The organism is Caulobacter sp. DWR3-1-2 (genome assembly GCF_049896225.1).
GTDB lineage: Bacteria > Pseudomonadota > Alphaproteobacteria > Caulobacterales > Caulobacteraceae > Caulobacter.
The window spans coordinates 280060-334279 of record NZ_JAFCTW010000003.1 but is presented as its reverse complement, the minus strand read 5'-3'; the positions used below and the strand labels follow the sequence as shown (position 1 = coordinate 334279).

At 66.7% G+C, this 54220-nt stretch carries 57 protein-coding genes and 1 pseudogene (2 of these 58 running past the window's edge); 26 read left to right on the top strand and 32 right to left on the bottom strand.

Translation table 11 applies throughout. From position 1 onward, the window contains the following. The 4 genes from ACP696_RS06185 to ACP696_RS06170 all read right to left on the bottom strand — a co-directional run. Nucleotides 1-105, bottom strand: the beginning of a protein-coding gene (locus ACP696_RS06185; RefSeq protein WP_426012178.1) for a DUF1697 domain-containing protein. Its footprint begins 456 nt before the window's first position; only the first 105 of its 561 coding nucleotides appear in the window; its start codon is at nt 103-105; the stop codon falls past the left edge of the window. 62 nt (nt 106-167) lie between these two features. Then, nucleotides 168-1328, bottom strand: coding sequence for a cystathionine beta-lyase (gene metC / locus ACP696_RS06180; protein ID WP_426012568.1), 1161 nt, complete (start codon nt 1326-1328; stop codon nt 168-170). 178 nt (nt 1329-1506) lie between these two features. Further along, nucleotides 1507-2355: a 3-mercaptopyruvate sulfurtransferase gene (sseA, locus tag ACP696_RS06175; protein ID WP_426012176.1), complete on the bottom strand. Its 849-nt coding sequence runs from the start codon at nt 2353-2355 to the stop codon at nt 1507-1509. 82 nt (nt 2356-2437) lie between these two features. After that, complete coding sequence (locus ACP696_RS06170; RefSeq protein ID WP_426012174.1) at nt 2438-3436, bottom strand: cysteine synthase A; 999 nt, start codon at nt 3434-3436, stop codon at nt 2438-2440. Nucleotides 3437-3541: 105 nt separating this feature from the next. On the opposite strand from ACP696_RS06170, the gene ACP696_RS06165 reads away from it, so the two are divergent. Next, nucleotides 3542-5080, top strand: coding sequence for a cryptochrome/photolyase family protein (locus ACP696_RS06165; protein ID WP_426012172.1), 1539 nt, complete (start codon nt 3542-3544; stop codon nt 5078-5080). On the opposite strand, the gene ACP696_RS06160 is transcribed toward ACP696_RS06165, so the two are convergent. The 3 genes from ACP696_RS06160 to ACP696_RS06150 all read right to left on the bottom strand — a co-directional run bounded on the left by ACP696_RS06160 (nt 5077) and on the right by ACP696_RS06150 (nt 8214). Next, a complete protein-coding gene (locus ACP696_RS06160) occupies nt 5077-5355 on the bottom strand; it encodes a hypothetical protein (RefSeq protein ID WP_426012171.1) in 279 nt (92 codons plus the stop codon). The genes ACP696_RS06165 and ACP696_RS06160 overlap by 4 nt on opposite strands. Nucleotides 5356-5442: 87 nt before the next feature. Then, entirely contained in the window at nt 5443-6678 is a 1236-nt protein-coding gene (locus ACP696_RS06155; RefSeq protein ID WP_426043558.1) for a class I SAM-dependent methyltransferase, read from the bottom strand. Between the two features lie 87 nt (nt 6679-6765). After that, the gene (locus tag ACP696_RS06150) at nt 6766-8214 is read right to left on the bottom strand and encodes a cryptochrome/photolyase family protein (protein WP_426012168.1); all 1449 of its coding nucleotides are present in this window, start codon (nt 8212-8214) and stop codon (nt 6766-6768) included. 63 nt (nt 8215-8277) lie between these two features. Here ACP696_RS06150 and kdsA point away from each other — a divergent pair, with 63 nt between their 5' ends. The 3 genes from kdsA (at nt 8278) to ACP696_RS06135 (ending at nt 11793) form a co-directional block, all read left to right on the top strand. Beyond that, nucleotides 8278-9150, top strand: a complete 873-nt coding sequence (gene kdsA / locus ACP696_RS06145) for a 3-deoxy-8-phosphooctulonate synthase (RefSeq protein ID WP_426012166.1) — start codon at nt 8278-8280, stop codon at nt 9148-9150. A 9-nt stretch (nt 9151-9159) separates the two neighbouring features. Continuing rightward, nucleotides 9160-10161: an ADP-glyceromanno-heptose 6-epimerase gene (gene rfaD, locus ACP696_RS06140; RefSeq protein WP_426043557.1), complete on the top strand. Its 1002-nt coding sequence runs from the start codon at nt 9160-9162 to the stop codon at nt 10159-10161. Between the two features lie 144 nt (nt 10162-10305). Further along, nucleotides 10306-11793, top strand: a complete 1488-nt coding sequence (locus ACP696_RS06135; protein ID WP_426012163.1) for a hydroxymethylglutaryl-CoA synthase family protein — start codon at nt 10306-10308, stop codon at nt 11791-11793. Nucleotides 11794-11800: 7 nt separating this feature from the next. On the opposite strand, the gene ACP696_RS06130 is transcribed toward ACP696_RS06135, so the two are convergent. Both ACP696_RS06130 and ACP696_RS06125 read right to left on the bottom strand, forming a co-directional pair. Next, nucleotides 11801-12187, bottom strand: a complete 387-nt coding sequence (locus tag ACP696_RS06130; protein WP_426030687.1) for a type II toxin-antitoxin system VapC family toxin — start codon at nt 12185-12187, stop codon at nt 11801-11803. Continuing rightward, on the bottom strand, nt 12184-12441 hold the full coding sequence (locus ACP696_RS06125) for a type II toxin-antitoxin system VapB family antitoxin (protein ID WP_426012159.1): 258 nt from the start codon (nt 12439-12441) through the stop codon (nt 12184-12186). The genes ACP696_RS06130 and ACP696_RS06125 overlap by 4 nt, the downstream gene beginning before the upstream one ends. A 63-nt stretch (nt 12442-12504) precedes the next feature. Here ACP696_RS06125 and ACP696_RS06120 point away from each other — a divergent pair, with 63 nt between their 5' ends. Further along, nucleotides 12505-13707 (top strand): acetyl-CoA acetyltransferase, encoded by a 1203-nt coding sequence (locus ACP696_RS06120; RefSeq protein WP_426012157.1) that lies wholly within the window; start codon nt 12505-12507, stop codon nt 13705-13707. Nucleotides 13708-13757: 50 nt separating this feature from the next. Continuing rightward, nucleotides 13758-14903, top strand: a complete 1146-nt coding sequence (locus tag ACP696_RS06115; RefSeq protein ID WP_426043556.1) for a DUF3089 domain-containing protein — start codon at nt 13758-13760, stop codon at nt 14901-14903. Nucleotides 14904-14916: 13 nt separating this feature from the next. On the opposite strand, the gene ACP696_RS06110 is transcribed toward ACP696_RS06115, so the two are convergent. From ACP696_RS06110 to tcyJ, 7 genes are all read right to left on the bottom strand, one after another. Continuing rightward, nucleotides 14917-15282: a DUF6285 domain-containing protein gene (locus ACP696_RS06110; RefSeq protein WP_426043555.1), complete on the bottom strand. Its 366-nt coding sequence runs from the start codon at nt 15280-15282 to the stop codon at nt 14917-14919. Next, the gene (locus ACP696_RS06105) at nt 15279-16268 is read right to left on the bottom strand and encodes a phosphotransferase family protein (RefSeq protein ID WP_426043554.1); all 990 of its coding nucleotides are present in this window, start codon (nt 16266-16268) and stop codon (nt 15279-15281) included. Before ACP696_RS06105 ends, ACP696_RS06110 begins: the two co-directional genes overlap by 4 nt. A gap of 45 nt (nt 16269-16313) precedes the next feature. Next, nucleotides 16314-18404, bottom strand: coding sequence for an ATP-dependent DNA helicase RecG (gene recG, locus ACP696_RS06100; protein WP_426043553.1), 2091 nt, complete (start codon nt 18402-18404; stop codon nt 16314-16316). A 65-nt stretch (nt 18405-18469) separates the two neighbouring features. After that, nucleotides 18470-18772 (bottom strand): hypothetical protein, encoded by a 303-nt coding sequence (locus tag ACP696_RS06095; protein ID WP_426012149.1) that lies wholly within the window; start codon nt 18770-18772, stop codon nt 18470-18472. Between the two features lie 63 nt (nt 18773-18835). Beyond that, a complete protein-coding gene (locus ACP696_RS06090; protein ID WP_426043584.1) occupies nt 18836-19579 on the bottom strand; it encodes an amino acid ABC transporter ATP-binding protein in 744 nt (247 codons plus the stop codon). Nucleotides 19580-19587: 8 nt separating this feature from the next. Then, nucleotides 19588-20244, bottom strand: a complete 657-nt coding sequence (gene tcyL / locus ACP696_RS06085) for a cystine ABC transporter permease (protein WP_426043552.1) — start codon at nt 20242-20244, stop codon at nt 19588-19590. Nucleotides 20245-20385: 141 nt separating this feature from the next. Further along, a complete protein-coding gene (tcyJ, locus tag ACP696_RS06080; RefSeq protein ID WP_426043551.1) occupies nt 20386-21186 on the bottom strand; it encodes a cystine ABC transporter substrate-binding protein in 801 nt (266 codons plus the stop codon). A 174-nt stretch (nt 21187-21360) separates the two neighbouring features. Between tcyJ and ACP696_RS06075 the strand changes: the two genes are divergently transcribed. Then, the gene (locus tag ACP696_RS06075; RefSeq protein ID WP_426043550.1) at nt 21361-22839 is read left to right on the top strand and encodes a M48 family metalloprotease; all 1479 of its coding nucleotides are present in this window, start codon (nt 21361-21363) and stop codon (nt 22837-22839) included. 45 nt (nt 22840-22884) lie between these two features. Next, entirely contained in the window at nt 22885-23127 is a 243-nt protein-coding gene (locus tag ACP696_RS06070) for a hypothetical protein (protein WP_426012141.1), read from the top strand. A 34-nt stretch (nt 23128-23161) separates the two neighbouring features. Here ACP696_RS06070 and ACP696_RS06065 read toward each other — a convergent pair whose 3' ends face one another. Further along, nucleotides 23162-24277: a beta-ketoacyl-ACP synthase III gene (locus tag ACP696_RS06065; protein ID WP_426012140.1), complete on the bottom strand. Its 1116-nt coding sequence runs from the start codon at nt 24275-24277 to the stop codon at nt 23162-23164. A 317-nt stretch (nt 24278-24594) separates the two neighbouring features. Here ACP696_RS06065 and ACP696_RS06060 point away from each other — a divergent pair, with 317 nt between their 5' ends. From ACP696_RS06060 to ACP696_RS06050, 3 genes are all read left to right on the top strand, one after another. Next, complete coding sequence (locus ACP696_RS06060; RefSeq protein ID WP_426012138.1) at nt 24595-25134, top strand: porin family protein; 540 nt, start codon at nt 24595-24597, stop codon at nt 25132-25134. Nucleotides 25135-25355: 221 nt separating this feature from the next. Beyond that, nucleotides 25356-25745: a hypothetical protein gene (locus ACP696_RS06055; protein ID WP_426012136.1), complete on the top strand. Its 390-nt coding sequence runs from the start codon at nt 25356-25358 to the stop codon at nt 25743-25745. Next, complete coding sequence (locus ACP696_RS06050; RefSeq protein WP_426012135.1) at nt 25742-26725, top strand: sterol desaturase family protein; 984 nt, start codon at nt 25742-25744, stop codon at nt 26723-26725. The genes ACP696_RS06055 and ACP696_RS06050 overlap by 4 nt, the downstream gene beginning before the upstream one ends. Before the next feature lie 28 nt (nt 26726-26753). Here the strand turns inward: ACP696_RS06050 and ACP696_RS06045 are convergent, their stop codons facing one another. From ACP696_RS06045 to ACP696_RS06035, 3 genes and pseudogenes are all read right to left on the bottom strand, one after another. Beyond that, nucleotides 26754-26990: a hypothetical protein gene (locus tag ACP696_RS06045; RefSeq protein ID WP_426012133.1), complete on the bottom strand. Its 237-nt coding sequence runs from the start codon at nt 26988-26990 to the stop codon at nt 26754-26756. A gap of 104 nt (nt 26991-27094) precedes the next feature. Further along, a pseudogene (locus tag ACP696_RS06040) lies at nt 27095-28157 on the bottom strand (NUDIX hydrolase). Beyond that, the gene (locus tag ACP696_RS06035; protein WP_426012132.1) at nt 28096-28737 is read right to left on the bottom strand and encodes a YfbR-like 5'-deoxynucleotidase; all 642 of its coding nucleotides are present in this window, start codon (nt 28735-28737) and stop codon (nt 28096-28098) included. The pseudogene ACP696_RS06040 and the gene ACP696_RS06035 overlap by 62 nt, the downstream one beginning before the upstream one ends. Before the next feature lie 131 nt (nt 28738-28868). On the opposite strand from ACP696_RS06035, the gene ACP696_RS06030 reads away from it, so the two are divergent. Further along, nucleotides 28869-29681: a universal stress protein gene (locus ACP696_RS06030; RefSeq protein ID WP_426012130.1), complete on the top strand. Its 813-nt coding sequence runs from the start codon at nt 28869-28871 to the stop codon at nt 29679-29681. Between the two features lie 59 nt (nt 29682-29740). Here ACP696_RS06030 and ACP696_RS06025 read toward each other — a convergent pair whose 3' ends face one another. The 7 genes from ACP696_RS06025 to ACP696_RS05995 form a co-directional block, all read right to left on the bottom strand. Beyond that, nucleotides 29741-30577, bottom strand: coding sequence for a hypothetical protein (locus tag ACP696_RS06025; protein WP_426012128.1), 837 nt, complete (start codon nt 30575-30577; stop codon nt 29741-29743). Between the two features lie 80 nt (nt 30578-30657). Then, nucleotides 30658-31527: an AAA family ATPase gene (locus ACP696_RS06020; RefSeq protein WP_426012126.1), complete on the bottom strand. Its 870-nt coding sequence runs from the start codon at nt 31525-31527 to the stop codon at nt 30658-30660. Between the two features lie 96 nt (nt 31528-31623). Continuing rightward, the gene (locus tag ACP696_RS06015) at nt 31624-31779 is read right to left on the bottom strand and encodes a hypothetical protein (protein WP_426030671.1); all 156 of its coding nucleotides are present in this window, start codon (nt 31777-31779) and stop codon (nt 31624-31626) included. A 67-nt stretch (nt 31780-31846) separates the two neighbouring features. Next, entirely contained in the window at nt 31847-32233 is a 387-nt protein-coding gene (locus ACP696_RS06010) for a primosomal protein (protein WP_426043549.1), read from the bottom strand. An 84-nt stretch (nt 32234-32317) separates the two neighbouring features. Next, nucleotides 32318-32893: a UDP-4-amino-4,6-dideoxy-N-acetyl-beta-L-altrosamine N-acetyltransferase gene (gene pseH / locus ACP696_RS06005; RefSeq protein WP_426012120.1), complete on the bottom strand. Its 576-nt coding sequence runs from the start codon at nt 32891-32893 to the stop codon at nt 32318-32320. Then, a complete protein-coding gene (locus ACP696_RS06000) occupies nt 32890-33609 on the bottom strand; it encodes a cytidylyltransferase domain-containing protein (RefSeq protein WP_426012118.1) in 720 nt (239 codons plus the stop codon). Before ACP696_RS06000 ends, pseH (ACP696_RS06005) begins: the two co-directional genes overlap by 4 nt. Nucleotides 33610-33690: 81 nt before the next feature. Continuing rightward, nucleotides 33691-35490 carry a tetratricopeptide repeat protein gene (locus tag ACP696_RS05995; RefSeq protein ID WP_426012116.1) on the bottom strand — a complete coding sequence of 600 codons (1800 nt, stop codon included), beginning with the start codon at nt 35488-35490 and terminating at the stop codon, nt 33691-33693. Between the two features lie 183 nt (nt 35491-35673). Between ACP696_RS05995 and flbT the strand changes: the two genes are divergently transcribed. The 11 genes from flbT (at nt 35674) to ssb (ending at nt 45478) form a co-directional block, all read left to right on the top strand. Then, the gene (gene flbT, locus ACP696_RS05990) at nt 35674-36099 is read left to right on the top strand and encodes a flagellar biosynthesis repressor FlbT (protein ID WP_426012114.1); all 426 of its coding nucleotides are present in this window, start codon (nt 35674-35676) and stop codon (nt 36097-36099) included. After that, complete coding sequence (gene flaF, locus ACP696_RS05985) at nt 36059-36421, top strand: flagellar biosynthesis regulator FlaF (RefSeq protein ID WP_426012112.1); 363 nt, start codon at nt 36059-36061, stop codon at nt 36419-36421. Before flbT ends, flaF begins: the two co-directional genes overlap by 41 nt. A gap of 248 nt (nt 36422-36669) precedes the next feature. After that, nucleotides 36670-37488 carry a flagellin gene (locus ACP696_RS05980; RefSeq protein WP_426043548.1) on the top strand — a complete coding sequence of 273 codons (819 nt, stop codon included), beginning with the start codon at nt 36670-36672 and terminating at the stop codon, nt 37486-37488. A 319-nt stretch (nt 37489-37807) separates the two neighbouring features. Further along, a complete protein-coding gene (locus tag ACP696_RS05975) occupies nt 37808-38629 on the top strand; it encodes a flagellin (protein ID WP_426012109.1) in 822 nt (273 codons plus the stop codon). 239 nt (nt 38630-38868) lie between these two features. Beyond that, on the top strand, nt 38869-39075 hold the full coding sequence (locus tag ACP696_RS05970) for a hypothetical protein (protein ID WP_426012107.1): 207 nt from the start codon (nt 38869-38871) through the stop codon (nt 39073-39075). A gap of 173 nt (nt 39076-39248) precedes the next feature. Then, the gene (locus ACP696_RS05965; protein WP_426012105.1) at nt 39249-40079 is read left to right on the top strand and encodes a flagellin; all 831 of its coding nucleotides are present in this window, start codon (nt 39249-39251) and stop codon (nt 40077-40079) included. Nucleotides 40080-40148: 69 nt separating this feature from the next. Continuing rightward, entirely contained in the window at nt 40149-40703 is a 555-nt protein-coding gene (gene pseH / locus ACP696_RS05960) for a UDP-4-amino-4,6-dideoxy-N-acetyl-beta-L-altrosamine N-acetyltransferase (protein ID WP_426012103.1), read from the top strand. Nucleotides 40704-40783: 80 nt separating this feature from the next. Continuing rightward, the gene (locus ACP696_RS05955) at nt 40784-43630 is read left to right on the top strand and encodes a hypothetical protein (RefSeq protein ID WP_426043547.1); all 2847 of its coding nucleotides are present in this window, start codon (nt 40784-40786) and stop codon (nt 43628-43630) included. Nucleotides 43631-43740: 110 nt separating this feature from the next. Beyond that, nucleotides 43741-44412 carry a hypothetical protein gene (locus ACP696_RS05950; protein WP_426030598.1) on the top strand — a complete coding sequence of 224 codons (672 nt, stop codon included), beginning with the start codon at nt 43741-43743 and terminating at the stop codon, nt 44410-44412. A 15-nt stretch (nt 44413-44427) separates the two neighbouring features. Beyond that, on the top strand, nt 44428-44817 hold the full coding sequence (locus ACP696_RS05945) for a hypothetical protein (RefSeq protein WP_426012097.1): 390 nt from the start codon (nt 44428-44430) through the stop codon (nt 44815-44817). Between the two features lie 151 nt (nt 44818-44968). Next, complete coding sequence (ssb, locus tag ACP696_RS05940) at nt 44969-45478, top strand: single-stranded DNA-binding protein (protein WP_426043546.1); 510 nt, start codon at nt 44969-44971, stop codon at nt 45476-45478. Between the two features lie 371 nt (nt 45479-45849). Here ssb and ACP696_RS05935 read toward each other — a convergent pair whose 3' ends face one another. The 4 genes from ACP696_RS05935 to bioF all read right to left on the bottom strand — a co-directional run bounded on the left by ACP696_RS05935 (nt 45850) and on the right by bioF (nt 50295). Next, entirely contained in the window at nt 45850-47301 is a 1452-nt protein-coding gene (locus ACP696_RS05935; RefSeq protein ID WP_426043545.1) for an aldehyde dehydrogenase family protein, read from the bottom strand. A gap of 278 nt (nt 47302-47579) precedes the next feature. After that, nucleotides 47580-48473: a Gfo/Idh/MocA family protein gene (locus tag ACP696_RS05930; protein ID WP_426043544.1), complete on the bottom strand. Its 894-nt coding sequence runs from the start codon at nt 48471-48473 to the stop codon at nt 47580-47582. Beyond that, complete coding sequence (bioD, locus tag ACP696_RS05925) at nt 48470-49144, bottom strand: dethiobiotin synthase (protein WP_426012089.1); 675 nt, start codon at nt 49142-49144, stop codon at nt 48470-48472. Before bioD ends, ACP696_RS05930 begins: the two co-directional genes overlap by 4 nt. Further along, nucleotides 49144-50295 carry an 8-amino-7-oxononanoate synthase gene (gene bioF / locus ACP696_RS05920; protein ID WP_426012087.1) on the bottom strand — a complete coding sequence of 384 codons (1152 nt, stop codon included), beginning with the start codon at nt 50293-50295 and terminating at the stop codon, nt 49144-49146. Before bioF ends, bioD begins: the two co-directional genes overlap by 1 nt. 71 nt (nt 50296-50366) lie before the next feature. Here bioF and ACP696_RS05915 point away from each other — a divergent pair, with 71 nt between their 5' ends. Both ACP696_RS05915 and ACP696_RS05910 read left to right on the top strand, forming a co-directional pair. Then, on the top strand, nt 50367-51674 hold the full coding sequence (locus ACP696_RS05915; RefSeq protein ID WP_426012085.1) for an adenosylmethionine--8-amino-7-oxononanoate transaminase: 1308 nt from the start codon (nt 50367-50369) through the stop codon (nt 51672-51674). A 13-nt stretch (nt 51675-51687) separates the two neighbouring features. Further along, a complete protein-coding gene (locus tag ACP696_RS05910) occupies nt 51688-52596 on the top strand; it encodes a DMT family transporter (RefSeq protein WP_426030592.1) in 909 nt (302 codons plus the stop codon). Nucleotides 52597-52654: 58 nt separating this feature from the next. Here ACP696_RS05910 and sodC read toward each other — a convergent pair whose 3' ends face one another. Beyond that, a complete protein-coding gene (gene sodC, locus ACP696_RS05905; protein WP_426043543.1) occupies nt 52655-53179 on the bottom strand; it encodes a superoxide dismutase[Cu-Zn] in 525 nt (174 codons plus the stop codon). 123 nt (nt 53180-53302) lie between these two features. Here sodC and gyrA point away from each other — a divergent pair, with 123 nt between their 5' ends. After that, a protein-coding gene (gene gyrA, locus ACP696_RS05900) for a DNA gyrase subunit A (RefSeq protein ID WP_426043542.1) crosses the window boundary here: on the top strand, nt 53303-54220 show its beginning. Its footprint extends 1851 nt past the window's final position; only the first 918 of its 2769 coding nucleotides appear in the window; it begins with the start codon at nt 53303-53305; its stop codon lies off the right edge, out of view.

Genomic DNA, 54220 nt, shown 5'->3' with positions numbered 1-54220 from the left:
ATCGGTGAAGCCCAGGTCCGTCACCAGGCCGGTCAGTTCGTCGGCGGAGATCAGGCGACCACCGGCGGCGTTGACGCCGCGCAGCAGGGCGATGTGCAGGGACATGGTCGGGCCTTTCGAACGAGGCGGTTGTCTAGCCCTTCGCGGCGGCGACGTCGCTGAGCGATTTAGCCGTTGAGCGCCGCAAAGCCGCGTTCCAAATCCGCCTTCAGATCCGCCACGCTCTCCAGCCCCACATGCAGCCGCAAAAGCGGCCCCTCCAGCGTCACGGGAACCGACCGGTTCTTCAGCTGTGGATCGCAGTGGATCGCCAGGCTCTCATAGCCGCCCCACGAGAAACCCAAGCCGAATATTTCGAGCGCGTTGAGGAAGGCGTGGACGGCCTTCTGCGAGGCGGGCTTCAGCACCACGCCGAAAAGGCCGCAGGCGCCGGTGAAGTCGCGTTTCCACAGGGCGTGGCCGGGATCGTCCTCCAGGGCCGGGTGCAGCACGCGGGCCACCTCGGGGCGACCCTGCAGCCAGCGGGCGATCTCCAGGCCAGCGGCCTGGTGGGCGGGCAGGCGGACGGCCAGGGTGCGCAGGCCGCGCAGCACGGTATAGGCGTCGTCGGGCGACACCGACCAGCCGATGTCCCACATGGCGTCGCCCAGCTGGTTGCCGATGACGTTGTCGGCGGTGGCGGCGCTGCCCATGAAGACGTCCGAGTGGCCGCCCACATATTTGGTCAGGGCCTGCACGCTGATGGTCACCCCGTGGGCCAGGGGCTTGAAGTAGAAGCTGGCGGCCCAGGTGTTGTCGATCAGGGTCAGCACGCCGCGCGCCGTGGCGGCCGCAGCGATGGCGGGTAGGTCCTGCATCTCGAAAGTGAGCGAGCCGGGGGCTTCCAGCAGGATCATCCGGGTGCGCGGCGTGCACAGGGTCATCAGGGCGTCGGGCGACAGGGCTGGGTCGTAATAGGTCGTCGCTACGCCGAAGCGGGTCAGTACCCGGTCGCAGAACCGGCGGGTAGGCTTATAGGCGCTGTCGACCACCAGGATCTCGTCGCCGGACTTTAGCAAAGCCAGCATGACGCCGGTTATCGCCGCCAGGCCCGACGGATAGAGCGTGACGTCCGGCGAGCCCTCCAGTTCGGCCAGGGCCAGTTGCAAGGCGGCGGGCGAGGACAGGCCGGTAATGCCGTAGGTCAGCTGGTTGTCGTCATACAGCGCGGCGGCGTTGGGCAGCAGCACGGTCGAGCCGCGCTGGATCGGCGGATTGACCGTCCGCGCCAGCTTGATCCCGTCCCGCGACGGCGAGCCCGTACGGACCAGGCGGGTTTCTTCATCCAGGGGCATGGCGCGGACTCGCGGTTCTCGGTGTTGCAGGTCCTCCCCCTGTGGGGGAGGTGTCGGCGAAGCCGACGGAGGGGGGTGATCGGCAGCTGGCGAGATGCCCAATGAAGATCCCAACACTCCCCCCACCGGTCGCTTCGCAACCACCTCCCCCACAGGGGGAGGATTTTTGAAGTCAGGCCTCGCCCGTCGCCACCGGCACGTCCTCGCGCCCGCCCCATTCGGTCCAGGAGCCGTCATAGACTGCCGCTCTCGGCTTGCCGAGCCGCGCGAGCGCCAGAGACACCACTGAGGCGGTGATGCCAGATCCGCAGGTGGTGGCCACGGGCTTGGCGACATCGACGCCGGCCGCCGCGAACACCGCCGCCAGCCTTTCAGCGCTTAGCAACGTGCCGTCGGGCGCCAGAAGCGCCGCCAGCGGCACGTTGCGCGAGCCGGGGATGTGGCCGCCGCGCAGGCCTGCGCGGGGCTCGGGCTCGGCGGCGGTGAAGCGGCCGACGGGGCGGGCGTCGACCACCTGTTCGCGGCCGGTCTCGATATTGCGCTTGATCTGCTCGATCGAGCGGACGAGGTCAGCCTGGAAGCGCGGGGTGAAGTGGCGCTCCTGGGGCATGACCACGTGGTCGTCCACCGGCCGTCCCTCGGCGATCCACTTGGGCAGGCCGCCGTCCAGCACCACGACGTCCTCGTGGCCCATGGCCCGGAATTCCCACCAGACGCGGGCGGCGGGCAGGATGCCGGTGCTGTCATAGACCACGATCCGCGAGCCATCCCCCAGGCCCAACTTCTTGACCCGCGAGGCGAACTTGATCGGAGAGGGCAGCATGTGCGGCAGGTCGGAGGTCTCGTCGGCGATCTCGTCGATGTCGAAGAACACCGCGCCGGGGATGTGGACCGACTTGTATTCGGCCCTAGGGTCGCGCTTTGCGGCCGGCATGTGCCAGGACCCATCGACGATCCGCACGTCCGGCGCGTCGAGGTGCTCCTGCAGCCAGGCAGTCGAGACAAGGGGGTCTTGGGTCATGGCTTGGCCTTTCGGGGTCTGACTCGCCCCAACGCGAAGGGTGGGCAAGATCACGCGATCGGCGACGGGGAGCAAGCGCGACCTACATCCACGGCGGGGTCGGCAGGCCCTTCTCGGCGAGGAACGCTGGGTTGAACAGCTTGCTTTGGTAGCGCGAGCCGTGGTCGCAGAGGATGGTCACGATGGTGTGGCCGGGGCCCATGGCGCGGGCCATGCGGATCGCGCCGGCCACGTTGATCCCAGACGAGCCGCCCAGACACAGGCCCTCGTGCTGCACCAGGTCGAACACCTGCTCCAGCATCTCCTCGTCGCTGATCCGGAAGGGGTGGTCGACCACCAGGCCTTCGAGATTGGCGGTAATCCGGCCCTGGCCGATGCCTTCGCTGATCGAGGTTCCTTCCGACTTGAGTTCGCCGTCGGCGTACCAGCTGTAGAGCGCGGCGCCATGCGGGTCGGCCAGGCCGATCTTCACCGACGGCTTGCGGGCTCGCAGGGCCTGGGCGACGCCGGCCAGGGTGCCGCCCGAACCGATGGCGCAGATGAAGCCGTCGACCGCACCGTCGGTCTGTTCGAAGATCTCAGGGCCAGTAGTCTCGCAATGGGCCCGGCGGTTGGCGACATTGTCGAACTGGTTGGCCCAGATCACGCCATTGGGCTCGGTCCTGGCTAGTTCCTCGGCGAGGCGGCCGGAATAGCGAACATAGTTGTCGGGGTTGGAATAGGGGACGGCGTCCACCTCGACCAGGTGCGCGCCGAGCAGGCGAATGGCGTCCTTCTTCTCCTGGCTTTGGGTGCGCGGGATCACGATGGTGGTCTTGTAGCCCAGGGCAGAGGCGACCATGGCCAGGCCGATTCCGGTATTGCCCGCCGTGCCCTCGACGATACGGCCGCCCGGCCTCAGCAGGCCCTTCTCCTCGGCGTCGCGGATGATGCCCAGGGCGGCGCGGTCCTTGACCGACTGGCCGGGATTCATGAATTCGGCCTTGCCGAGGATCTCGCAGCCGGTCGCCTCGCTGGCGCGGTTGAGACGGATCAGGGGCGTGTCGCCGATGGCGTCCAGGACGCTGGTCTTGATGGTCATGGGGCGCTGGGCTGAGACGGGCTGCTGCGGAAACAAGAGTGCATGGTAGATCGTGCGCGGGCGAGCAGACGCAAGCCCAGTTTTCCTGAAGGCAAGGTTTGGTTCATGAGCAAACGGCAAGGCGCGCTGCGGCTGGTGTTGGGCGACCAACTGAGTGAGACCCTGTCGGCGCTGGCGGACCTGGACCCCGCCCACGACGTCGTGCTGATGACGGAGTCCGTCGCCGAGGCTACGGCCTGGAAACATCACAAGCAGAAGCTGGTCCTGGTCTGGTCGGCCATGCGCCAGTTCGCCGCCCGGCTGGAGGCGCGCGGCGTCCGGGTTCGCTATGTGCGGCTGGATGACCCGGCCAATACCGCCTCGATCGCTGGTGAGATCACGCGCGCCCTGGCCGAGGAGCCGGCGGAGCGGGTGATCCGCACCGTCTGCGGCAAGTGGGCCCTGGAAGAGCACCTGCTGGCCCTGGCGCACACGCTGTCGATCCCCGTTGAGGCGCGAGAGGATGATCGCTTCCTGTGCTCCCGCGCTCAGTTCGCCGCCTGGGCCGAGGGGCGCAAGGAACTGCGGATGGAGTATTTCTACCGCGAGATGCGCCGCCGCACCGGCCTGCTGATGGACGGCGACAAACCCGCCGGCGGCCAGTGGAACTTCGACGTCGAGAACCGCAAGAAATTGCCCGCCGGCGTGCGGCCGCCCGCGCGCCTGCGCACCGTGCCCAACGCCGTGACCCGAGATGTAATGACGACGGTCGAGGCGGGCTTCGAGGATCACTTCGGCCGCGTCGAGACCTTCGACTGGCCGACCAACCCGCAGGAAGCCGAGGCGATCCTCGACCATTTCATCGCCGACATGCTGGCCGGGTTCGGCGAGGCCCAGGACGCCATGAGTTGGGGACGGCCGTTCCTGTGGCACAGCCTGATCTCGCCGGCCCTGAACATCGGCTTGCTGGACCCGCTGGACATCTGCCGGCGGGCGGAGGCTGCCTGGCGGGCGGGCAAGGCGCCCTTGAACGCCGTCGAGGGCTTCATCCGCCAGATCCTCGGCTGGCGGGAATTCATGCGGGGGGTCTACTGGCTGAAGATGCCCGAATACGCCCTGCGCAACGCGCTGGACGCCGAAGGCAAGTTGCCGTGGTTCTACTGGAGCGGCGAAACCGACATGGCGTGCGTCGCCGACGCCGTGGCTTCGGCCCGCGACCATGCCTACGCCCATCATATCCAGCGGCTGATGGTCACCGGCAATCTGGCCATGCTGCTGGGCGTGCATCCAGACGCCGTGGATGACTGGTACATGGTGGTGTTCGCCGACGCCTATGAGTGGGTCGAGATGCCCAACACCCGCGGCATGGCCACCTTCGCCGACGGCGGCATCGTCGGCTCCAAGCCCTATGCGGCCAGCGGCGCCTATATCGATCGGATGAGCGACTACTGCAAAGGCTGTCGCTATGACGTGAAGGACCGCTTGGGCGAAAACGCTTGTCCGTTCAACGCGCTATACTGGGATTTTCTCGATCGACATGAGGCGCGCCTGGCCGGCCTGGGGCGGATGATGATGCCGCTCAAGACCCTGTCTCGCATGCCCGAAGCCGAGCGGGCGGCGTTTCGCGCCAAGGCGGCCGCGACGCGAGGCGCGATGGGTGTCTAGCCGACGTGGGTCTCGATGACGTTCAGCAAGGCCAGCGGACCGCCCGCCGTCGTGGCCGCGCACCAGACATTGTGCAGGCCCTCGACCTCGACCAAACGGTTCCCGACGGCGTCGATCATGATGCCTTCGGCGATATCGGACGACACCTCGCCCAGCAGCTGTTCTTCCTGCAGTTCGCCGCACCAGGCGGTGACCGCATCGACCGCTGTCTCGGCGTCGAACTGGGTAATGTAGGTGCCGCCGTGGAAATCCAGGACCATGGTATAGAGGTTCATTGGGGGCCGACCTCTGAGACGCTTTGCGTCAGTGTACGCCCATCAAAGGTCGGACCGCGCGATCTAACTTGCTAGGCCCGCGCCACCCTATGTCCGGGAAAGCCCCAACTGGATCACATTGGTGCGCTCGGTCCGGAACCCGGCCTCGCAATAGCTGAGATAGAACCGCCATAACCGCCGGAAGCGCTCGTCGAAGCCCTGGCCCTTGATCTCGTCCCAGGCCGCCTCGAACCGATGGCCCCATTCAGCCAGGGTGTCGGCGTAGTTCTGGCCAAACCGGTCGATCCCGGTCCAGGTCAGGCCCGCGGCGGCGGTTTCCTGTTGCAGGCGCTGCTCGCTGGGCAGCATGCCGCCGGGGAAGACATAGCGCTGGATGAAGTCGGTCTGGACCCGGTAGTGGTCGAACAGTTCGTCGCGAATGGTGATGATCTGCAGGCCGGCCCGGCCGCCGGGGCTCAGCACCTCGCGGATCTTGCCGAAATAGGTCGGCCAATAGGCCTCGCCGACCGCTTCGAACATCTCGATCGAGGCGACGCTGTCAAACTGCCCCTGGACGTCGCGATAGTCGATCAGCCGGATGTCGGCCTTGTCGGCCAGGCCTTGGTCGAATAGGCGCCGCTTGGCGAAGTCGTGCTGGGCCTGGGAGATCGTGACGCCCGTGACCCGGGCGCCCACCTCCTTGGACGCGTATTCGGCGAAGCCGCCCCATCCGCAGCCGATCTCCAACACGTGCTGGCCGGGCCGCAGATCGATCGACCGGGCCAAGGCCGCGTACTTGGCGCGCTGGGCCTGATCGAGCGACTGGCCGGGGGTTTCGTAGAGAGCGGACGAATAGGTCATGCTGGGGTCCAGCCAGCGTGAATAGAAGGCGTTGCCCAGGTCGTAATGGGCATGGATGTTCTTCTTGGAACCCTGCCGATCGTTGCGATGAAAGAGGTGGTAGAGGCCATTGACCGCCCGCATCAAGGGGTTGCCGCTGACCAGGGCCGTCAGCTTGTCGAAGTTCAGGGAAAAGGCTTCCAGCACGGTCGACAGGTCTGGCGTGTCCCACTCGCCAGCCATGTAGCCCTCGGCGAAACCGATATCGCCAGAGGCCAGGGCCCGGCGGACGAAGCGGTAGTCGTGAACCTGGATCACGGCGTCCGGTCCGGGCGTCTTGCCGACGATCCGCAGTGACTTGCCCGTGGGCAGGATGAAGGTCAGCGTGCCCACCGCCCAGTTCTCGACGGCGATGCGTAGGGCCGAGCGAAAGGCGGCAGGGGCTCGGCGTAGCTCCGGGTCGCGGCCCAGGACCGACCAGGTGGCAGGCAGGATATCGGTCATCGACGGTCCCATCCCTAACTGAGGGAGAAAGTTAAAGCACTCGAAACCGATGTGTAAATGGGGAGAAATCGCAGCCCGACGAGGGCGCTAGTCCCCCTTCAGGCTGCGATAGGCCCCCAGCGCCCGCTCGCGCGCCGCCGCATGCCCCACCACCGGCTTGGCATAGGTACGAGCCGCGGCGGCGCTTAGTTGCGCGGCGGCTTTCCAAGGCTCGTGGAGCAGGGCGTCAGGAAGGTTCGCCAGTTCCGGAACCCACCGCCGGACATAGGTTCCGGCCGGATCGAACTTCTGGCCTTGGGCGATCGGGTTGAAGATCCGGAAATAGGGCGCGGCGTCGGCCCCGCTGCCGGCCACCCACTGCCAATTGCCGACATTGTTGGCGAGATCCGCATCGACGAGCGTGTCCCAGAACCAGGCCTCGCCCTCGCGCCAGTCGATCAGCAGGTGCTTGATCAGGAAGGAGCCAACGATCATCCGCACCCGATTGTGCATGAAGCCGGTGGCCCACATCTCGCGCATCCCGGCGTCGACGATCGGATAGCCGGTGCGCCCCTGGCTCCAGGCCTCGAAGGCGGCCGGGTCCTTGGCCCACGGGAAGCCGTCGAACTCCGGCCGGAAGTTTGCTGTCGGCAGGGTTGGGTTGTGGAACAGGATCGAGGCGTTGAACTCGCGCCAACCCAACTCCGAGAGGAACTTCTCGACCTCGCCGGCCGGGGCGTCGCCGGCTTCGGCGGCCTGGCGTGCGGCGACCCAGACCTGGCGCGGGCCGATCTCTCCAAAGTGCAGGTGGGGCGAAAGCCGCGAGCCGGCCTCGACGCCGGGGAAGTCGCGCTTCTGGCCATAGCCGTCGACGGACCCGGACAGGAAGTCGTCCAGCCGCTCCAAGGCGCCGGCCTCCCCCGGCGTCCACGGGTCGAAGCCCTTTGACCAGTCAGGTTTCGTGGGGTGCAGGTTCCAGCCGGCGAGGGCGTCGCTCGCGGGCCACGCGTCGGGCGCGGCCAGCGTCTTCGGCGCCGGTTCGACGTGCACGGGGCCGAGCTGACCCCGCGCGGCGCGCCAGTAAGGGGTAAAGACCTTGTAGGGGAGGCCGGAGCCGTTCTTCACCGTCCACGGCTCGTTGAGCAGGCTGGCGTTGAAGCTCTCACATTCGACGCCGCCGTCCTTCAGTCGCGCCTTGATGGCCGTGTCGCGGTCGATGGCGGCGGGGTCGTACAGGCGGTTCCATAGCACGCAAGTCGCGCCGGTTTCGGCGATGATGTCGGCGAGGATCGTCTCTGCGACGCCCTTGCGCAACACCAGCCGCGAGCCGATCGCCTCGAGCGACGCGGCCAGCGCGGCCAGCGACCTGTCCAGCCACCACAGCGACGCCGCGCCCATCGGGCGGACGCCGGGGGTTTCGTCGAGAATATAGAGCGGGATCACCGCACGCCCGGTTTGGGCCGCCGCGATAAGGGCGGAATTGTCCGTCAGACGCAGGTCCTGGCGCAGCCAGACAAGGATGGGCGTACTTTCGCTGCTGTCGATCGCCACTTGCACCGTCCCGTTTGAAAGGCCACCTGTTGGGCGCCTGAAACGACACCCTTATCCGGAAGTTCCCTCTTGAGTCAGCAACACGCCGTCGCCCCCAACGCCGTCATCGAGATCAAGACCGGCAAGGGCGCCCCTGTCAGGATCGGTAACGCCGAGCGACTGTCGATCATCGCCGGCCCCTGTCAGATGGAAAGCCGCCAGCACGCGCTGGAGACCGCCCATGCCCTGAAGGAGATCGCCGACCGCCTGGGCGTCGGCCTGATCTACAAGACCAGCTACGACAAGGCCAACCGCACCTCGGCCAGCGCGCAGCGCGGCATCGGGTTGCACGAGAGCCTACCGATCTTCCAGGAAATCCGCCAGGTCACCGGCCTGCCGACCCTGACCGATGTCCACGAGATCAGCCACTGCGAGGCCGTCGCCGAGGCCGTTGACGTCATCCAGATCCCGGCCTTCCTGTGCCGCCAGACCGATCTGCTGCTGGCCGCCGCCGCCACCGGCCGGGCGATCAACGTCAAGAAGGGCCAGTTCCTGGCGCCCTGGGACATGAAGAACGTGATCGCCAAGATCACTGGCGCCGGCAATCCCAATGTCATGGCCTGCGAGCGTGGCGCTTCGTTCGGCTACAACACCCTGGTCTCGGACATGCGGTCGTTGCCGATCATGAAGGAAATCGGCTGCCCGGTAGTGTTCGACGCCACCCACAGCGTCCAGCAGCCGGGCGGGCAGGGCACGTCCTCGGGCGGTCAGCGCGAGTTCGTGCCGATCCTGGCCCGCGCCGCCGTCGCCGTCGGCGTCGCCACGGTGTTCATCGAGACCCATCCCGACCCCGACAATGCCCCCTCCGACGGCCCCAACATGGTGCCGATGAGCCGGTTCGAAGCCTTGGTCGCCGACCTGCTGGAGTTCGACGCCTTGGCGAAGCGGGTGCGAGCGGCGTAAGACGCTTCCATGTCCAGACGCGTCATCCTCGTCACCGGCGGCGCCGGGTTCATCGGCTCCAACATTGTCGCCAAGCTCTGCGAAGACCCCGCCTTCGACGTGGTGGTCTGCGACTGGCTGGGCGAGGCGGCCGAGAACAAGTGGCGCAACCTCGCCAAGTCGCCGATCGCCGATTTCGTGGCCCCCGAGGCCCTGTTCGACTGGCTGGCCTTGCGCGGCGAGGACGTCGAGCTGGTGGTCCACATGGGCGCGGTGTCCTCGACCACCGAGCCTGACGCCGACAAGATCATCCATTCGAACTTTACTCTGTCGAGGGATCTCTGGCGGTGGTGCGCCACCCACCAGCGCCGGCTCATCTACGCCTCGTCCGCCGCGACCTATGGCGATGGCCGGCAGGGCTTCGAAGGGCTGGATGACAGCGACAGCCTCAAGGCCCTGCGGCCGCTCAACGCCTATGGTTGGTCCAAGGCGCTGTTCGACCTCTACGCCGTGCGCGAAGCCGAGCGCGGCGCGCGCCCGTCTCAGTGGGTCGGGCTGAAGTTCTTCAACGTCTATGGCCCCAACGAGGACCACAAGGGCGGCATGAAGTCGGTGGTGTGCCAGATCTGGCCCAAGGTCGCGGTCGGCGAAGGCGTCAAGCTCTTCAAGTCGCACAACCCCGACTACGAAGACGGCGGCCAGCTGCGCGACTTCGTCTATGTGCGCGACGTGGCCGACGTGGTCGCCTGGCTGGTCAAGAGCCCGCAGGTCAACGGCGTCTATAACCTGGGTTCTGGCAAGGCCCGCTCGTTCAAGGCCCTGGCCGAGGCCACCTTCCGCGCCGTCGGCCGCGCGCCGGACATCGACTATGTCGACATGCCCGAGGTGCTGCGCGGCAAGTACCAGTACTTCACCGAGGCCAGGATGGATCGCCTGCGGGCCGCCGGCTACAACGCGCCAATGACCGCGCTCGAGGATGGCGTCGAGGACTATGTGGCCGGGTTCTTGAACACGGACGATCCCTACCGCTGAGATCTGCGGCTGGGGCATGCGCATGCGCATGCCCCAATCGTGGAGCGCGCTGACTGACGTCGGGTCACACTTGCCGCCCCCTTCCGCGAGCGTAGGCTAACCGTCGATAAGTGGCCAAGACAGGCGTCGATCCGGGAGTGGAATATGGTCGGCATCGCCGCCTGGGGCGTCTACGCGCCCCGCCTTCGTCTCAGCCGCAAGGCGGTCACGACAGCCAATGCCTGGGTCGCGCCGAATCTTCGCGCCAAGGCCAAGGGCGAACGCGCGATGGCCAACTGGGACGAGGACGCGCTGACCATGGCGGTCGAGGCCGCCCGCGACGCGCTGGGTCCGGGCGACGACCGCTCGGCCATCGACGCGCTCTATTTCGCCTCGACGACAGCGCCGTTCGTCGACCGTCAGAACGCCGGGATCGTCGCCGCCGCCCTGACCTTGGAAAAGTCGATTAGCTCGGCCGACATCACCGGCTCGCAGCGCTGCGGGCTTGCCGCGCTCGGTCAGGCCCTGGCGGCGGTGATGGGCGGGGCGGCCCAACGCGCCCTGGTGGCGACCGGCGAGCATCGTCGAGCCCGCGCCGCTTCGCCCCAGGAGTTGGACTTCGGCGACGGCGCGACGGCGTTCGTAGTATCGGCCGAGGCGGGAGCGGCGGAGTTCCTGGGACGCGGCAGCGTCACCGATGACTTCGTCGATCACTTCCGAGGCGCGGACGCCGAGTTCGACTACGGCTGGGAAGAGCGCTGGATTCGCGACGAAGGCATCGTCAAACTCGTCCCGCCGGCCATTCGCGGCGCGCTGGAGGATGCGGGCTTAATGGCTTCAGACATCACCCATTTCTGCTTCCCCTCGACATTCTCGGGCATGGCCGCCAGCCTGGCCAAGACGGTGGGGATTGCCCCCGAAGCTGTGCGCGACAACCTGGCCCTGACCCTCGGCGAGGCGGGCTGCGCCCATGGCCCGCTGATGCTGGCCCATGCTCTGGAAGAGGCCAAGGCCGGCGACGTGATCCTGGTCGCGCAGTTCGGCCAGGGCGCGGAAGCCCTGGTGTTCCGTGTGACCGACGCCGCGACGAACGCCTGTCCGGCGCGAGGCGTCACAGGCGCCTTACTCGACCGAAGAGTTGAGGAGAACTACCTGAAATTCCTCACCTTCAACGGCCTCATTGAATGGGACAAGGGCATGAGGGCCGAGAAGGACAACAAGACGGCCCTGACCACCCTCTATCGCAACCAGGACATGATCCTGGGCCTGGTCGGCGGCCGCTGCCGCGAGACCGGCGTTGTGCAGTTCCCCCGCACCCGAATCTCGGTGGCGCCCAACAATCCCGCCGTCGACACCCAGGAGCCATACCGCTTCGCCGAGCGCCGCGCCTCGGTGCTGAGCTACTCGGCCGACTTCCTGACCTTCTCAATGAGCCCGCCCAACCACTACGGCATGATCGTGTTCGAGGGCGGCGGGCGGATCATGATGGACATCACCGACGTCGAGCAGGGCGAGGTCGACAGCGGCCTGCCGGTCAAGATGGTGTTCCGCATCAAGGACGTCGATGAGAAGCGCGGCTTTGTTCGCTACTTCTGGAAGGCCGCGCCGGACCGGGCGGCGATGGCGGCTCAGACCGCGATCGCGGCGGAGTAGGTCGGTGTCAGAGCGCGCGCTTAACATCGGTGGCGGAGAAGTCCTCGCCCTTGAACAGCAGCGGCAGGTCGCGAGATTTGGCCAGGGCGTAACTGAAGCAGTCGCCGTAGTTCAGGCCGTAGCGGCCCTGTCGATATTGGCTGAACGCCTGACGGGCCAGCAAGAATTGGTGCTCGTCGAAGGGGATCGTGACGACCTGCAGCCTCGCCAGAAGCAGGTCCAACGCTGCGACATTCTCGAGACCTCGGCGCTTCAAACAGACGATGTGGGCTTCAAGACGCGTCGCGGCGGAGATCAAGGCGCTCTCTGCGCCCGCGATGCGGTCCCTGAAAAGAGACGATTCGGTTTCTTCCCACAAAATCGCCAGGATCGCGGACGTATCGACCACGATCACTTCGGCAGTCCGTCCTCATCATACAGCATGTCTTCAGGCGTGCGCGGGTCCAGTATCGGCAGCGCGCGAACGCGCGCCTGGATCTCCGCAACAGCCGCCAACATCTCCTCGCGGCTCAGCCGAGGTGGCAGCGGTTTGGTGCGTTCAAGTTCGGCGCGCAGGGCGTGGGTCACCACACCGTCCAGACTCATGCCTGTCCGTTTGGCCAGCTCTTCGGCCAGCTCAAGAGTCTTATCCTGGATCGCAAACACCATGGGATTGAAAATACACCCAATCCTGGCGAACGAGAAGTCTCGCTAACATTCAAGGAGCACCACATGGCCAAGGGCATTCGCGACAAGGTCGCCATCCTGGGGATGGGCTGCAGCAAGTTCGGCGAGCGCTGGGACGCCGGCCCCGACGACCTGATGGTCGAGGCCTATATCGAGGCCATGGCCGACGCGGGCATCGAGCCCAGTCAGCTGGACGCGGCCTGGTTCTCGACCCATGTCGACGAGTTGGGCACGGGCAAGGGCGGCACGCCGCTCTCGATCGCCCTGCGCCTGCCCAATATCGCCGTGACCCGGGTGGAGAACTTCTGCGCCTCGGGCTCGGAGGCCTTTCGCGGCGCGGTCTATGCCGTGGCGGCGGGGGCGGCCGACATCGCCATCGCCGTGGGCGTCGAGAAGCTGAAGGACACCGGCTATGGCGGCCTGCCGGTCGGCAGTCCCGGCACGCTGTCGCCGCAGATCATCCCCAACGGCTCGGCCCCCGGCAACTTCGCCCAGCTGGCAAGCGCTTACCGCGCCAAGCACGGGGTGTCGCGCGAAGACCTCAAGCGGGCCATCGCCCATGTCTCGGTCAAGAGCCACGCCAACGGCGTCAAGAATCCGAAGGCTCACCTGCGCAAGGCTGTGACCGAGGAGCAGGTGCTCAACGCCCCGATGATCGCCGAGCCCCTGGGCCTGTTCGACTGCTGCGGCGTGTCGGACGGGGCGGCCGCCGCCATCGTCACCACGCCGGAGATCGCCCGGGCGATGGGCAAGCGCAACCTGACCATGGTCAAGGCCCTGCAGCTGTCGGTCTCCAACGGCTATGAGAGCCAGTACAATGGCTGGGACGGCAGCTACTTCCACACGGCTCGCATCGCCGCCGGCAAGGCCTACCGCGAGGCCGGCGTCGAGCGGCCGCGCGAGCAGATCTCGATGATGGAGGTGCACGACTGCTTCTCGATCACCGAGCTGGTGACGATGGAAGACCTGTTCATCTCGCCAGAGGGCCAGGGCTGGCGCGACGTGCTGGACGGCTTCTATGACGCCGACGGCGGCCTGCCGTGCCAGATCGACGGGGGCCTCAAGTGTTTTGGCCACCCCATCGGGGCCTCGGGTCTGCGTATGCTCTACGAGATGTATCTGCAGCTTCAGGGCAGGGCCGGCGAGCGACAGTTGAAGGACCCGGTGCTGGGCATGACCCACAATCTGGGCGGCGCGCCGGCCAGCAATGTCTGTTCGGTGGCGATCATTGGGCAGGAGGGCGCCTAGGCCTTTCGACCGCTCGCGCGACCCCCGGGCTTCGTGGTATCGCAAGGCCCATGGGCGAGCGCTTCAAGGGTTTCAAACGCTGGATCTTCGTGGGGAGCGTCCTGTTCCTGGCCGTGTTCCTGTCGGCGGCCTTCTATTGGCGCTACGACATCCTGCGCACCACGCTCGATCCCAAGGTGCCGTTCCAGACCTATGAGCCGCCGCCGGCTCCCGACTACGCCAAGCCCGCCGCCTGGGTTTTGCGTTCCCAGGCCGCCACGGCGGGTCCGGCCGACGTGTTCTTCGTGCACCCCACCACCTATGACGGCGGCCGCGACTGGAACGCGCCCTACGACCAGCCCAAGGCCGCCCGTTACCTAAACCGCGTGATGCTGCCCAACTACGCCGCGCCGTTCGCGCGGGTCGGGCGAATCTTCGCGCCGCACTATCGCCAGGCCAGCCTCTACACTTTCCTGACTCTGCGCGACGACGCCCGCGACGCCCGGCGCTTCGCCTATGACGATGTGCGCCAAGCCTTCCGCTACTACCTGCAACACGACAATAACGGCCGGCCGATTGTCTTGGTCGGGGTGGAGCAGGGCGGCATACTGGCGGCGCGCCTGCTGAACGATGAGATCGCGCCGAACGCCGCGGTCCGGGGACGGTTGGCCGGCGCCTATCTGATCGAAACCGTGGTTCCGGCTGATGAATACGGACCCGGGACAGCGATCCCGGCCTGCGCCAGTCGCGCCGAGGCGGGCTGCGTGGTGGCCTGGGCGTCGCTGGTCGATGGTGATTTCCAGCAGGCCCAGGAGTTCACTGGCCGCTCTCTGGTCTGGAACAGCGGCGGCGATCTGGTTAATCTGGAGGGCCGCGCGCCGCTGTGCGTCAATCCGCTGGTTGGCGCCCAGACCGAGGTGCGCGAGCCGGCCCGCTCGAACCTCGGCGCCGCCAACGCCACCGGCCTCGAATGGGGCTCGCGACCGGCCTTGCTCAAGCGCCAGGTCTGGGCGCAGTGCGAGAACGGGCTGCTGCACACTGGTCGGCCGAAATCGACGTCGCTGCGGGATTCCGGGTCCTGGACCGATCGCCGCAAGGTCGACGGCTTCAACCTGTTCTGGGCCGACGTCGAGGCCGACGCCTTGGCGCGGGTAGCGACGCTGAGGGCGCGCACGGATCCGGTTCGCATTCCGGGCGCCCCGTCGGATCAGCCATGACGATGGTCCGGCGTTAGCAAGGCTCCGCCAGCGCCATCAGACCCGAATAGCTCGGCTGGTCGATAGCGATCTGGTCGATCACGCTGGCCTGCAGATGGGCGAGTACCGCCGGGTCTAGGGGCGATAGCCGGCCGTCGCTCAGGCGGGCGCAGAGCTCGGCGTTCAGCGCCTCAAAACCGCCGTCCCCGCCCAGCAAGACTTTCAATCGCGCCACCGCCGCCGCCGCCGCCACCGGGCCGAGGGCTGCTTCGCGCTCAAGCGTGGCGCGGGCATTGTCGGCGACCCTCGCCAGGAACGCCGCGCGCGCATCACCGGCCGAGGCCTCGTCGATCCCGGCCAGGGCCTCGCGCAGTTCGTCGGCGGTGGGGTGGGTGATCATCCTAGCCGCCCCATCAGTAGAACGAGGTCGATTTCGGCCTCGCTTGCGCGGCGGCCGATCATCGCCCGCTCGATCGAGCGATCGGCGCCCGAGGCGAAGCTCGCATACATCATCAGGCACATGACGCCCCATTTCAGCGAGCCCAGGGCCTGCCAGAACAACAGACGTTCCAGCGACACCGCTCCGCCGCCGGCCGCCGCGTGGCCGTCGAGCAGGTCCTGATAGTCACCGAACCCGCCGACCGGCCTCCGCCATTGCCCGAATCGCCAGGAATTGACGCAGATCCAGCCCAGATCCTCGGCCGGGTCGCCGAGGTGGGCCAGCTCCCAGTCGAGAACCCCGACCAGGCCGCTGGCGGGGTGGATCATCAGGTTACCGTTGCGAAAATCACCGTGGACCAGCACCGGCCGCTCGAGCGGTGGCGCGCGGCTTTCCAACCAGCGGAAGGCGGCTTCGAAGATCGGCCGTTGCGGGCGAAGGTCGCGGTAGACCGCCTCGTAGCGCTGAAGTTCGTTGGCGGCGTCGGAGGTCGCCAAGGGCGGCAGGCCCTCCAGGGGCGTGGCGTGGATCGCCGCGAGCACCTCGCCGCACCGGCGCGCTAGGCCAGGCCGCACGCCGGCGAAGGCCTCGTCGCGGACGATGCGCTTGCCCAGGGTCTCGCCCTCCAGCCGGCGCATGAGATAGGCCTCGCCGAGGCCGTCCTCTGGCGCGCAGACATGGACCACCTCAGGCACGGGCGCGCCACGCGGACGGACGGCGGCCAGCAGAACGGCCTCGGTGGCCAGGGGCAGGGCGGTGTCGCTCATCAGCGCCGACGGCGGGCGCCGACGCAGGATTAGCGCCGCGCCGTCGTCGAGGTCGAAAGCCCAGGTTTCAAGGCTGGCGCCGCCCGACAACCGCCGGGCGTTGAGCGCCGTCGCCGCGCCGGGTGACAGGCGCGGCGCCAAGGCGGAGAGGGCGGCCGGAACATCCATGGTCGCCAGCATTTCAGCCCTTACCCAGCGTCATTCAAGCCGACTTCGTCGGCTGGCCTACCCCGCGTCGTTCAGGGGCGAGGCCGATTTCCAGTCGAACAGTTCCTGCAGGGTCCGCACCGCCAGGCCGCGCGGCGAGGTCAGGTCCGGGTCGCGGGCCAGGATCAGCCGGGCGTCGTCGGCGGCCACGGCGATCAGGTCGCGGTGGGCCACCGGGTCGGCCAGGCGGTAGGCGGGGAAGCCGCTCTGCTTGAGGCCCAGCGGATCGCCGCCGCCGCGCAGCTCCAGGTCCTTTTCGGCGATCTCGAAGCCGTCGTCGCTACGGCGCAGGATGTCGAGTCGCTGCTGGGCCACCTCCGACAGCGGCGGGTCGTAGAGCAGCACGCAGGAACTCTCGCGCGACCCTCGGCCCACGCGCCCGCGCAGTTGGTGCAACTGCGCGAGCCCGAAGCGGTCGGCGTGCTCGATCACCATGATGCTGGCGTTGGGCACATTGACCCCGACCTCGACCACGGTGGTGGCGACCAGCACGCTGACCTTGCCGTCCACGAAGTCGGCCATCACCGCGTCCTTGTCGGCGGCGTTCATCTGGCCGTGGACCAGGCCGACGCTGGGACCGATGGCCTCGCGCAAGCTGGCGGAGCGGCGCTCGGCGTCGCGCAGGTCGATCTTGTCGGATTCCGAGACCAGCGGGCAGATCCAGAAGGCCTGGGCCCCGCCCTCGGCCGCCGCCTTCAGGCGGGCGATGATTTCGGGAATGCGCGGGGTCGGCGCGGCGCGGGTAGCGACGGGCGTGCGGCCGGGCGGCTTCTCGTCGATGCGCGAGACGTCCAGGTCGCCGAACATCGTCAGTTCCAGGGTGCGCGGGATCGGGGTGGCCGACATGGCCAGCAGGTGGGCGCCCCCCAAGTCAGGATGAAGCCCCTTGGCCTGCAGGCGCTTGCGTTCGTTGACGCCGAACCGGTGTTGCTCGTCGATAATGGTCAGGCCGAGCGTGCTGAAGGCCACGTCGTCCTGGAAAAGGGCGTGGGTGCCGACGACCACGGCGGCCGATCCGTCGGCCAGCTTGGCTAGTTTCGAGGCGCGGGCGGCGCCCTTGTCGCGCCCCGTCAGCAGGATCACCGCCAGACCCTGGGCCTCCAGCGGCGGGGCCAGGGTCTCGTAGTGCTGGCGGGCCAGGATCTCGGTGGGGGCCATCAGGGCTGACTGCAGGCCCGAGGCGGCGGCGTCGGCCATGGCGAGCATGGCCACCACGGTCTTGCCCGAGCCGACATCGCCCTGCAGCAGCCGGCCCATGCGCTCGCCGCTGGCGACATCGCCGCGGACCTCGGACAGGGCGCGGATCTGGGCGCCGGTCAGGCGGAAGGGCAGGGCCTTTTCAGCGGCGTCCGACAGGTCGCCGGCCATAATGCGCGGGGCGGGGTGGGCGCGCTTGGCCGCCTTGCGCTGGGCCAGGGCCAGTTGGTGAGCCAGAAGTTCGTCATAGGCCAGGCGGCGACGTGTGACCGACAGCGGCGACAGGTCGATCTCGGCCTGGGGATTGTGCAGCAGGGCCAGCGCCTCGCGCCAGGCGGGAAAGCCTTCGCGGGTCATCCAGGCCGGGTCCTGCCATTCGGGCAGGGCGGCGGCGCGCTCCAGGGCCTCAAGGGCAAACTTGCGGAAGGTGCGCGAGGGCAGGCCGGCGGTGGCGGGATAGACGGCCTCGACCGGCGGGATGTCGCCCGCGCGGTCGGCCTCGAACAGATAGTCGGGATGGGCGACCTGGATCTCGCTGCCAAACCGCTCGACCTTGCCGCTGACCGCCCGTCGTGCGCCGACCGGGTGGGCGCGCTCCAGATGCGAGCCGAAACCCTTGAACCAGGTCAAGGTGACAAAGCCGTGCTCGTCCCAGGCCCGCACGCGCCAGGGCTGACCCGGACGCTGCGGCGGCAGGTGGGCGTCGATGGTGACCACGAAGGTCTGGACCTGGCCGTCGATGGCCCGATCGGAGGTGGTGGCCGTCCGGCGGATCAGGCTTGTGGGCGGCGTGAACAGCACGTCGCGCACGATCGGCCCCGCCAGCCGTTCAACCAGCGGCGCGACGCGCGGCCCCACGCCCTTGAGGGTGGAGACCGGCGTGAACAGCGGAAAGAGAATCTCGGGGCGCATAGGGCTTCACCATAGCGAAGCGTGCGTCAGATGTGGACGTCGCCGATGCGCGGATGTCGCAGGGGCTATTCGCCCTTGTTCATCACCGGCTTCAGCGACGTGATGATGTCCTGCAGCTCCTCGGCGCGCGAGGCGCCCGACACGTTGAGGCGCGTGTACAGATACTCGGCCTTGTGCTTTTCCGACGCCTCGGGGAAGCGGTTGCCCGCTCCATGCAGGTTGTTGGCTTCACCGGCATAGACCACGGTTCCGCTCGCATCGACGAAGATGAAATTGCCAGCGATCGTCGTCCGAGGATCGCGATCCTCGGCCAGCTTGTAACGGTAGACCGCGCCATTGGCGCCTTGCAGATCAATATAGGGTTTCACTAGGACCTCGCCTCAATGCACACGGCGTCGGCGGCGATGAGGTGGGGGGCGCCGAGGGCCAAATTATGGCCTAAGTCCGCTCACCTTGCTGAGGAATCGCCGCGTGCGCTCTTCCTTAGGCGAACCCAGCACGGCGTTGGAAGGGCCTTGTTCAATAATAACGCCGTCATCCATGAAGATCGTCCGATCTGCCACATCTCGCGCGAAGTCCATCTGGTGGGTGACGATCACCATCGTGCGCTTCTCGGCGGCCAGGTCGCGGATCACGGTCAGCACTTCGCCGACCAGTTCGGGGTCGAGCGCCGAGGTCGGTTCATCGAACAGAATGACCTCCGGATCCATGGCCAGGGCGCGGGCGATGGCGCAGCGTTGCTGCTGGCCGCCGGAGAGTTCGTGCGGATAGGCGTCGACCCGGTGACCCAGGCCGACCTTGGTCAGCAGAGCCCTGGCCTTGTCCAGCGCCACGGCGGATTTCTCGCCGCGCACGACGATCGGGCCCTCGGCGACGTTCTGGGCGGCGGTGCGGTGCGGGAAGAGGTTGAAGTTCTGGAAGACGAAGCCGACCCGGCCCTTCAGCGCGCGGGCGAGAGGGACTTTTCCGCCAGCGGTCACGCCGGCGACGGTGAGGGTTCCGCTGTCGATCAGCTCGAGGCCCGCCAGGCAGCGCAGCAGGGTGCTCTTGCCCGAGCCGCTGGGACCGATGATCGCCACCACCTCGCCGGGACTGACGGTCAGGTCGACTCCGTTCAGCACGGTGACGGCGGCGAAGCGCTTGACCAGGCCCGTGGCGGCTATGGCGCTCCCCATGCTGTCGCTCATCGACCGATCTCCGCCTGACGCTCCAGCCGGCCCTGGCCCAGGGCCAGCAGGCTGGACAGGATCCAGTAGAGGGCGGCGGCCGCCAGATACATGGTGAAGATCTCGTAGGTGCGGGCGGTGATCAGCTGGGCCTGGCGGAACAACTCGGGCACCTGGATCGTGGCGGCCAGGGAGGTGTCCTTGACCAGGCTGATGAAGCTGTTGGCAAGGGGCGCGACGGCGGTGCGGGCGGCCTGGGGCAGGATCACCCGGCGCAGGGCCTGGCCGCGGCTCATGCCCAGCACGCTGGCGGCCTCCCACTGGCCCTTGTCGACGGCGGCGATGGCGCTGCGCAGGATCTCGCCGGCATAGGCGCCGATGTTGATCGAAAAGCCGATGCCGGCCGCCAGCAGCGGCGGCAGCTCGATCCCCAACTGCGGCAGGCCGTAATAGATCAGGAACAGCTGCACCAGCAGCGGCGTGCCCCGGATCGCCGACACATAGACCGCCGCCGGCCAGCGCAGCAGGGGACTGCGGGAGAGCCGCATCAGGGCCAGGCCGAAACCGATCACCAAGCCCACACCCATGCCGATGACACTGAGCAGCACGGTGTAGCCCGCGCCTTTCAGGAGCAGCGGGGCGGACTCCGCGAGCAGGTCGAGCGCGGCGGACATATCAGACCGAACCCACCAAGTTTGTCATCCCGGACAAGCGGAGCGCAGATCCGGGACCGCCGGAAGCGCCAGCGTTCACGCGTCGGTCCCGGATCTTCGCGCTGCGCGCTCGTCCGGGATGACAACCGTTTTTTGTCAGCCTCACTTCGTCACGTCCGCGCCGAACCACTTGATCGAGATCGCCGCCAACTGCCCGTCGGCGCGCATCGCGTCGATGGCTTCGTCGATCGCCACCTTCAGGGCCGGATCGCGCAGCATGGCCACGCCCATGCCCTGGCTGGCGAAGGCCGGGCCCGAGGCCACGAAATCCGGCGTGGTCTTGACGAAGTCGGCGGCCACCAGCCGGTCGTTGAGCACCGCGTCGATACGGCCAGCCTTCAGGTCCTGGTACTTGGTGGGGTCGTCGTCATAGGTACGGACGATGGCGCCGGGCGCATTGGCCCGCAGCCAGCTCTCGTAATTGGTGCCCAGGCCGACACCCACCTTCTTGCCAGCTAGGTCGGCGGGCGCGGCGACGCCCGTCTGGCCCTTGCGGGTGATGATCTGGATGCCGGAGATCGTATAGGGCCGCGAGAAGTCGTACTTGGCGGCGCGCTCGGGAGTGATGGTGATCTGGTTGATCACCACGTCGATGCGCTTTGACTCCAGCGCGCCCAACAGGCCGGCGAACGGCGATGGCGAGAACTCGGCCTTGACCTTCATCTGGGCGGCCAGGGCCTTGGCGAAGTCGACCTCGAAACCGGTAAGCTGGCCGTCCTTGCCCTGGAAGTTGAACGGCGGATAGGTGCCTTCGAGCCCGATCCGCAGGGTCTTGGTCGCCTCGATACGCTTGAGGCCGGTCTGCGCGACATTGCCGGACTCGCCGCCGCAGCCGGCGAGGACAAGGCCAGCGGCGCCCAGGCCAAGGCCGAGCAGGAACTGACGACGAACGGGGAATCGCATGCGGAAGCCTCGAGTGCGGAAGTCGAACGTCCAGTTCTATACAGCCCGTGTCCGGCCGCCAGAGGCAAGCGGCGACGTCGGGTCCGGACGATCCAACCTGACCGCGAATTAACCTGACGGGCGCCGCACGCTCTGTCTTCCTGCGGTCCAAGAGTACTTGGGGGACGCTTTCACATGGCTCATCTGTTCGATCCCGCCGCCGCCACGGCGGCCTATCTGGCGCAATTGTCGCCCGCAGCCCACGCCAAGGCGACCGCCTACACCCAGGGCGGCCACTGGCTCCTGCTGTGGGGCTTCGTCGTGTCGGTTCTGGTCTCTTGGCTGATCGTCCGCAGCGGCGTCTTGGTCGGCCTGAGGCGAAACCTGGAGCGGCGTCGGCCCAGGCCGGTGCTGGTCAGCTTCGTCGTTGGCGTGGCCTATCTGCTAGTGGACGGCCTGCTTAGCCTGCCTTGGTCAGCCTATAGCGGCTGGTGGCGGGAGAAGCAGTACGGGCTGACCAGCCAGGCCTTCGTCGGCTGGCTGGGCGAGGCCGGCATCAGCCTGGCCATCACGGCTGCGCTGCTGGGTCTGTTCTTCGTCGCGCTCTACGCCCTGATCCGCAAGGCGCCGCGCACCTGGTGGCTGTGGAGCGGCGCGCTGACGGCGGTGTTCTTCGGCGTGATCCAGGTGCTGGCCCCGATCTATATCGAGCCGATCTTCAACAAGTACACGCTCGCGCCGGCCGGGCCAGTGCGCGACCAGGTGGTGGCCATGGCCAAGGCCAACGGCATCCCGAGCGACAAGATCTTCGTCTATAACGGCTCCAAGCAGTCCAACGCCTACACCGCTAATGTCGCCGGACTGTTCGGCACGGCGCGAGTGGCGATGAGCGACACCATGTTCAAGCAGGGCGCGGACCTGGCCGAGGTGCGCGGCGTGGTTGGTCACGAGATGGGCCACTACGCCCACAACCACGCCTTGTGGATCGCCGGAGTCATGGGCCTGTTGGCCACCTTGGCCTTCTTCCTGATCGACCGGTTGTTCACGCCCGTCGCCGCCCTGCTGGGCGCGGACACGGTGAAGGGCGTGGCCGATCCGGCCGGCCTGCCGGTGCTGGCGGTGGTGCTGGCGGTGCTGGGCCTGCTGGGCGCGCCCCTGATCAACAGCCTGGTCCGCATCACCGAGAGCGACGCCGATTACTACAGCCTGACCCATTTCAACGAGCCCGACGGCCTGTCCAAGGCCCTGGTCAAGACGATCGAGTACCGCGCGGCCACGCCGGGTCGGCTTGAGGAGGTGCTGTTCTACGATCACCCGGCCGTGGGCCGTCGCATCCGCCGCGCCATGGACTGGAAGGCGGCGCATCCGAAGGCCGAGGTCCAGGCGTTCGACGCGGCCGCCGCCCGCGCGGCCTTCGTCGGCCAGATGGTTACCCTTCAGCGAGCCGAGCCCGTGGGGACCGGAGACCTGGTCCTCAAACGCGACGGCTCGTGGTTCCAACGCCACGACTTCGGCATGGACCAGGGGCGCTACAGCCTCGAAGGCGATCAGCTGTGCTTGGCGGAAGTGCGCGGGACGCGGACCTGCTACGCCATCGGCCGGTCGGCGAGCGGTTGGACGCTGAAGGCCGATAATGGGGCCGCGACGCCGGTCACGTTCCAGCCGATCCGATAAGCTGGTGCGATTTGGATTGATATCGGGCCTGAGGCATTCTGCAACATGGGCCACATCTCCATTTGCAACCTCGACGGCAGCGCCATCGACGCGCTGAAGCGGTGCGCGGTCGATCACGCGACCTCGGCTGAGAAAGAGGCGCGGCAGGCGCTGGCGGCCAGCGTCGCGCTGGAGCGGCGAGAAATTATTGCGCGCCTTGACGCCGTGCGTGCCGCGCTTGGCCCGCAGACCGGGCCGTCGAGCCTGGATTTGCTGCGAGCCGAGCGGGCGCGCGACGACCATCGATGACCAATAGGTCGAGCCTCTGAATGCTCGAGGCGCTCTACCGCTTCCGGACGAACACCGTGCCCGCCGAATAGCCCGCGCCGAAGCTGCAGATCAGCCCTGTCTCGCCCACCGCGAAGTCGTCATTGGCCGAGTGGAAGGCGATGATCGAGCCGGCCGAGCTGGTGTTGGCGTAGGTGTCGAGGATGATGACGTTCTCGCCCGGCTCGGGCTCGCGCCCCAGCACCTTGCGACCGATCATCTCGTTCATGTTGATATTGGCTTGATGCAACCAGAGGCGCTTTAGCCCCGTGGGATCGACGCCGATATCGCTGGCGTGCTCTACGATCATCTGGCTGACCATGGGCACCACCTCGCGGAACACCTTGCGGCCTTCCTGCACGAACAGCTTGTCGCGCGCGCCTTCGCCCTCGGGGGCCGTGCGGTTGAGGAAGCCGAAATTGTTGCGGATGTTGTTGGAGAACTGCGTCTTCAGCCGCGTGCCCAGGATCTCCCAGCCGCCGGACGCCTGGCTTTCCTCTTCCAGGATCACTGCGGTGGCCACGTCGCCGAAGATGAAGTGGCTGTCGCGGTCGGTGAAGTTGAGGTGGCCCGAGCAGATTTCGGGATTGACCATCAACACCGCCTTGGCGCTGCCGACGGCGATGAAGTCGGCGGCGGTCTTGAGGCCAAAGGTGGCCGAGGAGCAGGCGACGTTCATGTCGAAGGCGAAGCCCTCGATGCCCAGAGCCTGCTGCACCTCGATGGCCATGGCGGGATAGGCGCGCTGCATGTTGGAAGCGGCGCAGATCACCGCCCCGATTTCCGAGACCGGCTTTCCCCAGCGCTCGATCGCCTGCTTGGCCGCTTCGACGGCCATCTCGGCCAGGATCGAGATCTGGTCGTTGGGGCGCTCGGGCAGCACCGGCCGCATGATCTCGGGGTCGATGATCCCGCTCTTGTTCATCACATAGCGGGCCTTGATGCCCGAGGCCTTCTCGATGAACTCGGGCGAAGAGGGGGCCAGGGCCACGACCTCGCCGGCGGCGATGGCCTCGGCGTTGGCGACGTTGAAGCGCTCGACATAGGCGTTGAAGGCTTCGACCAGCTCGGTGTTCGAAACGCTGAACGGCGGGGTGAACAGCCCCGTGGCGACGATAACGGCTTTATGCAAGGCGGCGGTCCCGGTGACGCTTGGCGCGCCTCCCCACGAAAAGGTGGCAGGACGCGTCTCTGATTTTTGTGCTGGAGGATCAATAGCACGCCTGACGCCCCCGTCACCTTCGACGGTGCGGCCTGGGCGCCACGCCACGAGCTTTTCGCCTCAGCGAGGGGAACGATGCGGCGCCGCCACATTCGCCTTGCACATGTCGGGAACGACACGCAATGGCCCCAAACCCGTCCGCTCCGCGACCTATCGCGGCCCCATGGCGACACTACTCAAGCCGGGTCGAGGCGCTCCCCAGTCTCGTCAGTATCAGGAGTAAAACAATGAAAACTCTCATGTCGGTGGCCCTCGCCACGCCCATCTTCGCTTCTTTGGCGATCGCCGCCGTTCCCGCCCTGTCGCACGCTCAAGAGGTCTATGGGACCCTAGGCTATGCCGGCTCCCGCGCCGACGGCGCCGACACCGGCGCGGTGCAGGGACGGCTCGGCGCCAAGCTGACCCCGCACTTCGGCGTCGAGGGCGAGCTTTCCGGCGGCGTCAAGGACGACATTATCGACACCAACGGCGTCCGGTCCAATCTCGAACAGACCCATCAGGCCGCAGTCTATGGCGTCGGCTTCCTGCCGGTGACGCCTCACATCGACCTGCTGGCCCGCGTTGGCTACGGCAACGGCCAGTTCAAGCAGACCGTGGCCGGGGTCGAAAACAAGTTTGACGCCGACAGCGTCAATTATGGCGTCGGAGCCCAGTACAAGGTCGACGACAAGAACGGCGTCCGCGTCGACTACACCCGCCAGCAATTCCGGGACAATGACGCGGCCGACGCCGATGTGATGTCGGTCGGCTACGCTCGGAAGTTCTAGCCTAAGGGGCCGCTCACTTGCCCCCACCTGGCGGCTTCGCCGCCTGTCCGCCCCCATCGGGGGCGGGGCCCCGCGCGAGCTCTTCCCCCTCTGGGGGAAGACGGCCGAAGGCCCGTAGGGTGCAAGTGGGCGGGCCTAACCCCACGTCGCCCTTGACGCTCGACGCCTACAGCCCGACCTTGAAAGAAAACGGGGAGGAAGGCGTCGGCTTGGACAAGGCGATGATAATTCAATTGCTCGGCTCGGCCACGGCCGTGACCTTGCTGGTGGGCTTGGCGGCTTGGGCGCGCATTGCGCGAGCCATGCCACCGCTCGACGCCGGAGGCGCGCGCGCCCTGCTGACCGACGAGTTCCCCGACGATCCGATCGAGGCCCTGTGGATCGCCGCCGACGGGGCCGGCGTCGTGGCGCGGTCCGCCGACCGAGCCTTGGTCCTGTGGCGCAAGGGCGACGGCTATGTGGCCCGCGACCTGCCCTGGGCGCAGGCCCTGTCCACCACCGCCGCCAACGGCCGCCTGACCCTCAAGTCGGCCGACGGGTCGCCCCGCCTGGTGCTGAAGGACGGCGCCTGGCCGCCGCCCGAATTCACGTCGCAAGAGTTCGCCGCATGAAGACCTTCGACCCCGTCCAGATGGCGATCCCGTTCTTCGTCATCGCCGTGATCCTGGAGGTGCTGCTGGCCCGGCTGGGCAAGGCCGACGCCCGCTACGAGGCCAAGGACACCGCCACCTCCCTGGCCATGGGCCTGGGCAGCACCATCGCCGGCCTGCTGACCGGGGGGATCGTGGTCGCCGCCAGCCTGTGGGCCTATTCGCACCGGGTCTTCACCATCCCGATGACCGCGATCTGGGCCTGGGCCGTGCTGTTCTTCGCCGAGGACCTGACCTATTACGCCTTCCACCGGCTCAGCCATGAGCGGCGGGTCTGGTGGGCCAGCCACGTCAACCACCACACCTCCACCCACTACAACCTCTCGACCGCCCTGCGGCAGACCTGGACGGGCGGGATCGCCGGCACCTGGCTGCTGTGGCTGCCGCTGTCGTTCCTGGGTTTCCCGCCGGCCATGGTGGCGATCCAGAAGGGGATCAGCCTGGTCTACCAGTTCTGGATCCACACCGAGGCCATCAAGCGCATGCCCAAATGGTTTGAGGCGGTGTTCAATACGCCGTCGCACCACCGGGTGCACCACGCCCGCAACGCCCGCTACCTGGACGCCAACTATGCCGGCATCCTGATCATCTGGGACCGGATGTTCGGCACCTTCATCCCGGAAACGGACGACGAGAAGATCCGCTACGGCACGGTGAAGAACCTGCCCAACTTCAACCTGCTGACCAACGTCTTCCACGAGTGGATCGGCATCGGCCGCGACGTGGCCCGCCACCCCCGCCATGCGTTGGGCTACATCTTTGGCCCACCGGGCTGGAGCCATGACGGTTCGCGCGATACGTCCCACACCCTGAAGGCCAAGTGGCGGGCGCGGATAGAGCGGGGCGGGGCGGGGGCGGCCGCCGCGCAAGGCGGGAACCGCGACGCGACGGAAACGGACACGCCGAGGCCGAAAGCGGACCTAGAAACCCTCTCTCTTTGAGAGAGGTTCAAGAGACCGACTTGGGTCGTCAGACCGAGGGGATTTCGTCATCCCAGTGGACGAAGACCTTGCCGAAATTGACGGCCTGGGCCTCGGGCAGCCGGCCGGTGACGGCGATCCGCGCGCCCTCGATGGCCTCGGCGGCGTCGGTGCGGTGATCGGCGACTTGGGTCCTGGCGTCGCGCAGAAGATAGGCGCCCAGGCCGATCAGGACGACCACTCCGACGACGGCGGCGATCAGGTGCGGTTTTGGGAGGTTGGGCATGCTGGGTCGAGGTTAGCGGTGAAGCGCGACCGCGCAAAGCCGGGTTGCCGAATGGGGACGCACGCATGCGTGCGTCCCCGATCCAATCCGAAACCGTTCGAGCCCTAGTCCCGCAGAAGCGGCAAACTCAGCCCCATGGCCGGCCGGGCCGCCAGGATCTCGCGGCGGAAGCGGAACAGTTCGGCGGGGCGGCCGCCGGTGTCGGCGTCCTGGCGGCCCAGGCCCTCGACCAGGTCCTCGCGTTCGACCACGCGGCGGAAGTTCTGCTTGTGCAGCGGCACCCCGGCAATGGCCTCTACGGTGCGCTGCAGGGCCGACAGGGTGAATTCGGCGGGCATCAGCTCGAACACCACCGGGCGGTACTTGATCTTGCCCCGCAGGCGGGACAGGCCGGTCGCGAGAATGCGGCGGTGGTCGGAGATCATCGGCTCGCCCAGTGCCGCCGACAAGGCGGCCGGCTCGGCCGGATCATGGCCGTCGGCGCGGGCCCGGTCGCGGGCGGCCTCGGGGGCCAGGCCCGCTTCATAGAGCAGCTCATAGCGCTCCAGCACCCGTTCCTCGTTCCAGGTCGCGCCGTCCAGGGCGAAGGCCAGGCGCGCTCTGGACCACTGGCTGGCGTCGTCGGCCGCCCAGCGGCGCAGGGCCGGGGCCAGCACCTGGTCCAGCAGAGCGGGGCGGCCATGGCGCCAGTCCTCCCACGGAAAGAAGGCCGACCAGGGCGCCCAGGCGGTGTCGGGGGCCTGGGTTTCGATGGCGGTGGGGGTCAAGCCCAGATAGCCGACCGAGACGATGCGGGCCGCGCCCGCGCCCATCTCGGCGCGCGGGGCGTCGCGGCCTTCGTCGCCGAAGGTGTAGAGCTGCTCCACATAGCCCAACTGGAACCGCGTCTGCTCGGTGACGAAGGCCCGCAGGCCCAGCTCGAAGGTGCGATGGCCGGCCGGGTCGAACGATCCGAACGGCAGGCCGGGCAGGGGGCTGGCGATATCGGTCACCGCATCGTGCGGCCGGACGGTCAGGACAACGGCCTCGCCCTCACGGATCGCCACGACCACGGCCGACAGGCCGATGACGACGGACGGCGCCGTGAAGGGGGCGGGCTGCGGGGTCATTCGGTCTCGAACGCCTCGCCTGGGGCGGACTCGAAGCCCGCCGCCTTGGACAGCACATGGAAGCGCTGAACATAGCGCGCCTGGGCCTCGAAGGGCGGCAGGGGGTTGATCCTCAGGTCGTAGCCAGTGGGCGGCGCGCCAAAGATCGCCAGGGACTCGTCATGCGCGAATCCGGCCAACTGGGTGGCCTCGAAGAAGGCGCAGGCCCGGTCGGCCGTCTTGATCAGTTTTTTGACCGCCGCCGGGACCTTAACCGGCAGGCCAAAGCGGATGTGGATGGCGTCCTCCAGCCGGGCCTCGAAGTCCTTGTAACTGACGCCGAGGGCCGCCTTGAACGGGCTGATCATGTCGCCGATCACATATTCGCTGGCGTCGTGCAGCAGGGCGGCCAGCCGCCATCTGGGCTCGAGGTCGGGCTTGATGTGGGCGGCGATCTCCTCGACCACCACGCTGTGCTGGGCCACCGAGAAGCCGTGCTCGCCGACCGTCTGGCCGTTCCAGCGGGCGACCCGCGCCAGGCCGTGGGCGATATCCTCGATCTCGATGTCCATGGGCGAGGGGTCCAGCAGGTCCAGCCTGCGTCCCGACAGCATCCGCTGCCATGCCCTCGGCGGGCCCTTGTGCAGCCCTTTGGCCACGAAATCGTTCCTTATGGTGAAGGTGGCTGCGCAGGCGGCCGCCGCCCAGGGTTTGACTGACCCATCGGTTGACAAAGATCAATGCGAGGCAGGTCGTTGCCTGTGGAAATGCTTCCGATGGGAGATCGATCATGAGCTGGGCGAGAATCATGGCGCCGCTTGCCGGCACGGAGGGCGAGCGGGCGTTGCTGGACGCGGCGGCGGTCCTGGCTGCGGGCTTCGACGCCGAGTTGGCGTGCGTCCACGCCCCGGCCGACATGGCCGACCTGATGCCGTGGATGGGCGAGGGCTTCATGGGCGGCGTGCAGGTCACGGCCCTGGAAAGTCTCAAGGAAGCCGCCGTCGAAGGCCATAACGCCGTCGCGCGGATGGTGGGCGAGCTCGGCTACGCCAAGGCCAAGGCGGTCAGCCTACAGTCGCCCATCTGGGCGGGGCTGGCCATGGAAGGCCGGCTCTCCGACGTCATCGTCTTCGACAGCGCCGCGGCGCGGGGCAGGGGACCCCTGGCGGAATGTTTCCAGCAAATGATCGCCGACGAGCAACGGCCTGTCATCGTGGCCCGGCCCGGCTTGAGGGTGGGCGGCGTGGCGCTGGTGGCCTGGGACGGCGGCAAGGAGGCCAGCCGTGCCCTGCGCACCGCCCTGCCGCTGCTTCAGAAGGCTTCGAGCGTGGTGGTGGCCGGCGCGCCGGACGTCTCGTCGCGGGCTTTCGACCTGGAGCGGCTGGTGGCGTTTCTCGGCGCGCGAGGCGTTCAGGCCACGACCAAGCTGCTGCCGGGATCCGGCGACGCCGCCAGCCTGCTGCTGGGTGCGGCGCGCGACGTCGGCGCCGATATCCTGGTGGCAGGGGCCTTTGGCCATCCGCGCCTGCAGGAATTCATTTTCGGAGGCACGACCCGCAGCTTGCTGAACGGCGACGGGCCGTCGCTGTTTTTGTCCCACTAGGGTTAAAAACCAACCCGCTTATCCCGGCATTCGCCGGGATAAGCGGTTTTGATAAGGTGTCATCCCCCGACGTTGTGTCGGACCAGCGTCTTCATGTCCTCGAACACATCGTGGTCGCTGCCGCCGCGGCCCCTGGCCTTGACCACGGCGACGGCCAGCGGGCCGCCCTTGGGGCCCCGGGCCTCGTAGCCGACCACGCGATAGCCGCTGGTCGCCTTGTCGCTGGCCAGGATCAAGGTGGCGCGCACGCCGTCGCCGCGCTTGCGCTGACGGATCTGGGCGCCGTCCTGATTGGCGTGAACATCGACCTCGCCTTCGTCGTCGGTGGTGGTGTTGACGTTGACCGTCGAGCCGCCGTTGCCGACGCGCTCGCTGATCTTCCGGGTGGTGTCGCCGTCGCGGATGGTGACGTTCTTGGCGACCTTGACCTCGGCCGACCCGTCATTGGCGTTGATCGTCAGGCCGCCAATCTTGATGTCCGCGCCCTTATTGTGAGCGTCGATCCGGATGCCGGGCAGGCGGACCTGAGCTGTCTCGCCATCGTGCTTGGCGCCGGGCGGCGGCGGTGGGGTCGGGGATTTCATGGCCGGCATCAAGGTCTTCAGGTCGGCCTCGATCGGCGCCAGCGCGGCCTCTGCGTCTCCGCCGTTGAGGGCAACAAGCTTCAGCGTCACCTCAGCGTTCTGGCCAGCATAGACGCAGCTTTGCCCGTCCGTGGCGACGCTGACCCGCTTGAGTTCACCCTGCTGCTCCGGGCAATCCAGCTTGCTGATCGCCCGCAGCGATTCGTGCTTGCCGGGCCGGCCAGCACGGTCGTCATGGATATCGACCTTGGGCGAGCAAGCCGCCAAGGCCACGAGGCTCGTGGCCGCGGTCAGCAGCATCAGATGTCGCATCAAGGAATCCTCCATTCGGCGGGAACGTGGTCTGGCGACGCCGGAAGGTCCAATGAAATCGCGGTAAGGGGGGGCTCTGCCTACTGTCCCGGCCGCGCCCCAGAGCCCTCGCGGCGGGCGAGGAAGGCCAAGCGCTCGAACAGGTGGACGTCCTGCTCGTTCTTCAGCAGGGCGCCGTGCAAGGGCGGGATCAGCTTGGTCGGGTCCCGCTCGCGCAGGGTGGCCTCGTCGATATCCTCGACCAGCAGCAGCTTTAGCCAGTCCAGCAGCTCCGACGTGGAGGGCTTTTTCTTCAGGCCCGGCACCTTGCGCATGTCGTAGAAGATCCGCAGCGCCTCGGCGACCAGCTTCTGTTTGATACCCGGAAAGTGCACGTCGACAATGGCCTGCATCGTCGCCTCTTCGGGGAAGCGGATATAGTGAAAGAAGCAGCGACGCAGGAAGGCGTCCGGCAACTCCTTCTCGTTGTTCGACGTGATGATGATGATCGGTCGGACCTTGGCGGCGATCGTCTCATTGGTCTCGTAGACATAGAACTCGTTGCGATCGAGTTCTTGCAGCAGATCGTTGGGAAACTCGATGTCGGCCTTGTCGATCTCGTCGATCAACAACACGGGGCGCACCGGGGCCTCGAAGGCTTCCCAAAGCTTGCCCTTCTTGATGTAATTCTTGACGTCCTTGACCCGCTCGTCGCCCAATTGGCTGTCGCGCAGCCGGGTGACGGCGTCATATTCATATAGGCCCTGCTGGGCTTTCGTCGTTGATTTGATGTGCCAGGTCAGCAGCGGCGCGCCCATGGCCTTGGCCACTTCGTAGGCCAGGACCGTCTTGCCTGTGCCTGGCTCGCCCTTGATCAGCAAGGGCCGCTCCAACGCCACGGCGGCGTTTACCGCCACCTTCAGGTCGTCGGTGGCGACATAGTCGGCGGTGCCTTCGAAGCGCGAGCTCATGCAGGATCCCTGACGGCGTCTTGAAAGAGGACGCCTCGAACAGTTGTTCAAATCAGGTCTAACCTACAGACCAACAGTCGCCAGGATCAAGTCGGCTTATTGGCCATCCTCGGCGCCGCCGGGATGCCGCCGATGGCGACGGGCTACGGACGGCGGATCGCTGGCGGGAAAGCTATCTTCGAGGCCTTCCTCAAGTTGCTTCTCAAGGTCTTGCGACGTCTCATCGAGCTCAGGTTCGGGCGTGTCGGGCATCGGCGGTCTCCTGTCGTCGGCGAGCCTAGGTTTCGGGAAACCGCCGTTCAAGGACGTTTGGTGGCGTTCAGCTTTCGTCGGCGTAGCCCAAGGCCTCGATGTCGTCTTCGGCCAATTCGGTCGATTCGAAATCGGCTGCGGTATCGGCGTCGTCGGGGATCGAGTCCTCGATGTTCTCATCGTCGCCGGCGATGGCGGCGAGCGGTTCACGTTCGATATCGAGACCCTCGTCGTCGCGGCCGCCTTCTAGTTCATCATCGATCTCGTCGAGGGCCTCGTCGTCGATATTGCCGATGTCCTCCTCGTCCTCATCGGCGTCACCGTCGGCTTGGGTGAGGTCGATCACATCATCGATCTCGTCGAAATTGGCGATGTCCTGGCCATCGTCGGTGAGGTTGGTCTCGTCAAGCACCTCGGCGGTGTCCTGGGCGTCGTAGTCGGTGTCGGTCGGCATGGCGGCACTCCTGAACTCGCGAAGGACCCCTGCGCCTTCGCCGCCCGGATTCAATCCGCCGCCTGGTTTGATGTTCCGTGACGTTCAGCTGAAAGGTAGCGCGTAGCCCTTGTCAGTCAGGCGCTGGACCATCTGGTCGCGCTTCGCCGGCCAGTCCTCCGCCAAGAGGCCTAGTCCGACGACGTCGGCCGGCGCGCCGTCCTTGATCACGTGATGACGAAACAGCGCCTCACGCTGGAAGCCATAGCGCTCATGCAGCTTCCAGACGCTGTCGTTCGACAGCAGCACCTCGCACCATAGCTTGTCGAAACCCAGAGTCTTGAAGACGTATTCGATGACCCAGAACTCGATATAGGAGCCTACGCCCAGGCCACGAACCGAGGGGCTGGCCAGATAGTAGGCCCAGGCGCAGCGGCGGTTGCGGCGGTCGATGTCGGCGAGATTGGCCAGGCCGACCGGCTGGCCATCGACCTCGATCACCCAGTAACGGCGGCGGCCGTCGCCGACCATGCCGCCGAACCAGCCGTCGTGCTCTGCAGGGCTGATCTGGTGGTCGGAATACATGAAGGCTGCGACTTCTGGGCCGTTGCGCCAGTCCAGCAGCCGCTGACGGTCAGTCTCGACAACGTCGCGGAGCACCACGGTGTGCAAGGCGGTCATGCGCGGCGATCTCCCCCCATTTGGATCAGGTCTGGTCGCCCGGCGACGAACGCGCGCACCTCGTTGGATGTGAAGGCCGGATTGGCGGCGTGGAGGCCATCATACACCGCCCGGACGAAGTCCAGATCGTCGGGGCGATCGACCGTCCAGCGCACGTCGCCGTCGTCGGCCGCCTGTTCCAGGCCCGCGATCTGGAAGCGGCCGGGATGGCGATAGAGGAAGGGGGTGACGTGCTCGCGGTCATACGGATCGACGGTTTGGCCGGCCGCGATCTTCAGGGCCGCCGCCTCGAAGATCTCGACGTCCAGGCCCTTGGGATAGCTGCGGCGAGTGGGGGTGTTGGAGGTGTAATCGGCGCCCGAGCGCAGATGCAGCTTAAGGGTCTCGTCAATCAGTTGGGGATCGGCGAGGGGGCAGTCGGCGGTCAGGCGAACCACCGTGCGCACAGGGCCGAAAGCGTCGATTGCGCCGATGAAACGGCCCAACACGTCATCCAGGGATCCGCGAAACACCGGTACGCCGGCGACTTCAAGGCGGGCGGCCAATGGGTCGTCCGTGGGCTGATCGGAGGTGGCGACCACGATCCGCTGGAGCTGTTCGCATCGCCGCAGCCGCTCGATCTGCCGCAGGATCATCGGCGCGCCCGCGAGATCGGCCAGCACCTTGCCGGGTAGCCGCGTCGACGACATGCGGGCCTGGAGAATGGCGAGCGGCAAGGGCGTTCCCGAACGTGGCCTTGGTCTTGTCGCCAGGGCGCGGTTGTCATCTAGGGGTGAAATACGGTTGGCGTGAGGCAGCTACACCATCGGGAAGCGCGCTTTGAGGGCCACGCCGACCTTCTGCATCGTGGGGTCCCAGTCGTTGTAGTCCGAGGTGATGAAGCAGCGGGTCTGTGGGTACCAAGGATAGGTCTGCGCTCCCAACCGCGTCCAGGACGACGCCCCGGTCAGCATCCAAATCGGCGCGCCGCAGGCTCCGCCCAGATTGGTGGTGGCGTTGGAGAAGCCAACGATCAGGTCCATGGCGCAGCAGAGGGCCGCGACGTCGTCTAGGTCCTGCTTCAGGTCAATGCCCGGCGGCTGCCAGATGTCGACGCCGAACTCTTCCCGGGCCAGGGCGATCTCTTCGGAGCAGTCGCCATATTGCAGGTTGACGAAGGTGACTCCCGGCGTCTCAAACACCGGCCGCCACAGCATGAAGGGCGAAAACTGCCGGGCTCTCTCGCCGTTCAGCTTCAGGCTCTTCCACAGCAGCCCGACCTTTGGACCCTTGGGGGCGTTTGTCAATTCCCGCCGCCAATGCTCGACGCGGGCGGGATCGGCGACCAGGAAGTTGAGACGGTTCGGGAAGGAGGCGACGGTGGGGCGGAAGGTTTCAAGCAGCGTTCCCATGGGCGTCCACAGGTCGATCGCGCTCCAGTCCTCGATTTCTGGCGCACCCCGATAGACCCGGCCTTCGTAGGAGACGGTGCGGTGCGGGGTCACGGTAATCTGCGGGAAGGAACGCTGGAACAGCGGGACCAGACGCCGCTCGACCGCGATCGACAGCTTGCCCTGCGGGCCGAGGGCCTCGATCACGTCGGGCAGCATGTTGGCGAACATCACCTCATCGCCCAGGCCCTGTTCGGCGCAGATCATCAGCGACTTGCTGGCCAAGTCCATGCCGGGTGACCAGCGCTCGCCCTCGATGGTGAAGCGGGGGGCCTCAAGCAGGTCCGCGGAGAAACGTCCCTCATATTCCTTCCAACCTTCCGCCACCCGGCCCAAGGCCAGCAGGATTGTGGCGCGGCCGAACTTCATCGTCGCGAGGTCCTCGGCCGACTCCGCCACGGAGATGGCTAGTTCGCAGTCCGTGAGCGCGCCTTCGACATCGCCGAGGTCGATCTTGGCATAGGCGCGATTGTGGTAAGCCTTGCCAAATTCCGGGGCCAGCCGGAGCGTCTCGTCAAAGAAGGTCACAGCGGTCACGCCGTCGCCCAGGCTGCACATGATCGTGCCCAGGGTGTTCCACAGCAGCGGCTGGGCGGGATGTTCGTTGATCGCCGGACGCAGCACTTCGATGGCGTCTTCGCAGCGATTGAGGTCGCGCAGGGCGCAGGCCAGGTTGTTGACGCCCTCCAAATCACCGGGGCGAGCCTGCAGGTAGTGCATGAAGAACTTGGCGGCGATCTCCGGCATGTCCATCCGGAAGGCCAGGCGCCCTAGGTCGCCAGCCACGGCCCCGTGATTGGGCAGCAATTTGAGCGCCGCTTCATAGCAGCGCATCGAGCCCGCGAAATCGCCGGTCTTCTCGCGGGCGATGCCCAGAACATGCCAGGCCACGCCCAGCTTGTCGTCGCGTTCCAGGGCCTGAAGCGCCAACTTCTCGCCCTTGGCGAAGTCTCGGTTCTGCATGGCATGGATCGACTCGGCCAGCAGGGCGGCGACCTCGCCGTTGCGGACGTCGCTGGTCTGGCGATCGAGACGCGCCAGGGCCTCGGCGGACGCCGAGTCGCCGATCGTCGAGATCCGAAAGCCGAGATTGACGGCCTGGGCCACGGCTTCCTGGGCCATCGCCAGGGCGCTGGCCGAGATCTGCGTGTCGCGACTGAGAGACATGATTGAGGCCTTGGCGATTGGAGAGAGTCATCCTCTGGGTCAGTATGCTTAATTGAGTCCTAAGCTGCGTCGCACGGTCGCAGGCTTGGCAATGAGACGTTAACCGCCTCCGCCTAGCTTCTGGCCTGAAACCGTCATCGCGACGGATAGAGGCGACATGGCAATGCAAGAGGGAGCGGCCCTGTGCCATTGAAGCTGTCGCTGAAACCCGGCGAAAAGTTCGTGCTGAATGGCGCGGTGGTCCAGAATGGCGACCGTCGCGGCGTTCTGGTGCTGCAGAACAAGGCGTCGGTGCTGCGTGAAAAAGACATCATGCAGCTCGACGAAGTCGTTACGCCGGCGCGCCACATCTATTTCCCGGTCATGATGATGTATCTGGACGAGGCCAACGCCGAGCGTCAGTACGAAGAATTCGCGACCCGCCTGAACGAGTTCATGGGGGTCGTGCGCAATCCGGTCGTGTTGAGCGACTGCATCGCTATTTCCAAGCACGTCATGGCGCGCGAGCACTACAAGGCGCTCATGCTGAGCCGCAAATTAATCGAATACGAAGATGAGAGGTTGGGGCATGTCTCTTCGGGCGTACCAGCAGACGGCGACGCGGACTGAAAACCCGCGTGAGATGGAGTACCGTCTGTTCGGCCAAGTGACGCGCGCCCTGATGGCCGCGTCGGAGGCGCCGGTGGACGATCTTGCAACGCGCATCGACGCGCTCGACTGGAACAGGCGCGTCTGGTCGGCGCTGGCGACCGACTGCTCGCTGCCGGAAAACACCCTGCCGATGCAGCTGCGGGCCAGCATCATTTCGCTCAGCCTCTGGGTCGGGCGCCACTCCAGCGCGATCATGCGCAAGGAGGAGGATTTCGAACCGCTGATCGAGATCAACCGCATGATCATGCAAGGCCTGGCCGGTCGCGCCGACGCGGCCTGAGGCCGGAAGGAGGGTGGTTTGCGCCCCCTCGAAAAAAACGTTCCGGTAAAACCTGCCGCCCGGTGAATTCTGCATTCGCCGGGCGGTTTCGTGTCCAAAGCTTGGCTAGAAAATAACGCTTAAAATCAGCGACTTATGATTTTATCGAGGCTGGCGCCAAGTGGCCCACTGCTTGCGATGAGTTCCGTGGGCAAACGCCCGACCGGCAAAACGCCGGGGCACTCCTCCCAAAATGGCGAGCAACCACCATGATGAACTCGATCAACACCAATGCCGGCGCCATGATCGCGCTGCAAAACCTGAACTCAACCAACTCGGAGCTCCAAACCACTCAGCAACGCATCAACACCGGCAAGAAGGTTGGAAACGCCAAGGACAACGGCGCGATCTGGTCGATGGCCAAGATGCAAAGCACGACGTCGCAATCGCTGAATGCCGTGAAGGATTCCCTCCAGCGCGGCCAGTCGACGATCGACGTGGGCCTTGCCGCTGGCGACACCATCACCGATCTGCTCGGCAAGATGAAGGAAAAGGCCCTGGCCGCTTCCGACACCTCGCTGAACACCTCGTCGTTCAACGCCCTGGTTTCCGATTTCACCTCGCTGCGTGACCAGATCACCAAGGCTGCCACCAACGCCAAGTTCAACGGCGTCAGCCTCGTGGACGGCACCACCACCAAGTTGCAGTTCCTCAGCAACTCGGACGGCGTCGCCTACACGGTGAACGCGAAGACCCTGTCGCTCGTCGGCCTGGGCCTCACCGCGACTTCGTCCTTCACGACCGCCGCCGCCGCCAAGACCATGATCGCCACCATGACCACGGCCATGACGACCGCGACGAACAAGTTGGCGAACCTGGGCACCAGCTCTGTCGGCCTGGACATGCACTTGACCTTCGTGGGCAAGCTGCAAGACAGCCTGGACGCCGGCGTGGGCAACCTGGTTGATGCCGATCTGGCCAAGGAAAGCGCCAAGCTGCAGTCGCTGCAGACGAAGCAACAACTGGGCGTGCAAGCTCTGTCGATCGCGAACCAAACGCCCCAGTCGATCCTGTCGCTCTTCAAGTGATCGGCGACTAGGCTCAAGGAAGCGATCAAAGCCGGGCGGCCTTCGGGCCGCCCGGCATTTCTTTTTGAGGGATCAACGGTCGTCTAGTTTCTCCGGCCCAGGCCTCATTTGCCCGGCAAGATTTACCCACTCGGACTTCTTGTAGGCAGATGTTGCCCAGGCAAGACCATGGTAAATAGACTTATAACGCAGGGATTTCATGAGCTTGCGTGGATCTGCCTACCCGGCAGGTTTGGCCCGGCAATTGCTTTCTGTTCCCATGAGCAAAACGCTCCCGGCAGTCAAAATGACGTCGGATGCCTTGAATAGGACGACGACCATGGGCCTCAATAGCATCAACACGAACTCGGGCGCGATGATCGCCCTGCAAAACCTGAACACCACGAACTCGGAACTGCAGGTTACGCAACAACGCATCAATACCGGCAAGAAGGTCGGTAGCGCCAAGGACAACGGCGCGATCTGGGCGACCGCCAAGGTCCAATCCTCGTCCGCCTCCTCATTGAACGCCGTCAAGGACTCGCTGCAACGCGGTCAATCGACGATCGACGTGGCCCTGGCCGCCGGCGACACCGTCACCGACCTGTTGGGTAAGATGAAGGAAAAGGCCCTCGCCGCGTCCGACACCTCGCTGAACACCGCCTCATTCAACGCCCTGGCCGCCGACTTCACCTCGCTGCGCGACCAGATCACCAAGGCCGTCACCAACGCCAAGTTCAACGGCGTGAGCATCGCCGATGGTTCGACCACCAAGCTGACCTTCCTGGCCAACTCGGACGGTTCGGGCTTCACCGTCAGCGCCAAGACCATTTCGCTGGCCGGTCTGGGCATGAGCGCGACGTCGACCTTCACCACCGCCGCGGCCGCCAAGACCATGATCGCTACGGTCACCAATGCCCTGGGCACCGCGGCCAACAAGCTGGCCTCCTTGGGCACCAGCTCCACCGGTCTCGACACTCACCTGACCTTTGTCGGCAAGCTGCAAGACAGCCTGGACGCCGGCGTCGGCAACCTGGTGGACGCCGACCTGGCCAAGGAAAGCGCCAAGCTGCAGTCGCTGCAAACCAAGCAGCAACTGGGCGTGCAGGCGCTGTCGATCGCCAACCAGTCGTCCTCGTCGATCCTGAGCCTGTTCCGATAGGAACGAAGATGGAGGCGGGTCTTCGGGCTCGCCTCCGCCTTTCTCTCGCGCTTCCGCGCTAGGGGAGGGATCACCAGAGGAGCCGCCCTAACCCGGCCGCGATAGGAGTCATGGAAAACAAAGTCGCGTTGACGCCCATTCTATCGGAGTCGTCCACGCCCCCCTCGACTATCGTTCCGACCGTCCCGGGTTTGCCCGCGAGCGGCGTTCTCAAGTCCGCGCCAAAGGAAGCTGCGGCCGTGGAAAAGCTGGCCGTGGCCGATGGTCCCCGACCGGGAGATCTTCGCCTGGTGATCGAGCAGGACGCCAAGACCGGCACCTACATCTACAAGACAGTGGATCGGCGGACTGGCGACATCCTGCAGCAGTTCCCGCGCGAAGACGTCCTGCGCTTCAAGCAGGCCGAGCACTACGGCCCGGGCGAGGTTTTCGACGGCCTGACCTGAAGGGTCACGCCGCCCTCTGTCATGATCGCCGCGGCCTGGCGTCGCAGGCGAAACATGGTTTACGCGCGTTAACCATATTCTTACTCCCTGAGCTTCAATCTGACGGCCGACCTGCTCGGCCGCCGAATCGCGTTCCGAGCCCCATTGGCAAGAACCGCCGTTCGGAGACCGTGATGACGCTTAGCGTGAACACCAATCAGCCCGCGCTGATCGCTCTGCAAAACCTCAACAAGACCAATGACGAGATGTCGGGCGTCCAGAGCCGGATCAACACCGGGCTCGCGATTTCCAGCGCCAAGGACAACGCCGCCGTCTGGTCGATCGCTCAGGACCAGCGGGCCGACCGTTCGGCGCTGTCGGCTGTGAAGATGAGCCTGGACCGCGCCACGTCGATCACCGACGTGGCCCTGGCCGCCGGCGAATCGGTCTCCGACTTGCTGACGCAAATGCGTGAAAAGGTGGTCGCGGCCAAGGACACCTCGCTGTCGACCTCGTCGCGCAAGGCCCTGAACGCCGACTTCCAGGGGCTACTGAAGAACCTGACCCAGGTGGTCAACAGCGCCGCTTTCGACGGCGCCAACATCCTCAACGGCAGCGAACCGGCCAATATCACTTTCCTGGCCGACGCCGACGCTGTGGCATCGATCACGCTGAACCTGCAGAACCTGTCGCTGGGTGGGACGATCAATACACTGGCGGCGACCGACAACATCACCACCACGACCTTGGCCGCCTCGGTGCTGACCAAGCTGGACGCCTCGCTGAGCGCTGTGAACCAGGCCGTCGGCTCGATTGGCTCGCAAGCCAAGCAGATCGACGCCCACAATACTTTCATCTCCAAGCTGAACGACGTGCTGGAAAGCGGCGTGGGCAACCTCGTCGATGCCGACATGGCCAAGGAAAGCGCGCGATTGCAGGCGCTTCAGGTCAAGCAACAGCTTGGCGCGCAGGCGCTTTCGATCGCCAACCAGGCTCCGCAGATTATCCTGTCGCTGTTCAAGTAACGGCGGCTAGGCCGACGCTCCGGACAAAGGTAGAGTTGCCGACGGCTCAGTAGGGGGAATCGGCAGGGCATGATCGAGCTTCGCGATCTGACGGACGGCGATGAGGCCGTCCTGTTCCAGTGGCGGGGCGAGCCCGAGGTCGACCGCTGGATGTCCGACGCGGCCTTTCCCAGCCGCGAGGCGCACGCCGCATGGTTCCAGGATCTCCGCACCGATCCCGACATGCGGGGCTGGATGATCGAACGGGCCGGCGCGCCCTCTGGCCTCCTCACCCTGACGGGCCTGCTGAGCCATCATCGCCGGGCCGGCTGGAACTGGTTTCTCGGTTCGGCCGAGGCTCGGGGCAGGGGCGTGGGCCGCGCCGCCCAGGTGTTGGGCCTGGACCGCGCCTTCGGCGAGCTGGGTCTGCACAAGGTGTTTGCCGAGGTCATGGCCGACAACGACGCGGCCCTGAAGGCGCAGGCCGCTTCCGGCTTTCGCCGCGAAGGCTACCTGCGCGGCCACGTGCTGAAGAACGGCGAGCCGCGCGACGTGGTGCTGCTGGGCATACTGGCTGAGGAATGGCGCGAACTGGGCGGCGCTGTGCGTCGCTCACTCGCCGACGCCCACCTGATCGCGGCCTGAATTCATACCTCTTAACGAAACGTAAGTCCTGATCCCCCACAATGGAACCAAGGGGCGTATTGCGCCCGTTGGAACCCGCTGTGATCAGTTTCGATTCCAGTCTGCTGCTCGGATATTACCAGGCGAAGTCCGCTGGTCAGGCCTCGGGGACGTCCGCGACCGGCGTCTCCACGTCTTCCGCCTCCAATACCTCTGGCAAGAAGCCGGTGCCCAGCGCGCCCTGGACCGGGAAGGCGGGCGAGCCCAGCGGATTGGTCAAGGCCGCGCTGAACGGCCGTAAGTTCGTCGACGAAGGCGCGGCCCTGGCCGCCGCCCCGACGATCACCGGCGACTACAAGAAACTCTTCGCCACCTACCAGGCGCTCAACACCCTGTCGGCGATCGCCAACCGGTCGGGCGAGAAGAATGTCACCGACAGCGAGATCAAGCGGCTGCAGACGGTGTTCGCCAAGGGCTTGAGCGACGTCAACAGCTACATCCAGAACCTCAGCACCGACGCCATGCGCCTGACGACAGGCGCGGTGATGACCAGTGACAAGTCCAGCGTCGGCGTTCCGAAGAACAATTACGCCTACGTCACCAACACCCTCTACAGCGGCCAGGTCGATGACGAGGTGCCCACTTTCAAGGGCAATGTCAGCTTCACGATGGACGTCAAGAAGTTCGGCGTCACCACGAGCCTGACCATGGATTTGTCGGAGATGGGCGCGACGCCCCGCACGATGTCCAACGTGGTGACCTTTTTCAACAGCAAGCTCGACGCCGCTGGATTTGAAACCACCTTCGCGGTCGAGCGGACGGTGGGGGCCGAGCGGACGACAACCGTCAACGGCCAGAGCGTCAAGTTGCCGCCCACCGGCGACGACTTCGCCCTGCGCATCCGCGGCGATTCGACCGAGGCCCTGACCTTCGCCGCGCCCGCGCCAAAGCCTGCCGTCTACATCACCACGGCGGCTGGCAATCCGGATCCGGACAAGGACACCAAGACCGACGACGCGGTCATCGAAAATACCCTGACCAAGTACGGCCCCGGCACGGCCGGCCAAGTGGGGACCAAGATCTTCTCCGACACGCTGGAAGGCACCGTCTCCACCGTCCACAAGACCATGACTGGGCCCGACGGCTCGCTCTATGTGCTGGCCGATGTCGATGGCGCGACCAGCAGCCAGACGATCAAGGGCGATCAGGACGTCGCGCTGCTGAAATACGATTCCGTCGGCAAGTTGCTCTATGCGCGCACCCTGGGCGCCACCAGCACCGCCACCGGCTACAACATGGCGATCTCCGACACCGGCCAGGTGGCGATCGCCGGCTCGGTCACCGGCAAGCTGTCGGGCGCCGCCGATGGCCCGATCAATTCCGACAGCGCCGGTACGCTGACCGACAGCTTCGTCACGCTCTATAACGCCAAGGGCGATGAGACATGGACGGTCCGTCGTGGCGGCATGCTGGAGGACGAGGCCACCGCCGTGGCCTTCGGCCAGGACGGCGTGGTCTATGTCGGCGGCCGAGCCAAGTCCGACCTGCCGGGTTCGGCCAATGGCGCCACGCAAGGCGGCTATGACAGCTATCTGACCGGATTCGCCGCCGACATCACCGGCGCGCCCAAGGCTCTGTTCACCACCCATTTTGGCGGTGAAAACAACGACACGGTCTCGGGTATCGTCGTCAACGGCACGCAGGTGATTGTCGCCAGCAACGAAGGCAGCGAGGCCATGCTTCGCAGCTTCGACGTCTCCACCAGCATCGTCACGGAAGACCGCACGGCGCTGAATGACAAGGAAGTCTGGGTCACCGCGCCGGTCACCTACACCAAGGCCGCCACTTTCACCGCCGGCGCGACCCGCGACCTGGGCACGCTGCAGGGCGGCAATATCGCCGGCTTGGCGATCGACAACGGCCAGCTCTATATCGGCGGCTCGACCACCAACGCCGCCCTGACGATCAACAACAAGACCGCTGCCGCGTCCGGCGGCTCGGACGGCTTCGCCGCGCGCGTTTCGCTGGACCTGACCAGCACCGCCCAGGACGCCCTGGCCTACTATGGCGGCACGGGCGACGACACCGTCACCGGCATGGCCGTGTCGAACGGCCAGGTCTGGCTGGTCGGCGCGGCCGGCAAGGACCTCGGCGGCCAGGCGACGGTCGGCGACAAGGACGGCTATGTCGCCCAGTTGGACGTGGCGGCGGGAACGGTCTCCTGGCAGCAGCGCCTGACCGGCAAGGACGGCTACGCCACCCCCACCTCGATCGCGGTCGACGCGTCCGGCGCCAGCAGCCTGGACGCCTTCGGCCTGCCGCGCGGCGTGATGGACTTCACCCAGTCGGACAAGATCGTCTCATCGACCTCGGCGCGGGCAGGCGACACCTTCCAGATTCGCACCCGGGCGCGCGGCGCGCTGACGACGATCAAGATCGACGCCAACGACACCCTCGACACCCTGGCCGACAAGATCCGCAAGGCCTCGGGCTTCGCCGCCAAGGTCGAGTCCGTCAGTTCCGGCAACAGCCGTAGCCTGCGGATCAGCCCGTCTCAGACCACTTCGACGGTCGAAGTCCTGCCCGGCAAGGGCGGCACGGACGTGCTGGAGGCGCTGGGCCTTAAGCCGGGCATCGTGCGCAACACCAAGTCCGACCACGGCCAAACCATCTCGGCCGACGGCAAGGGCCCGATCTACGGCCTGTCGCTGGACACCACCCTGGACCTCAGCGACGACAACGGTCGCAAAGCCGCGTCCGCGGCTATGACCAAGGCCCTGTCGGCCGTGCGCACCGCCTATCGCGAAATGGCTGACACCGCCAACGGGGTGAAGCGCGCCGACGCGACCGCCTCATCGGGCGCGACGACCGGTAAGGTCCCGGCCTATCTGACCGCCCAGGTCGCCAACTATCAGGCCGCCTTGAACCGCCTGACCGGCGGCGGCTAGCGCGAATTCACCGGATCCGAACTGGCTCTTGACCGGTTCCGGGCCGCTTCCATTCGCCTTGGTGCCCCGCCGGACTTGAAAGCGTCATCCTCGCGTCGTAGCCAGGGATCATGGAAGTTCTCAAAGACCGACGCGTGTTGTTCGGCGGCGCCGCCGTGGCTCTGGTGCTGGGCCTCGCCATCGCCTTTGGCGTGATGCATGGCAGCAAGTCCTCGACCGACGATCCCCCCGCCGCCCGCAGTGGCCTGGTCGTCGAGACCGGTCGCGCCGATGAGACCAGACTGGACGCGACCCGCCCGCTGCGTTGCTTTGTCGGCGGTCAGTTCGTCGGCGAGACCACCCTGGCCGAATGCGCCAAGAAGAACGGCGTGGCCACCGGCGCTCTCGACGTCGGCGTCGACGAGACCGGCGCCCTGGCGGCCGCCGACCAGGCCGGCATGGTCCTGACCCCACTGCCGCCGCCCGCCGAGGCCCCGACCCTACCGGCTCCGTCGGCGACCCCCGTCATCCCGATCCCCGCCGCCGCGTCCGGCGCGCCGCTGGCGGTCTGCTGGCGCTATCAAGGCAGCGAATGGCGCAAGCAGCCGGGCGAGATCACGCTCAACGCCTGCGCCCAGCAGCTCTACAGCGGCAAGTGCGAAAGGCCCGGCGGCGCCACCTATGGCCGTTGGGGCGACGAGACACTTCGCCTGGTGCCGGGCCACGTAGAGTCGTCGTCCGACAACCGCAGCTTCCATCCGATCATCGAACAGGGGCCAGGCTGCTCCATCCCGTCCGCGTAGAGAGATTTAAAGACCATGCGCTTGCTTCCCGTCGCCGCTGTCTCCCTGCTCGCCGCCGCCACGCTGCTGTCCGGTTGCGACAAGCGCACCTCCGCGCCGTTCGAGGCCGGGGTCTGTTTCCACGTCGCCGAGCAGAAGGACGGCACGCTGAAGTACAATCCGGTGGCCAGCAACGTTCCCAGCATGGAGCAGTGCGCCGCCGACCTCGAGGGCATGCGCCTGCGCTTCCTGCGCCTGGGCAGCCAGAACCGCGAGCTGACGGGCGCCTATCAGGGCAAGTTCATCTTCGTCCAGAAGGAAGGCATCTATCTGGGCGACACCTATGAGGGCTCGCGGTTCATGTCGCTGGTCCGCACGGGCGATGGCCGTTTGGCCGTGCCGGGCGCCATTCGCGAAGTCCAATAATGCGGGCTGACGCGGCGAGGCGGTGGATAACCCGCCTCGCTCCACAGGAACGTTTGCAGAACAAAGCTTGATTTTGCTTTCAGGAACTCGTTAACGTTCTCCCCAGATTTCGGCGCATAGGGTCGCCGGGCGAAAAACGGGAACTGCGTCCATGGCAGGCAGCGTCAACAAGGTCATCCTGGTGGGAAATCTCGGGGCCGACCCCGAAATCCGCACGCTCAGTTCAGGCGACCGCGTCGCTAACCTGCGTTTGGCCACCTCGGAAAGCTGGCGCGACCGCACCTCGGGCGAGCGCAAGGAGAAGACCGAATGGCACCGCGTGGTGATCTTCAACGATAATCTCGTGAAGGTCGCCGAGAGCTATCTGCGCAAGGGCTCGACGATCTATATCGAGGGCGCGATCCAGACGCGTAAGTGGGCCGACGCTTCGGGCGTCGAGAAATATTCCACCGAGATCGTGTTGCAGAAGTTCCGCGGCGAACTGACCATGCTCGGTGGCAAGGCCGACGGCGCCGGCGCCTCGGGTGGCGGTGACCCGGGCTATGACAGCGGCTACGGCGGCGGCGGCGGCGGTGGTTCGAGCGGCGGCGCGCCGCGCAGCCAGCCCAGCGGCCAGCGCGAGAGCTTCTCGGCCGACTTGGACGACGAAATTCCCTTCTAATTTTCCTCTAGAGTCACGTTGTAATAAGTGGCCGCTTCCCATTGGAATCGGCCACTTTTTTATTGCATCTGCCCACTTGTAATCAGTCGACTTGGCGTGGGTAAAACCCACCACGGTCGAGTGTAAATGAAAGGGCTCAACGACCATTTGCGTGTTCGTGCCACAAAGGGGGTGCGAGCGACTCCGGTCGTTCTCGGCCCCGGGCCTAGGCGAGCTTGCGCTGGCTCGGCCGGCGATGAACGTCGCTAGCCGAGACCAGGTGTGGCAGCTGTCGTCGCCCGCCGGGCGACGCGAGAGGATGTCCGGCTCTGTCCTGGGTGACCATCGGTCAAAACCCCGATCTCGCGGCTGGAGGCTTCAAGGCGCCCGCGTCATCCGGCGGGGTTCACGGGCCTTCGCCGGATCACCAGATTGCGGATTTCAGTCATGTCCTCCATGGCGAACTTGACTCCTTCGCGGCCCAGCCCCGAGTCCTTCACCCCGCCGTACGGCATGTTGTCGACCCGGTAGCTGGGTACGTCGCCGACCAGGATCCCGCCGACTTCCAGCACGTCCCAGGCGCGCATCACCTTGTGGATGTCTCGGCTGAACACGCCTGCCTGGAGGCCATAACGGCTGTCATTGACCTCGCGCAGCGCGTCTTCGAAATCGCTGAAGCGGGACAGCACCGCGACAGGGCCGAACGCCTCCTCGTCCCGGACCTTCAAGCCGGGCCGGACTCCCTCCAGCAGGGTCGCCTGCAGCATCGCGCCTTCACGACCGCCGCCGCAGAGAAGAGTGGCCCCCGCGTCGCGGGCTTCATTGATCCAGCCTTCGAGGCGGCGCGCTTCCTTCTCGTCGATCATCGGGCCGATGAAGACCTTCGGGTCCTGCGGATCGCCAGCGACGAGCACGCGGGTCTTCTCGACGAGGAGGTCGCGCAGGGCGTCGTAGATGTCGTCGTGGATCAGGATGCGCTGCACGCCGATGCAGGACTGGCCTGACTGGTAGAAGGCGCCGAAGATGATCCGGTCGGCGGCGTCCCGCAGGTCGGTGTCGCGGTCGACGATCACCGCCGCGTTGCCGCCCAGTTCCAGCACCACCTTCTTCTTGCCGGCCTTGGCCTTGAGCGCCCAGCCCACCTCGGGCGAGCCGGTGAAGGACAGCAACTTCAGGCGCTCGTCGGTGGTGAACAGGTCGGCCCCGTCGCGGGTGGCGGGCAGGATCGAGAACGCGCCCTTGGGCAGGTCGGTCTCGGCCAGCACCTCGCCAATGATCAGCGCGCCCAGGGGCGTGCGCGAGGCCGGCTTCATCACGAACGGACATCCCACCGCCAGGGCGGGCGCGATCTTGTGCGCCGCCAGATTGAGCGGAAAATTGAACGGCGAGATGAACGAGCACGGCCCGATCGGCACGCGCTTCCACATGCCCTGATAGCCCTTGGCGCGCGGCGAGATGTCCAGCGGCTGGACCTCGCCGGTCATCCGCACCGACTCTTCGGCGGCGATGCGGAAGGTGTCGATGAGCCGGGTCACCTCGCCCCGGGAATCATTGATCGGCTTGCCCGCTTCGATGCACAGGGCATAGGCCAGTTCGTCGAATCGTTCCTGGAAGCGAGATACGCAATGGGCCAGCACCGCCTGACGTTCATAGGCGGCCATCTCGGCCATGGGCCGGGTCGCCTCGACCGCCGCTGCAATCGCCTTGTCGATGGTCGCCGCGTCGGCCAGCGCGACCCGGGTCGCCACCTGGCCCGAATATTTATCGGTGACCTCCAGATCCTGATTCGGAGTCTTGGCCTCGTTCGCCAGGTACAGGGGATAGGTCGATTTTAGGGATGGCATGGGTCGCTCCGATGGGTTGGTGCTTAGGTCAACGCTGCAGACCGTCGCCGCGACCCGGACGACATCGTACATTCGGCGGATTTTAACCCAACCGCCCCGCCCAGCGTCCAGACTGCATTGTCCTGCTCCGGGTCGCGATCACGGTCAAGATTGTAGGTGCACGGCTTGATGGTCAGGGTGGCGTTGTCGAAGAAGCCGGGCCGCGCCACCGGTCAAGACCCTCGATCCTGTCCTGCTGGTTGGGCTCCTGGTCACCCGGCATCGTTCAGGCCGGCGACCTAGGCGGTCAGCGCGTCGACCACCGTCTCGCACAGCCGGTGGGTCTCCAGCGCGTCCAGCGCCGACAACCGTCGGCCGTCGCGCACCGCGCCGAGGAAGGTGTCGCACAGGTCCTCGAACCCGCGCTGGCGGCCGACCGAGGTCCAGTTTCCGCGTCGATTCAGGGCCTCGGCCGCGCCCAGTTCGACGACCTGGTCAATGTCGATGATCCGGCGCTTCAAACCGCTACCAGAGACTTCGAGCGTCTCCTCGCTGGCCCCGCTGGCCCGGTTCATGATCCCGATCGCGTCGCGGCCGCCGCCTGATAGCGACAACATCACGTGTTTGAGCCGGCCGTCGTTGACCTGGCCGCGCACCGAGGCCTGGTCGGCGCCGGGGGCAAGGAACCGCAGGGTGTCGACGACGTGAATATAGTCGTCGAACACCGCCCGGCGCACTTCGTCCAGTGGGCCGGCGCGGTTCTTCTGCATCACCACCAGCGGCAGGTCGAGAGCGGCGGCGTCGCGATAGGCGGGCGCATGGCGGCGGTTGAAACCGACCATCAGCGACACGCCGCGCGTCTCGGCCAAGTCGACCAGCGCCTCGCTATCGGCCGCATTGTCGGCCAGGGGCTTGTCGATCATCGTGGGCACGCCGACCTCCAGAAGGCGGCGGACGATGCCTGGATGGGCGGCGGTGGCGGCGTGGACGAAGGCCGCGTCCAGGCCGTCGGCAAGGGCAGCGTCGAGGTCTGTATGCAAGCGATCCACGCGCCAGGCCGCACCCAACTCCGCCAGGGTCGCGGCGTCTCGCGTGACAAAGGTCAGGGCGACGTCGGCGCGAGGCCCCAGCACGGGCAGGTAGGCCTTCTTGGCGATGTCGCCCAGGCCGATCATGGCGATGCGCAGGGTCATGGCTGGTAGGCGTCCGTGAGCAGGTGGTCGGCGAGGGCGCCAGCGTCCCAGGATTCCGCGCGCGGCGCGAGGAACAAGGGCGTGGCGCCCAGGAACGGCGTCAGGGCCCGAGCCGTCTGGCTCAGGTCCGGCGCGTCCGGGCTTTCGCTCATCACCACGGCGGCCACGCGCGCTCCGGCGCCGCCCAGGGCGACCAGGGCGGTCAAGACGTGGCTGATCGTGCCAAGATAGGAGCCGGCGACCAGCAGCACCGGCGCGCCGAGCGCGCTGATCATGTCGAGATTGGTCTCGTGGTCGGTCAAGGGCGACATTACCCCTCCGGCGCCTTCCACCAGCAACAGGCCGTCGCGGACCTCGGCGGCGCGGTTCAGCGCGTCGATGACCATGTCGTCCAGGATCAGGGTCTGGCCCTCCAACCGGGCGGCGATGTTGGGCGACAGCGGGGCAAGGTAGCGGCGTGGGGCTATGCGGAACACCTCACCGGGCGCGCCCAACGCCGCCGCCAACCGGGCCGGGTCGCTGCCGGCCGCGTCCCTGGGATCGAAGCCGCTGACCACGGGCTTGAACGCGTCGACGCCCGCGCCTCGGGCCTTCAGGGCGCGGATCAGCGCGCAACTCACATAGGTCTTGCCGATGTCGGTGCCGGTTCCAGTGACGAACAAGGCGGGCATCAGCGCGCCTTCACATAGTGGCGCACCAGGTCGGCCAGGCGCGCGATCTCGGCGTCGGGGTGGTCGGCGCTGAAGGCGATGCGCAGGCGGGCCTGCCCGTCTGGCACGGTGGGCGGGCGAATGGCCACCACCAGGAAACCCTCGGCCTCCAGCGCCTGTGAGGCGTCCAGCGCGGCCTCGGCCTCGCCAAGGATCACCGGCACGATGGGGCTGGCGGCCAGGGGCAGGCCCACGGCGGCGGTGAAGGCGCGGGCCTTGGCTAGGGGCAGGGCGGTCAGGGCCGGCTCGGCCTCGATGATGTCCAGCGCCGCCAGGGCGGCGGCGGCGGCGGCGGGCGGCAGGCCAGTGGTGTAGATCAGGGTGCGAGCGCGAGTCTTGATCAGGTCGACCACGGCCTGGGACCCACAGACATAGCCGCCGTAAGAGCCCAGGGCCTTTGAAAGCGTGCCCATCTGGAACGGGATCTGGGCGTCGGGGAACAGGGCGGCCGAGCCGCGACCCTCGGCCAACACGCCCACGCCATGGGCGTCGTCCGACAGAAGCCAGGCGTCATTGGCCTCGCAAACCGCCGACAGCCAGTCGAGCGGGGCGAGGTCGCCGTCCATCGAGAACACCCCGTCAGTGGCGACGATGGCGTGTCGGGCGCTGGCCCGGTGCTGCGCCAGCAGGGCGGCCAGGTGGTCGGTGTCGTTGTGGGCGAAGGGGATGATCCGCGCGCCCGACAACTGGGCCCCGGCCCAGAGACAGGCGTGGGCCAGTTCGTCGATTAATATGAGGTCGCCCGGGCCGGCGAAGGTGGGGATCAGCCCGGCATTGGCAAGATAGCCGGAGCCGAACACCACGCAGGCCTCGGTTCCCTTGAGTCGGGCCAATCGCGTTTCGAGCTGGGACAGTAGCGGATGGTCGCCGGTCACCAGGCGCGAAGCGCCAGCCCCCGCGCCATGGGTCTCGATCGCGGCTCGAGCGGCGGCCTTGACTTGAGGATGGTGCGCCAAGCCCAGATAATCATTGCAGGAAAACGACAGCAGCCGACGACCGTCGCGTTCTACATAGGCCCCGGTCAGGCGCTGGGTAGGCCTCGGGCGGCGCAGCAGGCTGGCGGCTTCCAAGCGGTCCAGCTTGTCGCCGGCATAGGTGTCGAGGCTGTGCATCAGGGTTCCATTTGCGACGCGACGCCGGACGGCATAGGCAGTGCGCCCCGCCTAAGCAACAGGATCGCGCCATGACCCTCGAAAGCCCAGCCTGGCTGGTCCCATCTTGGCTTGAGAATGGCGCGCCCCATGTCTGGCGGCCCTATTGTCAGATGAAGACCGCGCCGCGGCCGCTGCCGGTGGTGGCGACGCGGGGCTCGCGGTTGATCCTCGACGATGGGCGCGAGCTGGTCGATGGCCTGGCCTCGTGGTGGACGGCCTGCCACGGCTACAACCACCCGCACATCGCCGCCGCCGTCCGCGACCAACTGGAGCGCATGCCGCACATAATGTTCGGCGGCCTGGCGCATGAGCCGGCCTATCGCTTGGCCAGGCGGTTGGCCGATCTGCTCCCTGGCGATCTGAACCACGCCTTCTTCGCGGAGTCCGGCTCGGTGGCGGTCGAGATCGCCATGAAGATGGCGCTGCAGTTCCATATCAATCGCGGCGTCGGTGGCCGCACGCGGTTCCTGTCGTTCCGGGGCGGCTATCATGGCGATACCCTGGCGACCATGACAGTCTGCGATCCCGAGGAGGGCATGCACAGCCTGTTCGCTGGCGTCATGCCCAGCCAGGTGATCGCCGATTTGCCGGTGGACGCCGCCTCCGAAGCCGTCCTCGACGCCCTGCTGGCCCAGCGGAGCGGGGAGATCGCCGCGATCCTGACTGAGCCGCTGGTCCAGGGCGCGGGCGGCATGCTGTTCCACGACCCCGAAGTGCTGCGCCGCCTGCGCCGCCTGGCCGACAAGCATGGCGTGCTGCTGATCTTCGACGAGATCTTCACTGGCTTTGGCCGCACGGGAGAGCTCTTCGCCATGCAGGCAGCGGGGATCGAGCCGGACATCGTCACCCTGTCCAAGGCCTTGACCGGCGGGACCCTGCCGCTGTCGGTGGCTATCGCTTCGACCAAGGTGTTCAAGGCCTTCTGGTCCGACGACCCCGGCGCCGCCCTGATGCACGGGCCGACCTATATGGGCAACGCCCTGGCCTGCGCCGCCGCCAACGCCTCGCTCGACCTGTTCGAGGACGGCGCCTGGCGGGCCGACGTCGCGCGGGTCTCTGCGGCCCTGGCCGAGGGACTGGAGCCCTGCCGCACCGCGCCGGGCGTGGTCGACGTTCGGGTGCTGGGCGCGATCGGCGTGGTGGAGTTCGACCAGCCGGTGGCGGTCGGCGCCCTGTGCGAGGCCTTCGCCGCCGAGGGCGCCTGGATCCGGCCGATGGGAAAGGTCATCTATCTGACCCCGGCCTTCACAACGCCCGATGCCGACCTGGCGCTCCTCACCGCAGCAATCCGCAAGGTCGTGGGCGCCGGCGGGGTTGAAGGAAGCGGCGGGGTCTGATCCAAGCGGCGCCATGTCCTCCACCAGCCCCCAGAGCGGACCTCTTAGCGGCCTCGAGCGCCTGGCGATCCTGGCCATCATCCTGGTCTGGGGCCTGAACAACTGCGCCGCCAAGGTGGCGACGGCGGAGCTTCCGCCGATGATGGTCGGCGCGCTGCGGTTTGGCCTGGCTCTGGCCTTCCTGTTTCCGTTCCTCAAGCCGCCGTTCCCGTGGTCCCGGCGATTGGTGGCGATCTGCCTGCTGTCGGGACCAATCCATTTCGGCCTGATCTACATCGCCTTCGGCATGGCCAAGTCGCTGAGCCCACTGGTGGTGGCCACCCAACTGTGGATCCCATTCACGGCGCTGTTCGCCTGGAGGATGCTGGGCGAGAGCATGAGGCCGTTGGCGATCGCCGGCCTCGTCGTGGCCTTTGGCGGGGTGGCCTGGATGAGCCTGGACCCGCATGGCGCGGCCGACCTGCCGGCCATCGGCCTGTCCATTATCACCAGCGCCTGCTGGGCCCTGGCCACCGTGCTGGTGCGCCAGACTCCCGGCGCGCCGCCGCTGAAGGTCCAGGCCCTGACCGCCGCCATCGCCGCGCCGGTGCTGCTGGCGCTGTCGTTCGGCTTCGAGCCCCATGTGGTGGAGCGCGTCCAAGCCGCGACGCCCATCGCCTGGGCCTGCGTGGCCTTCGCCGGCGTCGTCTCGACCATCGGGGCCAGCGCCCTGCTGTTCTGGCTGGTCCAGCGCCGCGAGGCCGGGCGGGTGACGCCCTATTTCCTGCTGACGCCCTTGGTGTCGTGCACCATCGGCGTGGCGTTCATGGGCGACAGGCTGACGGCTCAGTTGGTGATCGGGGCCGCCGCGACCATGGCCGGCGTGGCGCTGGTGGCCCTGACAGCGAAGAAGGTGGTCCCGGCCGAGGGCGAGGCGACCTAGCAGCGCCGTGGAAGCGGACGGGGACGCGCGCCTGCGCGCGTCCCCGATCCCGTTAGCCCTACTTCACCACCCCGCACGCCACCCGCGCCCCGGCCCCGCCGATCGGCTGGGTCTTGTAGTCGTCCGGGCTGGCGTGGACGACGATGGACGAGCCGTCGGCGTCGAGCAGGGCCGGGCGGCCGCCGGCGCCGTTCAGCGACACCAGCGGCGAGAACAGCTCGGCGGTCGCCGAGCCGTCGGCCGTTGCGAACAGGTTGGGCAGGTCGCCGTTGTCGTTGCCGGCGGGGTTCAGCAGGCCGTGAACCACGGCGGTGGTCGTGTGGACATGAGCGCCGGCCGACTTGAAGTCGGGCGTCCCGCAGTCGCCCTTCTCGTGGAAGTGCAGGCCGTGCCAGCCCGGCGTCAGGCCCTTGGCCTCGATGCGCAGCAGCACGCCGTGCGGGGCCTCGGTCAGGGTGGCGGTTCCGAGCGTCTTGCCGTCGGCGCCCTTCAGCTCGGCGGTGGCGCCCTGAGCGATGGAAGCATGGGCCGCAGTCGCGGCGGCGATCAGGCCGAACGACAGGGCGAGGGCGGTCAAACGCATGGGAAACTCCTGGAAAGGACCCAAGGGACATGGGGGCTGGGGCCGCGAAGGTGGCGTCTTGATGATGGGAATGCTAACTGTTTCTGACGGTTCCGTGTTCGATTCTGACGGCGAAAAATCCCCTTGAGCGATGATCAAAACACTATCCCCGGCGCACCGGCTTCTCCGGCTGCCCGTGGGGACGTAATTCCCATCAATATCGAGGACGAACTGCGCCGTTCGTATCTCGACTATGCGATGAGCGTGATCGTCAGCCGAGCGTTGCCGGACGCGCGCGATGGCCTCAAGCCGGTTCACCGCCGCGTTCTGTTCTCGATGCACGAGCAGGGCCAGACGCCCGAGCGTTCGTACGTGAAATCGGCCCGGGTGGTCGGCGACGTGATGGGCAAGTATCACCCGCACGGCGACGCCTCGATCTACTTCACCCTCGTCCGCATGACTCAGTCGTTCTCGATGGGCCTGGTGCTGATCGACGGCCAGGGCAACTTCGGTTCGGTCGATGGCGATATGCCAGCGGCCATGCGCTACACCGAGTGCCGCATGGCGCCGCCGGCCATGTCGCTGCTGGCCGACCTCGACAAGAACACGGTCGACTTCCAGGACAATTACGACGGCAAGGAGCAGGAACCCGTCGTCCTGCCGTCGCGGATCCCCAACCTGCTGGTCAACGGCGCGGGCGGCATCGCCGTCGGCATGGCCACCAATATCCCGCCCCATAATCTGGGCGAGATCATCGACGCCTGCCTGCTGATGGTCGACGATCCCAACGTCACCACCGACCAACTGCTCGACATCGTTCCCGGCCCCGATTTCCCGACCGGCGGTGAGATCATCGGCCGGGCCGGTCCGCGCCAGGCGCTGCTGACCGGCCGCGGCTCGGTGATCATGCGCGGCCTGGCCACCGTGGAAGAGATCCGCGCCGGCCGTGAAGCCATCATCATCACCGCCATCCCCTACCAGGTGAACAAGGCCAATCTGGTCGAGTACATCGCCGAAATGGTGCGCGACAAGCGCATCGAGGGCGTGTCGGACATCCGTGAC

What these genes read in the sequence shown, in the direction of transcription:
- sseA (WP_426012176.1), bottom strand. Translation starts at nt 2,355, where the DNA reads ATGACCCAAGACCCCCTTGTCTCGACTGCCTGGCTGCAGGAGCACCTC.
- ACP696_RS06170 (WP_426012174.1), bottom strand. Translation starts at nt 3,436, where the DNA reads ATGACCATCAAGACCAGCGTCCTGGACGCCATCGGCGACACGCCCCTG.
- ACP696_RS06165 (WP_426012172.1), top strand. Translation starts at nt 3,542, where the DNA reads ATGAGCAAACGGCAAGGCGCGCTGCGGCTGGTGTTGGGCGACCAACTG.
- ACP696_RS06160 (WP_426012171.1), bottom strand. Translation starts at nt 5,355, where the DNA reads ATGAACCTCTATACCATGGTCCTGGATTTCCACGGCGGCACCTACATT.
- ACP696_RS06155 (WP_426043558.1), bottom strand. Translation starts at nt 6,678, where the DNA reads ATGACCGATATCCTGCCTGCCACCTGGTCGGTCCTGGGCCGCGACCCG.
- rfaD (WP_426043557.1), top strand. Translation starts at nt 9,160, where the DNA reads ATGTCCAGACGCGTCATCCTCGTCACCGGCGGCGCCGGGTTCATCGGC.
- ACP696_RS06135 (WP_426012163.1), top strand. Translation starts at nt 10,306, where the DNA reads ATGGTCGGCATCGCCGCCTGGGGCGTCTACGCGCCCCGCCTTCGTCTC.
- ACP696_RS06125 (WP_426012159.1), bottom strand. Translation starts at nt 12,441, where the DNA reads ATGGTGTTTGCGATCCAGGATAAGACTCTTGAGCTGGCCGAAGAGCTG.
- ACP696_RS06120 (WP_426012157.1), top strand. Translation starts at nt 12,505, where the DNA reads ATGGCCAAGGGCATTCGCGACAAGGTCGCCATCCTGGGGATGGGCTGC.
- ACP696_RS06115 (WP_426043556.1), top strand. Translation starts at nt 13,758, where the DNA reads ATGGGCGAGCGCTTCAAGGGTTTCAAACGCTGGATCTTCGTGGGGAGC.
- ACP696_RS06110 (WP_426043555.1), bottom strand. Translation starts at nt 15,282, where the DNA reads ATGATCACCCACCCCACCGCCGACGAACTGCGCGAGGCCCTGGCCGGG.
- ACP696_RS06105 (WP_426043554.1), bottom strand. Translation starts at nt 16,268, where the DNA reads ATGCTGGCGACCATGGATGTTCCGGCCGCCCTCTCCGCCTTGGCGCCG.
- recG (WP_426043553.1), bottom strand. Translation starts at nt 18,404, where the DNA reads ATGCGCCCCGAGATTCTCTTTCCGCTGTTCACGCCGGTCTCCACCCTC.
- ACP696_RS06090 (WP_426043584.1), bottom strand. Translation starts at nt 19,579, where the DNA reads ATGGGGAGCGCCATAGCCGCCACGGGCCTGGTCAAGCGCTTCGCCGCC.
- tcyL (WP_426043552.1), bottom strand. Translation starts at nt 20,244, where the DNA reads ATGTCCGCCGCGCTCGACCTGCTCGCGGAGTCCGCCCCGCTGCTCCTG.
- tcyJ (WP_426043551.1), bottom strand. Translation starts at nt 21,186, where the DNA reads ATGCGATTCCCCGTTCGTCGTCAGTTCCTGCTCGGCCTTGGCCTGGGC.
- ACP696_RS06075 (WP_426043550.1), top strand. Translation starts at nt 21,361, where the DNA reads ATGGCTCATCTGTTCGATCCCGCCGCCGCCACGGCGGCCTATCTGGCG.
- ACP696_RS06070 (WP_426012141.1), top strand. Translation starts at nt 22,885, where the DNA reads ATGGGCCACATCTCCATTTGCAACCTCGACGGCAGCGCCATCGACGCG.
- ACP696_RS06060 (WP_426012138.1), top strand. Translation starts at nt 24,595, where the DNA reads ATGAAAACTCTCATGTCGGTGGCCCTCGCCACGCCCATCTTCGCTTCT.
- ACP696_RS06055 (WP_426012136.1), top strand. Translation starts at nt 25,356, where the DNA reads ATGATAATTCAATTGCTCGGCTCGGCCACGGCCGTGACCTTGCTGGTG.
- ACP696_RS06050 (WP_426012135.1), top strand. Translation starts at nt 25,742, where the DNA reads ATGAAGACCTTCGACCCCGTCCAGATGGCGATCCCGTTCTTCGTCATC.
- ACP696_RS06045 (WP_426012133.1), bottom strand. Translation starts at nt 26,990, where the DNA reads ATGCCCAACCTCCCAAAACCGCACCTGATCGCCGCCGTCGTCGGAGTG.
- ACP696_RS06030 (WP_426012130.1), top strand. Translation starts at nt 28,869, where the DNA reads ATGAGCTGGGCGAGAATCATGGCGCCGCTTGCCGGCACGGAGGGCGAG.
- ACP696_RS06025 (WP_426012128.1), bottom strand. Translation starts at nt 30,577, where the DNA reads ATGCGACATCTGATGCTGCTGACCGCGGCCACGAGCCTCGTGGCCTTG.
- ACP696_RS06020 (WP_426012126.1), bottom strand. Translation starts at nt 31,527, where the DNA reads ATGAGCTCGCGCTTCGAAGGCACCGCCGACTATGTCGCCACCGACGAC.
- ACP696_RS06015 (WP_426030671.1), bottom strand. Translation starts at nt 31,779, where the DNA reads ATGCCCGACACGCCCGAACCTGAGCTCGATGAGACGTCGCAAGACCTT.
- ACP696_RS06010 (WP_426043549.1), bottom strand. Translation starts at nt 32,233, where the DNA reads ATGCCGACCGACACCGACTACGACGCCCAGGACACCGCCGAGGTGCTT.
- pseH (WP_426012120.1), bottom strand. Translation starts at nt 32,893, where the DNA reads ATGACCGCCTTGCACACCGTGGTGCTCCGCGACGTTGTCGAGACTGAC.
- ACP696_RS05995 (WP_426012116.1), bottom strand. Translation starts at nt 35,490, where the DNA reads ATGTCTCTCAGTCGCGACACGCAGATCTCGGCCAGCGCCCTGGCGATG.
- flaF (WP_426012112.1), top strand. Translation starts at nt 36,059, where the DNA reads ATGTCTCTTCGGGCGTACCAGCAGACGGCGACGCGGACTGAAAACCCG.
- ACP696_RS05980 (WP_426043548.1), top strand. Translation starts at nt 36,670, where the DNA reads ATGATGAACTCGATCAACACCAATGCCGGCGCCATGATCGCGCTGCAA.
- ACP696_RS05975 (WP_426012109.1), top strand. Translation starts at nt 37,808, where the DNA reads ATGGGCCTCAATAGCATCAACACGAACTCGGGCGCGATGATCGCCCTG.
- ACP696_RS05965 (WP_426012105.1), top strand. Translation starts at nt 39,249, where the DNA reads ATGACGCTTAGCGTGAACACCAATCAGCCCGCGCTGATCGCTCTGCAA.
- pseH (WP_426012103.1), top strand. Translation starts at nt 40,149, where the DNA reads ATGATCGAGCTTCGCGATCTGACGGACGGCGATGAGGCCGTCCTGTTC.
- ACP696_RS05950 (WP_426030598.1), top strand. Translation starts at nt 43,741, where the DNA reads ATGGAAGTTCTCAAAGACCGACGCGTGTTGTTCGGCGGCGCCGCCGTG.
- ACP696_RS05945 (WP_426012097.1), top strand. Translation starts at nt 44,428, where the DNA reads ATGCGCTTGCTTCCCGTCGCCGCTGTCTCCCTGCTCGCCGCCGCCACG.
- ssb (WP_426043546.1), top strand. Translation starts at nt 44,969, where the DNA reads ATGGCAGGCAGCGTCAACAAGGTCATCCTGGTGGGAAATCTCGGGGCC.
- ACP696_RS05935 (WP_426043545.1), bottom strand. Translation starts at nt 47,301, where the DNA reads ATGCCATCCCTAAAATCGACCTATCCCCTGTACCTGGCGAACGAGGCC.
- ACP696_RS05930 (WP_426043544.1), bottom strand. Translation starts at nt 48,473, where the DNA reads ATGACCCTGCGCATCGCCATGATCGGCCTGGGCGACATCGCCAAGAAG.
- bioD (WP_426012089.1), bottom strand. Translation starts at nt 49,144, where the DNA reads ATGCCCGCCTTGTTCGTCACTGGAACCGGCACCGACATCGGCAAGACC.
- bioF (WP_426012087.1), bottom strand. Translation starts at nt 50,295, where the DNA reads ATGCACAGCCTCGACACCTATGCCGGCGACAAGCTGGACCGCTTGGAA.
- ACP696_RS05915 (WP_426012085.1), top strand. Translation starts at nt 50,367, where the DNA reads ATGACCCTCGAAAGCCCAGCCTGGCTGGTCCCATCTTGGCTTGAGAAT.
- ACP696_RS05910 (WP_426030592.1), top strand. Translation starts at nt 51,688, where the DNA reads ATGTCCTCCACCAGCCCCCAGAGCGGACCTCTTAGCGGCCTCGAGCGC.
- sodC (WP_426043543.1), bottom strand. Translation starts at nt 53,179, where the DNA reads ATGCGTTTGACCGCCCTCGCCCTGTCGTTCGGCCTGATCGCCGCCGCG.